53 protein-coding genes and 3 tRNA genes (1 of these 56 only partly in view) are annotated in these 57069 nt (G+C 68.9%); 31 read left to right on the top strand and 25 right to left on the bottom strand.

Features of this window, described 5'->3' with window-relative positions; translation table 11 throughout:
* The 3 genes from DEJ09_RS12475 to gabT all read right to left on the bottom strand — a co-directional run.
* Positions 1-563, bottom strand: partial view of an NAD(P)/FAD-dependent oxidoreductase gene (locus DEJ09_RS12475; RefSeq protein WP_111088801.1) — the 5' end (the start) only. 808 nt of this gene lie to the left of the window's left edge; the window shows 563 of its 1371 coding nt (coding positions 1-563); it begins with the start codon at positions 561-563; the stop codon falls past the left edge of the window.
* On the bottom strand, positions 560-2047 hold the full coding sequence (locus DEJ09_RS12470) for an NAD-dependent succinate-semialdehyde dehydrogenase (protein WP_111088842.1): 1488 nt from the start codon (positions 2045-2047) through the stop codon (positions 560-562). The genes DEJ09_RS12475 and DEJ09_RS12470 overlap by 4 nt, the downstream gene beginning before the upstream one ends.
* A gap of 68 nt (positions 2048-2115) precedes the next feature.
* Entirely contained in the window at positions 2116-3477 is a 1362-nt protein-coding gene (gene gabT / locus DEJ09_RS12465) for a 4-aminobutyrate--2-oxoglutarate transaminase (protein ID WP_111045681.1), read from the bottom strand.
* 92 nt (positions 3478-3569) lie between these two features.
* Between gabT and DEJ09_RS12460 the strand changes: the two genes are divergently transcribed.
* The gene (locus tag DEJ09_RS12460; RefSeq protein ID WP_111088800.1) at positions 3570-5105 is read left to right on the top strand and encodes a PucR family transcriptional regulator; all 1536 of its coding nucleotides are present in this window, start codon (positions 3570-3572) and stop codon (positions 5103-5105) included.
* Between the two features lie 20 nt (positions 5106-5125).
* The gene (locus DEJ09_RS12455; protein WP_111088799.1) at positions 5126-5743 is read left to right on the top strand and encodes a TetR/AcrR family transcriptional regulator; all 618 of its coding nucleotides are present in this window, start codon (positions 5126-5128) and stop codon (positions 5741-5743) included.
* Here DEJ09_RS12455 and DEJ09_RS12450 read toward each other — a convergent pair.
* The gene (locus DEJ09_RS12450; protein ID WP_111088841.1) at positions 5726-6427 is read right to left on the bottom strand and encodes an NUDIX domain-containing protein; all 702 of its coding nucleotides are present in this window, start codon (positions 6425-6427) and stop codon (positions 5726-5728) included. The genes DEJ09_RS12455 and DEJ09_RS12450 overlap by 18 nt on opposite strands.
* A 90-nt stretch (positions 6428-6517) precedes the next feature.
* Between DEJ09_RS12450 and DEJ09_RS12445 the strand changes: the two genes are divergently transcribed.
* Positions 6518-6997: a hypothetical protein gene (locus DEJ09_RS12445; RefSeq protein WP_071404146.1), complete on the top strand. Its 480-nt coding sequence runs from the start codon at positions 6518-6520 to the stop codon at positions 6995-6997.
* An 86-nt stretch (positions 6998-7083) separates the two neighbouring features.
* On the opposite strand, the gene DEJ09_RS12440 is transcribed toward DEJ09_RS12445, so the two are convergent.
* A tRNA-Leu gene (locus DEJ09_RS12440) sits at positions 7084-7170 on the bottom strand.
* Positions 7171-7256: 86 nt separating this feature from the next.
* On the opposite strand from DEJ09_RS12440, the gene DEJ09_RS12435 reads away from it, so the two are divergent.
* From DEJ09_RS12435 to pknB, 7 genes are all read left to right on the top strand, one after another.
* The gene (locus DEJ09_RS12435) at positions 7257-7937 is read left to right on the top strand and encodes a DUF3662 and FHA domain-containing protein (protein ID WP_017887797.1); all 681 of its coding nucleotides are present in this window, start codon (positions 7257-7259) and stop codon (positions 7935-7937) included.
* Complete coding sequence (locus tag DEJ09_RS12430) at positions 7934-8485, top strand: FHA domain-containing protein (RefSeq protein ID WP_111022491.1); 552 nt, start codon at positions 7934-7936, stop codon at positions 8483-8485. The genes DEJ09_RS12435 and DEJ09_RS12430 overlap by 4 nt, the downstream gene beginning before the upstream one ends.
* Positions 8486-8491: 6 nt before the next feature.
* Positions 8492-9844, top strand: a complete 1353-nt coding sequence (locus DEJ09_RS12425; protein WP_071404143.1) for a Stp1/IreP family PP2C-type Ser/Thr phosphatase — start codon at positions 8492-8494, stop codon at positions 9842-9844.
* Complete coding sequence (locus DEJ09_RS12420) at positions 9841-11286, top strand: FtsW/RodA/SpoVE family cell cycle protein (RefSeq protein WP_071404142.1); 1446 nt, start codon at positions 9841-9843, stop codon at positions 11284-11286. The genes DEJ09_RS12425 and DEJ09_RS12420 overlap by 4 nt, the downstream gene beginning before the upstream one ends.
* Positions 11283-12737, top strand: coding sequence for a penicillin-binding protein 2 (locus DEJ09_RS12415; protein ID WP_110863675.1), 1455 nt, complete (start codon positions 11283-11285; stop codon positions 12735-12737). Before DEJ09_RS12420 ends, DEJ09_RS12415 begins: the two co-directional genes overlap by 4 nt.
* A complete protein-coding gene (locus DEJ09_RS12410; protein WP_111088798.1) occupies positions 12734-14500 on the top strand; it encodes a serine/threonine-protein kinase in 1767 nt (588 codons plus the stop codon). Before DEJ09_RS12415 ends, DEJ09_RS12410 begins: the two co-directional genes overlap by 4 nt.
* Before the next feature lie 121 nt (positions 14501-14621).
* Positions 14622-16448, top strand: a complete 1827-nt coding sequence (gene pknB / locus DEJ09_RS12405; protein WP_258373888.1) for a Stk1 family PASTA domain-containing Ser/Thr kinase — start codon at positions 14622-14624, stop codon at positions 16446-16448.
* 273 nt (positions 16449-16721) lie between these two features.
* Here pknB and DEJ09_RS12400 read toward each other — a convergent pair whose 3' ends face one another.
* Entirely contained in the window at positions 16722-17366 is a 645-nt protein-coding gene (locus DEJ09_RS12400; RefSeq protein ID WP_111088796.1) for an aminodeoxychorismate/anthranilate synthase component II, read from the bottom strand.
* A gap of 81 nt (positions 17367-17447) precedes the next feature.
* On the opposite strand from DEJ09_RS12400, the gene DEJ09_RS12395 reads away from it, so the two are divergent.
* Positions 17448-17702 (top strand): cell division protein CrgA, encoded by a 255-nt coding sequence (locus tag DEJ09_RS12395; RefSeq protein ID WP_071404137.1) that lies wholly within the window; start codon positions 17448-17450, stop codon positions 17700-17702.
* Positions 17703-18051: 349 nt separating this feature from the next.
* Here DEJ09_RS12395 and DEJ09_RS12390 read toward each other — a convergent pair whose 3' ends face one another.
* Entirely contained in the window at positions 18052-18675 is a 624-nt protein-coding gene (locus DEJ09_RS12390) for a rhomboid family intramembrane serine protease (RefSeq protein ID WP_228513047.1), read from the bottom strand.
* Positions 18676-18913: 238 nt separating this feature from the next.
* The gene (locus DEJ09_RS12385) at positions 18914-19453 is read right to left on the bottom strand and encodes a peptidylprolyl isomerase (protein ID WP_027466924.1); all 540 of its coding nucleotides are present in this window, start codon (positions 19451-19453) and stop codon (positions 18914-18916) included.
* A 115-nt stretch (positions 19454-19568) separates the two neighbouring features.
* Between DEJ09_RS12385 and DEJ09_RS12380 the strand changes: the two genes are divergently transcribed.
* The gene (locus tag DEJ09_RS12380; protein WP_051597033.1) at positions 19569-20144 is read left to right on the top strand and encodes a hypothetical protein; all 576 of its coding nucleotides are present in this window, start codon (positions 19569-19571) and stop codon (positions 20142-20144) included.
* 407 nt (positions 20145-20551) lie between these two features.
* Here the strand turns inward: DEJ09_RS12380 and DEJ09_RS12375 are convergent.
* From DEJ09_RS12375 to dnaA, 10 genes are all read right to left on the bottom strand, one after another.
* Positions 20552-20624 (bottom strand) — tRNA-Ala (locus tag DEJ09_RS12375).
* A 56-nt stretch (positions 20625-20680) separates the two neighbouring features.
* Positions 20681-20757: transfer RNA gene (locus tag DEJ09_RS12370), tRNA-Ile, on the bottom strand.
* Positions 20758-20832: 75 nt separating this feature from the next.
* Positions 20833-21240 carry a DUF3566 domain-containing protein gene (locus DEJ09_RS12365; RefSeq protein WP_027466922.1) on the bottom strand — a complete coding sequence of 136 codons (408 nt, stop codon included), beginning with the start codon at positions 21238-21240 and terminating at the stop codon, positions 20833-20835.
* Positions 21233-23890: a DNA gyrase subunit A gene (gene gyrA, locus DEJ09_RS12360; protein ID WP_071404135.1), complete on the bottom strand. Its 2658-nt coding sequence runs from the start codon at positions 23888-23890 to the stop codon at positions 21233-21235. Before gyrA ends, DEJ09_RS12365 begins: the two co-directional genes overlap by 8 nt.
* Before the next feature lie 114 nt (positions 23891-24004).
* Positions 24005-26008, bottom strand: coding sequence for a DNA topoisomerase (ATP-hydrolyzing) subunit B (gyrB, locus tag DEJ09_RS12355; RefSeq protein ID WP_071404134.1), 2004 nt, complete (start codon positions 26006-26008; stop codon positions 24005-24007).
* Between the two features lie 133 nt (positions 26009-26141).
* Positions 26142-26642: a DUF721 domain-containing protein gene (locus DEJ09_RS12350; RefSeq protein WP_027466919.1), complete on the bottom strand. Its 501-nt coding sequence runs from the start codon at positions 26640-26642 to the stop codon at positions 26142-26144.
* Entirely contained in the window at positions 26642-27928 is a 1287-nt protein-coding gene (gene recF, locus DEJ09_RS12345; protein ID WP_111088795.1) for a DNA replication/repair protein RecF, read from the bottom strand. The genes DEJ09_RS12350 and recF overlap by 1 nt, the downstream gene beginning before the upstream one ends.
* A gap of 31 nt (positions 27929-27959) precedes the next feature.
* On the bottom strand, positions 27960-28847 hold the full coding sequence (gene gnd / locus DEJ09_RS12340) for a phosphogluconate dehydrogenase (NAD(+)-dependent, decarboxylating) (protein WP_071404132.1): 888 nt from the start codon (positions 28845-28847) through the stop codon (positions 27960-27962).
* Between the two features lie 71 nt (positions 28848-28918).
* Entirely contained in the window at positions 28919-30064 is a 1146-nt protein-coding gene (gene dnaN, locus DEJ09_RS12335) for a DNA polymerase III subunit beta (protein ID WP_027466916.1), read from the bottom strand.
* A 407-nt stretch (positions 30065-30471) separates the two neighbouring features.
* Positions 30472-31926 (bottom strand): chromosomal replication initiator protein DnaA, encoded by a 1455-nt coding sequence (gene dnaA, locus DEJ09_RS12330; RefSeq protein WP_071404155.1) that lies wholly within the window; start codon positions 31924-31926, stop codon positions 30472-30474.
* Between the two features lie 514 nt (positions 31927-32440).
* Between dnaA and rpmH the strand changes: the two genes are divergently transcribed.
* The 8 genes from rpmH (at position 32441) to DEJ09_RS12290 (ending at position 37430) form a co-directional block, all read left to right on the top strand.
* Entirely contained in the window at positions 32441-32578 is a 138-nt protein-coding gene (rpmH, locus tag DEJ09_RS12325) for a 50S ribosomal protein L34 (RefSeq protein WP_022889115.1), read from the top strand.
* Between the two features lie 47 nt (positions 32579-32625).
* A complete protein-coding gene (gene rnpA, locus DEJ09_RS12320) occupies positions 32626-32976 on the top strand; it encodes a ribonuclease P protein component (protein ID WP_111028837.1) in 351 nt (116 codons plus the stop codon).
* The gene (gene yidD, locus DEJ09_RS12315; protein ID WP_017887819.1) at positions 32973-33353 is read left to right on the top strand and encodes a membrane protein insertion efficiency factor YidD; all 381 of its coding nucleotides are present in this window, start codon (positions 32973-32975) and stop codon (positions 33351-33353) included. Before rnpA ends, yidD begins: the two co-directional genes overlap by 4 nt.
* A gap of 8 nt (positions 33354-33361) precedes the next feature.
* On the top strand, positions 33362-34330 hold the full coding sequence (gene yidC / locus DEJ09_RS12310; protein ID WP_111053622.1) for a membrane protein insertase YidC: 969 nt from the start codon (positions 33362-33364) through the stop codon (positions 34328-34330).
* Positions 34331-34831: a R3H domain-containing nucleic acid-binding protein gene (locus DEJ09_RS12305; protein WP_071248630.1), complete on the top strand. Its 501-nt coding sequence runs from the start codon at positions 34331-34333 to the stop codon at positions 34829-34831.
* Positions 34828-35487 carry a 16S rRNA (guanine(527)-N(7))-methyltransferase RsmG gene (gene rsmG / locus DEJ09_RS12300; RefSeq protein ID WP_111088794.1) on the top strand — a complete coding sequence of 220 codons (660 nt, stop codon included), beginning with the start codon at positions 34828-34830 and terminating at the stop codon, positions 35485-35487. Before DEJ09_RS12305 ends, rsmG begins: the two co-directional genes overlap by 4 nt.
* Before the next feature lie 81 nt (positions 35488-35568).
* Positions 35569-36462, top strand: coding sequence for a ParA family protein (locus DEJ09_RS12295; RefSeq protein WP_269149421.1), 894 nt, complete (start codon positions 35569-35571; stop codon positions 36460-36462).
* The gene (locus tag DEJ09_RS12290; RefSeq protein ID WP_111038691.1) at positions 36462-37430 is read left to right on the top strand and encodes a ParB/RepB/Spo0J family partition protein; all 969 of its coding nucleotides are present in this window, start codon (positions 36462-36464) and stop codon (positions 37428-37430) included. The genes DEJ09_RS12295 and DEJ09_RS12290 overlap by 1 nt, the downstream gene beginning before the upstream one ends.
* A gap of 625 nt (positions 37431-38055) precedes the next feature.
* On the opposite strand, the gene DEJ09_RS12285 is transcribed toward DEJ09_RS12290, so the two are convergent.
* The 5 genes from DEJ09_RS12285 to DEJ09_RS18305 form a co-directional block, all read right to left on the bottom strand.
* Positions 38056-39018: an ATP-grasp domain-containing protein gene (locus DEJ09_RS12285; protein WP_111088793.1), complete on the bottom strand. Its 963-nt coding sequence runs from the start codon at positions 39016-39018 to the stop codon at positions 38056-38058.
* Positions 39019-39078: 60 nt separating this feature from the next.
* Positions 39079-40383: a PLP-dependent aminotransferase family protein gene (locus tag DEJ09_RS12280; RefSeq protein WP_071404124.1), complete on the bottom strand. Its 1305-nt coding sequence runs from the start codon at positions 40381-40383 to the stop codon at positions 39079-39081.
* A 150-nt stretch (positions 40384-40533) separates the two neighbouring features.
* Positions 40534-40860, bottom strand: a complete 327-nt coding sequence (gene trxA, locus DEJ09_RS12275) for a thioredoxin (protein WP_017887828.1) — start codon at positions 40858-40860, stop codon at positions 40534-40536.
* Between the two features lie 66 nt (positions 40861-40926).
* Complete coding sequence (gene trxB / locus DEJ09_RS12270; protein ID WP_111088792.1) at positions 40927-41925, bottom strand: thioredoxin-disulfide reductase; 999 nt, start codon at positions 41923-41925, stop codon at positions 40927-40929.
* A 94-nt stretch (positions 41926-42019) separates the two neighbouring features.
* Positions 42020-46165, bottom strand: coding sequence for a DUF6049 family protein (locus DEJ09_RS18305; RefSeq protein ID WP_220034936.1), 4146 nt, complete (start codon positions 46163-46165; stop codon positions 42020-42022).
* 133 nt (positions 46166-46298) lie between these two features.
* Between DEJ09_RS18305 and DEJ09_RS12260 the strand changes: the two genes are divergently transcribed.
* From DEJ09_RS12260 to dnaB, 6 genes are all read left to right on the top strand, one after another.
* Positions 46299-47738: a CCA tRNA nucleotidyltransferase gene (locus tag DEJ09_RS12260; RefSeq protein ID WP_111088840.1), complete on the top strand. Its 1440-nt coding sequence runs from the start codon at positions 46299-46301 to the stop codon at positions 47736-47738.
* Positions 47739-47950: 212 nt separating this feature from the next.
* On the top strand, positions 47951-48334 hold the full coding sequence (gene rpsF / locus DEJ09_RS12255; protein ID WP_027466903.1) for a 30S ribosomal protein S6: 384 nt from the start codon (positions 47951-47953) through the stop codon (positions 48332-48334).
* 3 nt (positions 48335-48337) lie between these two features.
* The gene (locus DEJ09_RS12250) at positions 48338-48907 is read left to right on the top strand and encodes a single-stranded DNA-binding protein (protein WP_111038694.1); all 570 of its coding nucleotides are present in this window, start codon (positions 48338-48340) and stop codon (positions 48905-48907) included.
* 50 nt (positions 48908-48957) lie between these two features.
* Positions 48958-49215, top strand: coding sequence for a 30S ribosomal protein S18 (gene rpsR, locus DEJ09_RS12245; protein WP_017887834.1), 258 nt, complete (start codon positions 48958-48960; stop codon positions 49213-49215).
* Between the two features lie 14 nt (positions 49216-49229).
* Complete coding sequence (rplI, locus tag DEJ09_RS12240; RefSeq protein WP_027466901.1) at positions 49230-49682, top strand: 50S ribosomal protein L9; 453 nt, start codon at positions 49230-49232, stop codon at positions 49680-49682.
* Positions 49683-50251: 569 nt separating this feature from the next.
* Positions 50252-51616: a replicative DNA helicase gene (gene dnaB, locus DEJ09_RS12235; protein ID WP_031260130.1), complete on the top strand. Its 1365-nt coding sequence runs from the start codon at positions 50252-50254 to the stop codon at positions 51614-51616.
* A 38-nt stretch (positions 51617-51654) separates the two neighbouring features.
* On the opposite strand, the gene DEJ09_RS12230 is transcribed toward dnaB, so the two are convergent.
* Positions 51655-53097, bottom strand: a complete 1443-nt coding sequence (locus DEJ09_RS12230; RefSeq protein WP_181433359.1) for a glycosyltransferase family 39 protein — start codon at positions 53095-53097, stop codon at positions 51655-51657.
* Positions 53098-53172: 75 nt separating this feature from the next.
* Here DEJ09_RS12230 and DEJ09_RS12225 point away from each other — a divergent pair, with 75 nt between their 5' ends.
* From DEJ09_RS12225 to DEJ09_RS12210, 4 genes are all read left to right on the top strand, one after another.
* Positions 53173-53637: a hypothetical protein gene (locus tag DEJ09_RS12225; RefSeq protein WP_146245718.1), complete on the top strand. Its 465-nt coding sequence runs from the start codon at positions 53173-53175 to the stop codon at positions 53635-53637.
* A gap of 54 nt (positions 53638-53691) precedes the next feature.
* Complete coding sequence (locus DEJ09_RS12220) at positions 53692-54111, top strand: MauE/DoxX family redox-associated membrane protein (RefSeq protein WP_027466888.1); 420 nt, start codon at positions 53692-53694, stop codon at positions 54109-54111.
* Positions 54112-54182: 71 nt separating this feature from the next.
* Positions 54183-54743 carry an MOSC domain-containing protein gene (locus DEJ09_RS12215; RefSeq protein WP_228516464.1) on the top strand — a complete coding sequence of 187 codons (561 nt, stop codon included), beginning with the start codon at positions 54183-54185 and terminating at the stop codon, positions 54741-54743.
* A gap of 11 nt (positions 54744-54754) precedes the next feature.
* A complete protein-coding gene (locus tag DEJ09_RS12210; RefSeq protein WP_258373887.1) occupies positions 54755-55711 on the top strand; it encodes an NAD-dependent epimerase/dehydratase family protein in 957 nt (318 codons plus the stop codon).
* A 23-nt stretch (positions 55712-55734) separates the two neighbouring features.
* Here the strand turns inward: DEJ09_RS12210 and DEJ09_RS12205 are convergent, their stop codons facing one another.
* Positions 55735-56181: a MarR family winged helix-turn-helix transcriptional regulator gene (locus tag DEJ09_RS12205; protein WP_269149419.1), complete on the bottom strand. Its 447-nt coding sequence runs from the start codon at positions 56179-56181 to the stop codon at positions 55735-55737.
* A gap of 175 nt (positions 56182-56356) precedes the next feature.
* On the opposite strand from DEJ09_RS12205, the gene DEJ09_RS12200 reads away from it, so the two are divergent.
* Positions 56357-57010, top strand: coding sequence for a hypothetical protein (locus DEJ09_RS12200; RefSeq protein WP_027466885.1), 654 nt, complete (start codon positions 56357-56359; stop codon positions 57008-57010).
* Positions 57011-57069: the final 59 nt, after the last annotated feature.

Below are 57069 nucleotides of genomic sequence, written 5' to 3'. Positions count from 1 at the left end.
GCCATCAGCAGGGCCTGCAGCGCCGAGAACGCGTGCGCGGGCTTCGTGAGCATGGCGCCGGCGATGAACAGCTCGACGTTGTCGGTCGCGACCCGGTCGGGGCTCAGGTCGTGCAGCCAGGCGCGGAACGAGACCTCGTCGAGGGCGGCCGCGTCCGGCGTCTCCCAGGGGCGCGCCGGGTCGACCTCCGCGACGTACTCGTCGACGACGGCGACGAGCCGTTCGATCTCGTTCGCCGTGGCCTCGGGCAGGGGGAAGATGTCGCCGGTGTACTCGGTCCGGGTGCCGTCGGCGTCGATGTAGACGCTGGAGCCCTCGCGGTACCGGTCGTACGTCTGCAGCCCGAGCTCGTCGAGGGTCTCGAGCAGTGCGGTCTGGTCGGGCGAGACCCACTGCCCGCCGATCTCCAGGGTCACCCCGTCGATGTCGTTCGTCCAGGTGCGGCCCCCCACGCGGTCGCGGGCCTCGAGCACGGCGACCCGCAGGCCGGCGGCGCGCAGGCGGGTCGCGGCGGTGAGACCGGCGACACCGGCTCCGATGACGACGACGTCCTTCTCGATCATCGAGCTGCTCCTTGTGCGGTCGTGGTGCTGTCGGTGTGCCGGAACGGGTCCGGGGTGAGCGTGTACATGGTCTCGAGGTACTCGGCGATGCCCTCGCCGCCGCCCTCGCGACCGAGGCCGGACTGCTTCACGCCGCCGAACGGTGCCGAGGCGTTCGACACGACCCCGGTGTTCAGCCCCAGCATGCCGGTCTCGAGCCGCTCCATCAGGCGCTGCCCCCGTGCCGGGTCCTCGGTGAACGCGTAGCCGACCAGACCGTACTCGGTGTCGTTCGCGGCGGCCACGGCCTCGTCCTCGGAGCGGAACGTGCGGATCGCGAGCACCGGCCCGAAGATCTCGTCGTCGAGGATCGCGCTGCCGGGCTGCACGTCGGTCAGGACGGTCGGCGCGTAGAAGGTGCCGGGCCCGTCGACCGGATGCCCGCCGGTCCGGACCGTCGCCCCGCGCTCGACAGCGTCGGTGACCAGGCGGTGGGCCTTGTCCACGGCGCGGGCGTCGATGAGCGGCCCGATGGCGACGCCGTCCTCGGTCCCCCGGCCGACCCGCATCGCGGCGACCCGTTCGGTGACCCGGCGCGTGAACTCGTCGGCGACGTCCTCGTGCACCAGGAACCGGTTCGCGGCGGTGCAGGCCTGGCCGGTGTTCCGGAACTTCGCGGCGAGTGCGCCCTCCACCGCCAGGTCGAGGTCGGCGTCGGCGAACACCAGGAACGGGGCGTTGCCTCCGAGCTCCATGCTCGTCCGGAGCACGTTCTGCGCCGCCTGGCCGAGCAGCGTCCGTCCGACCGGCGTCGAACCGGTGAACGACAGCTTCCGCAGGCGGGGGTCGGCGATCACGGGCGCGGAGACGTCGGCGGCGTGCGTGGTCGGGACGACGTTGACGACGCCGGCGGGCACGCCGGCCTCGACGAGCAGGTCGGCGAACAGCAGGGTGGTCAGCGGCGTCAGTTCGGCCGGCTTCACGACGACGGTGCAGCCGGCGGCGAGCGCCGGAGCGATCTTGCGGGTCGCCATCGCCAATGGGAAGTTCCACGGCGTGATCAGGAACGCGGGCCCGACGGGCTTGTGCGAGACGGTGGCGCGGCCGGTCCCCTCGGGGTTGGTGCCGTACGAACCACCGATGCGGACCGCTTCCTCCGAGAACCAGCGGAGGAACTCGCCGCCGTACGTGACCTCGCCGCGGGCCTCGGCCAGGGGCTTGCCCATCTCCAGCGTCATCAGGAGCGCGAACTCCTCGCGTCGCTCCTGCAGCAGGTCGAACGCGCGGCGCAGCACCTCGGCGCGCTGCCGCGGGGGCGTGGTCGCCCAGCCGTGCCGTGCGGCGACGGCGGCGTCGAGCGCCTTCCGGCCGTCCTCGGGTGAGGCGTCGGCGATGTGCAGGAGTGTTTCGCCGGTCGCAGGGTCGACGACGGCGAAGGTCGCGTCGTCGGCCGCCGGCTGCCAGACACCGTCGACCAGGAGGCCCGTGGGGACGCGGTCGAGCACCGCCTGTCCGGCGGCTGGTCCGGTGGCGTCGGGGACGCTGGGCCAGGCTGTCGTGGGGATGGTCGCGCTCACGACGCGGCCAGCCCGTCGAGGACGACGGTCAGGCCGTCGCGGAGCAGGTCGTCGTCGATCGACAGCGGCGGCAGGAAGCGCACGACGTTGCCGTACGTGCCGGCCGTGAGGGCGATGACGCCGTGCTCGAACGCGTACCGCACCACCCGTCCCGTGAGCCCGGGGTCGGGATCGCCGGTGGCGGGGTCGACGAGCTCCATCGCGACCATGGCACCGCGGCCGCGGACGTCGCCGATGCGGGGGTCGTCTGCCTGGGCGCTGCGCAGGGCGTCGAGCAGGACCGTGCCGATCGCCCCGGCGCGCTCGACGAGTCCGTCGTGCTCGAAGGCGTCGATGGCCGCGAGTGCTGCGGCGCAGGCGATCGGGTTGCCGCCGTACGTCCCGCCGAGGCCGCCGACGTGGGCGGAGTCCATGATCGCCGCACGCCCGGTCACGCCGGACAGCGGGAGTCCGCCGGCCATGCCCTTCGCGGTCGTGACGACGTCGGGCACGATCCCCTCGTGCTCGCTGGCGAACATCGCGCCGGTGCGGGCGAACCCGGTCTGCACCTCGTCGGCGATGAACACGACGCCGTTGGCGGTGGCCCACTCGGACAGGGCGGTGAGGAACCCCGGTGCCGGGACGACGAAGCCGCCCTCGCCCTGGATCGGTTCGATCAGGACCGCGGCGGTGTTCTCGGCGCCGACCTGCTTCTCGATCTGGCTGATCGCACGCTTCGCCGCTTCGGGCCCCGACAGCCCGTCGTGGAACGGGTACGACATCGGGACGCGGTAGACCTCGGGTGCGAACGGCCCGAAGCCGTTCTTGTAGGGCTGGTTCTTCGCGGTCAGCGCCATCGTCAGGTTCGTGCGGCCGTGGTACGCGTGGTCGAAGACGACGACGGCCTGCCGACCGGTGTGCTTCCGGGCGATCTTGACGGCGTTCTCGACGGCCTCGGCCCCGGAGTTGAACAGCGCCGTCCGCTTCTCGTGGTCGCCGGGGGTCAGCCGGTTGAGCGCCTCGGCGACGGCGACGTACCCGTCGTAGGCGGCGATGGTGAAGCACGTGTGCGTGAAGGCCGCGACCTGCTCGGTGACGGCGGCGACCACGCCGGGGTGGGCGTTGCCGACCGACGTCACGGCGATCCCGGACCCGAGGTCGACGAACGAGTTGCCGTCGGCGTCGACCACCACGCCGCCACCGGCCGCGACGACCGCGATGGGCACGGCGACGCCGACCCCGGCCGCGACGGCGCCGGCCTTCCGGGCGAGCAGCTCCTGCGATCGCGGACCCGGGACGGCGGTGACGAGCCGTCGTTCCTGGGGCAGCGACGGGCCGCCGGTGGTCGCTCGGGTCGCGGACGCTGCGGTGGAGGACATGCCGCGATGGTAGGAGCCACCACCGCACACTCGTACTGTCCACGGCGTACATCGACCCCCAGGCGGATCGACCCGGTGGATAGGGTGACGGCATGCCCGCAACGCTGCGCTCCCTGCTGCACCGGCGTGAACTCCACCTGCGCCCACTCACGGACGCGGACGAACACGCCCTCGATGCCCCGCTGTCCTGGCTGCACAGCTCGGACCTCGAGGACCCGACCCCGTTCCTCGCCGAGGGTCAGGGGCTGCTCACGACCGGCACGCAGTTCGGTGCCGAGGCCGACGTCCGCGACGACGTCGCCGAGGCCTACGTCCGCCGGCTCGTGGACCGCGGTGTCGTGGCGCTCGGGTTCGGCACCGAGGTCGTCCGCGCCGGCACCCCCGACGCCCTGGTCACCGCCTGCAGTCGGCACGGACTGCCGCTGTTCGAGGTGCCCTACGAGACGTCCTTCATCGCGGTCGCGCAGGCCAATGCCGAAGCGGTCGCGCGGGACGCCAACGCGCGCGGCGCCTGGGCCCTCGCCGCGCAGCGCGCCATCTCGCTCGCCGCGATGCGACCGGACGGACTCGGCGCGACCATCGCCGAGCTCTCCCGCCAGCTCGACGGGTGGGTCGGCCTGTTCGACGTCTCCGGTCGGCTCGACCGCGGACACCCCGCCGACGGGCTGCCCGCTGCCGACCTCGAGCTCCTGCGGACCGAGGCGCTGCGGCTGCTGCGCTCCGGGCAGCGGGCGAGCCTGCCGGTCGCCACGGACCGGGGCGTCGGGTACACCCTGCAGACGCTCGGCAGCGGCGGGCACCTGAGCGGCGTGCTCGCGATCGCGAACGGCGGAGCCCTCGACCGGGCCGGACGCGAGGTCGTCACGGCCGTGATCGCCCTGGCCGGCCTCGCCCTGCAGCAGAACCGGGAGCTCGCCCGTGCCCGGGGGCTCCTGCGGACCGGACTCCTCACGATGCTGTCCGTCGGCGAACCCGAGGTGGTGCAGGCGACGTCACGCGAGGTGTGGGGGCCGCTGCCCGCCGAACCCGTCCGGATCGCGGCCGTCGACGTCCCCGACCACGACCTCGACACCGTGGTGGACCTGCTCGAACTGTGGGTGCAGGACCGTCCGGGGCACCTGTTCTTCGCGGTCGACGACGCCGTGTTCCTCTGCGTGAACGCGGACGACACCGGGATCGTCGCCGAACTCGTCGACCGCTTCGACCTGCGCGCCGGCCTGTCCGACGGCGCCGCGTACCGGTCCTTCGGGCGCGCCCGCACCGAGGCCGTGCAGGCACTCGACCGACGTCGTGAAGGACGCCCGGGCACCACCGAGTTCGGCGACCTCGCACGAGAGGGGGTGCTCGCCCACCTCGCCCACGTCGACGTGGACGCCGGTGCCGTCGCCCGCGCGTTCCTCGCCCCGCTGCTCGACCACGACCGCACGGCCGGCACCGAGCTCACGGGCACCGTCCGGACCTGGCTGCAGGAGAACTGCGAGTACGACCGCGCCGCACGCGTCCTCGGCATCCACCGGCACACCGCCCGCGCCCGGGTCGAGCACGCGGGTCGGCTCCTCGACCGTGACCTCTCCGTCTTCTCGACCCGGGCCGATCTCTGGGCAGCCTTCGTGGTCGAGGGCGCGTGACGCGCGGATACGGTGGGACGATGCCGTCGACACCGGCCCGCCGGCGCCTGAGCCCGGCCGAACGCGGATCCCAGATCACGGTGGCCGCCGTCGAACTGGCGCGTGCCGAGGGCCTCGCGGCGGTGACGCTCCGCGGGGTCGCCGCCGTGATCGGGGTCGCGCCCTCGCTCGTCGCCCACTACCGCCCGAGCATGGAGGACCTGGTCGGCGAGACGTTCCGCACCGTCGCGGACGCCGAGGTCGCCGAGGTCCGCGCGATCGTCGCCGCTGCGCCCGACCCCGTCTCCGGCCTCCGCACCCTGCTCGGTTGCATCGCCGATCCCGCCCGCGACGACGTCGCCACCCTGTGGGCGGACGCGTGGAGCATCGGCCGCACGAACGCGGCACTGGCGACCGCGGCACGGGACGTCATGGACGACTGGCAGATCCTCGCCACCACGGTCGTCGCCGACGGGGTGCGCGCGGGTGTGCTGCACACCGACGACCCGGACGGCGTCGGACGCCTGCTCTTCGCGCTCGTCGACGCCACCAACGGGTACGCCCTGGTCGACTACCTCGACCGCCCGACCCGCGAGGGCCTGGTCCGCACGACGATCGCACGAGCGGTGGGCCTGGACGGGTCAGCCCTGTCGGGGTGACACCCGCCGCAGTGCCACTGACCGCATTGCCACCCACTGCAGCAGCATGATCGTCTTGCCGTCGGCGATCCGACCGTCCGCCACCATCGCGAGCGCCTCGTCGAGCTGCACCTCGAGCACCTCGATGTCCTCGCCCTCGTCCTCCACGCCGCCACCGGCCTCGACCCGGTCGGCCGGGGTGTACGCGCCGAGGTAGAAGTGCACCCGCTCGGTGACCGAACCGGGGCTCATGAACACGTCGCCCAGGTGCTCGAGCGCACCGAGCCGGATGCCGAGCTCCTCGACCGCTTCACGCCGCACCGCGGTCTCGGGGTCGTCCTCGTCGAGCAGTCCCGCCGCGGCCTCGATCAGCATGCCGTCCGGGTGTCCGTTCACGTACGCCGGCCACCGGAACTGCCGCGTGAGCAGGACGGTGCCGCGCTCGGCGTCGTACGGCAGCACCGTCGCGCCGTTCCCGCGGTCGTAGGTCTCGCGCTGCTGCCGGTCCCACCGACCGTCACGGCGCCGGACGTCGAGGGTCGTGCGGCGGAGCACGTGCCACCCGTTCGACACCACCTCGACGTCCCGCACGACGACGTCCGGGTTGCGGTCCAGGGCACGGCCCACGGCGTCGAGGCCCGTCCGACCACGGTCGTCGGGGACGTCCACTCCGGGACGCTGGACGGTGGTGCGTTCGTCGGTCACCCGGTCACCGTAGCGGGGCACCTCGGCAGGTCTCCGTCCGCTCGGTACGCTCGACGTGCCGCACCAGGGAGCGGCAGAGGGCGGTGCAGCATGACCAGGACGTTCATCCTCCGACGACCGGACCGACCGCAGGTGGTCACCGTGTCCTTCGTGCTGTGGTTGGTGTGGGTGGCAGCCTGCGTCGCCGCCACGGTGCTCCAGTTCTTCGCGACGGACGCGGCGGTCGGCCAGGCGCCGGTCCTCGCCGGGATCGTCGCCCTGGTGCTCTGGGCCCTGGTGACGTGGGCGGTGTTCCGGATGGCCGCGGGCTCCCGCGTCGCGCGCATCGTGCTCGTCGTCGTCGCGGCCTTCCGCGCGCTCCTGAGCGTCACCGGCGGCGAACTCGCGGTCCTGACGATCGCGCTGTCGGTCGTCGCCGCGGTCCTGCTCTTCCTGCCCAGCGCGCGCCCGTTCTTCGCCCCGCAGCAGGCCCGGCGAGCCGACCACGGGTTCGACGGAACCGGCGTGTCGGGGCCGAGCCGTGCCTCCAGGCCGGATGCCGACCACACGACGGACGCCGACCGGGGCTGAGGCCGGACGCGTCGACGGCCGTCCCCGGCCCGCGCCGAGAAACAGGAAAGGCCCCGGATTCCTCCGGGGCCTTTCCTGTTTTCGCCTGGTGCGCGAGGGGGGACTTGAACCCCCACGCCGTTTCCAGCACACGGACCTGAACCGTGCGCGTCTACCAATTCCGCCACTCGCGCCAGCCCCGAAACACTACCACGCACAGACGGGTGTCAACGCCAACCACTACCATGCAGTGGTTGACGACCGACGACACGGGAGACGCATGGGCCTGCTGGACAACTTCGAGCGAGGGTTGGAACGCGCCGTCAACGGCGCGTTCGCGAAGACCTTCCGCTCCGGGGTGCAGCCCGTCGAGATCTCGAGCGCCCTGCGGCGCGAGCTCGACACGAAGGCCGCGGTGGTCTCCCGTGAACGCATCCTCGTGCCGAACGAGTTCACCGTGCGCCTGGCACCGCCCGACTGCACGCGCATGAACGACGTCGGTCGCCCGCTCATCGACGAACTGACCCAGATGGTGCACCAACACGCCGTCGCGCAGAACTACTCGTTCTCCGGCCCGGTCACCATCCGGCTCCAGCAGGACGGCACGCTCTCGACGGGCATCCTGCAGGTCGACTCCACCACCGTGCAGCGCGACGTGGCCTGGATCCCGGTGCTCGACATCGGCTCGCAGCGACACCGACTGCACCGCGGGCGCACGGTGATCGGGCGAGGCAGCGACGCGGACATCACCATCGCGGACACCGGGACGAGCCGGAAGCACGTCGAGGTGCTGTGGGACGGCAAGCACGCCCAGGCCACCGATCTCGGCTCCACGAACGGTTCGAAACTGAACGGTCAGCACTTCCAGCAGGCGATCGTTGAGCCGGACTCCACCATCGAGATCGGTCGTACCCGTATGGTGTTCCGGGTGATCCCGGAGAACGACGGAGGTGCTCGATGACCACAGGCCTGACCCTGCTCGTCCTGCGCTTCGCGTTCCTCGCGGTGCTCTGGCTGTTCGTCTTCGTGATCGTGTTCGCCCTGCGCAGCGATCTCTTCGGCCAGCGCGTCCGCACGATCCCGACCGATCCCAAGTCGGCGCCGTCCGGGCCCAGCACCCCCACCGTCCCCGCTGCAGCGGCCCCCGGGCCCGCCTCGAGCGGTGCCTTCACCGACGTGATCGGTCAACCGGGTGGTGGGCAGCGGCCCGCCTCGCCGGCCGCGGCCCGACTCGTCATCACCGAGGGTGCGCGCGAGGGCATGGAGATGCCGCTGGGTGGCGGCCCCATCACGATCGGGCGTTCGAGCGAGTCGAACGTCGTGATCCGTGACGACTACACCTCGACCAACCACGCCCGCCTCGACCTCCGCGCCGACGGCTGGCTCCTCACCGACCTCGAGTCCACGAACGGCACCTTCGTCAACGGTCAGAAGGTGAGCGCTCCCGTCCTCGTGGCAGAGGGCACGCCCATCACGATCGGGACGACGACGTTCGAGCTGCGGCGGTAACCCGGCATGACCGCTCGCACGCTGAGCGCCGCTGTGTCCCACGTGGGGCGCATCCGCGCGAACAACCAGGACTCCGGCTACGCCGGGGCGCACCTGTTCGCGGTGGCGGACGGCATGGGCGGCCACGCCGGCGGTGACGTCGCCTCGGCGATCGCGATCCGACGCATCCGCGAGGTCGACCGCGAGTTCCCGTCGGCGCACGACGCCGAGTTCGCGCTGCAGTCGGCGCTCATCGCGGCGAACCAGCTGATCACCGAGACCGTGTTCGAGCACCAGGAGCTCACCGGCATGGGCACCACGGTGTCCGCGATGATCCGCGTCGGCGAGCAGATCGCGATCGCGCACATCGGCGACTCCCGCATCTACCGTCACCGCGACGGCGAGCTGCAGCAGATCACGTCCGACCACACCTTCGTCCAGCGGCTCGTCGACAGCGGACGGATCACGCCGGAGGAAGCCGCGGTCCACCCGCGTCGCTCCGTGCTGATGCGCGTGCTCGGCGACGTCGACGCCGCACCCGAGGTCGACACGGCGATCATGGACATCCAGCCGGGCGACCGCTGGCTGCTCTGCTCCGACGGCCTGTCCTCGTACCTGGCCGAAGAGCGCATCCGTCACGCCCTGGCGTCGAACATGGACGCCAACCAGGTCACGCAGCGCCTGGTGAAGGAGACGCTCGACCACGGCGCCCCCGACAACGTCACCGTCGTGGTGATGGACGTCACGGACACCGAACCCGAGGACGACGACGACGCGGCCACCACGGTCGGCTCCGCCGCGGCACCGCTCACCTTCGAGGCGTCGACCGGCCGCAAGCCGATCCGCCTCCCCACGATCCTGCTGCACCCGCTCAAGGTCACCACCGCCCCCGAGGACTCGCACTTCGAGCCCGAGTCCGACCAGTTCTTCGCCGAGCTCATCGCCGAGGACCGCCGACGCCGCATCCGCCGTCGGGTGTCCTGGACCGTCGCGCTCGTGGTCGCGGTCGCGGTGCTCGTCGGCGCGGTGTTCGTCGGCTGGCGGATCACGCAGGACCACTACTACGTCGGCACCGACCGGGGCACCGTCGCGATCTACAAGGGCGTGCAGCAGTCGATCGGGCCGTTGGCGCTGTCGGACGTGTACGAGGACAGCGACATCACGGTCTCGTCGCTGCCGGACTACACCCGCGAGAACGTCCGCTCCACGATCAACGCGCAGTCGCTCTCCGACGCACGGGACATCGTCGAGCGCCTGCGCAAGGCCGCCGCGACCGGCGAGGACCAGGCCGGCACCGGTGGGGACGGCGACGCCAGCTCGTCCCCGTCGCCCTCGCCGACCCGTTCGCCGTCGCCGAGCCCCACGCGGAGCCCGCGATGAGCAACGCCACGGCCGCCCAGTCCTTCACCCAGGCGATCACGATCAAGCTCCGGGAGCCCGCCCGCGCGCGGAACCTCGAGCTCTTCCTGCTCGTCATCGCGTGCGGCATCTGCGCGGGTGCGATGGTGCTCGTGCAGCTCGGCACCAAGGGCCGGCTGTTCGACCAGTCGGTGCTCTGGGTCGGCGGCGGCATCCTCGGCCTCGCGCTGGTCATGCACGTGGTGCTGCGGGTCGTCGCCAAGAACGCCGACCCGTTCATCCTGCCGATCGCGCTCGTCCTGAACGGCATCGGCATCGCCGAGATCTACCGCATCGACGTCCACAACGGCCTGTCCGGCTGGGACGCGATCGGCGTGAAGCAGATCGTCTGGACGATGCTCGCGATGGTCCTGGCGATCATCACGCTCGTCGCCGTCCGCAACCACCGGTTCCTGCAGCGGTACCGGTACATCTTCATGGCGCTGACGATCGTCCTGCTGCTCCTGCCGATGCTGCCGGGCATCGGCACGAACATCGGTGGCGCGCGGGTCTGGATCAAGATCGGCCCGTTCTCGTTCCAGCCCGGTGAGCTCGCGAAGATCACCATGGCGCTGTTCTTCGCCGGGTACCTCGTCACCGCCCGCGACTCGCTGTCGATCGTCGGCAAGAAGTTCCTCGGCATGACGTTCCCGCGTGCCCGTGACCTCGGCCCGATCCTGGTCATGTGGGGCGCCGCGATGGCCGTCCTCGTGTTCCAGCGCGACCTCGGCACCGCCCTGCTCTACTTCGGCCTGTTCCTCGTGATGATCTACGTGGCCACGGCACGCATCAGCTGGGTCGCGATCGGTCTCACGCTGTTCATCGGTGGAGCCCTCGTCGCACAGAGCGTCCTGGAGTACGTCCGCGGTCGCTTCGAACAGTGGCTCGACCCGTTCAACCAAGAGGTCTTCAGCCGCGACACCCAGGCGAGCTACCAGCTCGTGCAGGGCCTGTTCGGCTTCGCGAACGGCGGCATCACCGGCACCGGGCTCGGACAGGGCCGGCCGTACATCACGCCGGTCGCCAACGCCGACTACATCGTCGCGTCGCTCGGTGAAGAGCTCGGCCTGATCGGCGTCTTCGCGATCCTCGCCCTCTTCATCGTGTTCGCCTCGCGTGGCATCCGCGTCGGGTTCATGGCGCAGGACGACTTCGGCAAGCTGCTCGGTGTCGGCTTCGGCTTCATCATCGCCCTGCAGGTGTTCGTCGTCGTCGGTGGCATCACCCGGATCATCCCGGTGACCGGTCTGACCACGCCGTTCATGGCCGCCGGTGGTTCCTCGCTCATCGCCAACTGGATCATCGCCGCGATGCTGCTGCGACTCACCGATTCCATCCCAGCCGAACAACGCGTCCAGCAGGGCGCGATCCCCGCCGCGAGCGGGCGGTCTGCGCGCGCGACCAGGAAGGAGCGTCGTCGATGAACCGACAGCTCCGCGGTGTCTCGACCGTCATCGTGCTCATGTTCGTCGCACTCTTCGTGTCGACGACGTCGATCCAGTTCTTCGCGGCCGACTCGTTGCGCGCCGACTCCCGGAACTCCCGAACCATCTTGGACAGTTACTCCACCAAGCGTGGCGCGATCCTCGTCGATGGCAGCCCGATCGCCGAGTCGACCCCGGTGGACGACCAGTACCAGTACCAGCGCAAGTACACGAACGGCGACCTGTACTCCGCGGTCACCGGGTACTTCACGATCGGGCAGGGCAACACCGGCATCGAGAGCGCGGAGAACACCGTGCTCTCGGGCAACTCGGACGCCTCGTTCTTCCAGAACCTCAACTCGATCCTCACCGGCCAGGACGTCCAGGGCGACAACGTCAACCTGACCATCGACCCGGACGTGCAGCAGGCCGCGTACGACGCGCTCGGCACCAACAGCGGCGCCGTCGTCGCGATCCAGCCGAAGACCGGCAAGATCCTCGCGATGGTGTCGAAGCCGAGCTACGACCCGAACTCGCTCACCTCGCACGACACGGCCGAGGTCAAGCGGCAGTACGACGCGCTGCTCGGAGCCGACACCGCCCCGCTGCAGAACCGTGCCATCGGCGGCGACCTGTACACCCCCGGATCGGTGTTCAAGCTCGTGGTGGCCTCGGCGGCACTCGAGGGCGGCAAGTACAACCTCGACTCCACGTTCCCGAACCCGTCGCGACTGCAGCTGCCCGGCACGAGCTCGTACATCAACAACGCCGAGGGCGGCACGTGCGGCGGCGGCGACAAGGTCAAGCTCCGCACGGCCATCCAGTACTCGTGCAACATCCCCTTCGCCGAACTCGGCCAGAAGCTCGGGTACGACGCGATCAAGAGCATGGCCGACAAGTACGGCTTCGGCGACGCGATCGAGATCCCGATGGCGGCGACCGCCAGCCAGTACCCCGACGTCGACTCGACGGCCCAGCTCATGCTGAGCGCCTTCGGCCAGGCGAGCGTCCGGGTCTCCCCGCTGCAGATGGCGATGGTGTCGGCCGGCATCGCGAACGGCGGCAAGGTCATGCAGCCCTCACTCGTCGACTCGATCACCACGAGCGACCTGAAGACGGTCGAGTCCTTCTCCCCGAAGCAGTACAGTGATCCGCTGTCGTCCTCCGAGTCCGCTGACCTCACCGAGGCCATGCAGAGCGTCGTGAGCGCGGGGACCGGTACCAATGCCAAGATCGACGGTGTCGACGTCGCCGGCAAGACCGGCACGGCCGAAGGTGGCACCGGCGATCCCTACACGCTCTGGTTCACGGGGTTCGCCCCCGCCAAGGACCCGGAGGTGGCCGTCGCGGTCGTCGTCGGCAACGGCGGCGGGCTCGGGCAGTCCGGAGTCGGCAACACGGTCGCGGCCCCGGTCGCGAAGAAAGTCATGGAGGCGGTGCTGAACAAATGAGACCCACCAGCGGACTCACCTTCGGTGGGCGGTACCAGCTCTCCTCCCGGGTCGCCATCGGCGGCATGGGCGAGGTGTGGCAGGCGACCGACCTCGTCATCGGCCGAACCGTCGCACTCAAGATCCTCAAGGACGAGTACCTCGGTGACCCCGGCTTCCTCGAGCGCTTCCGCGCCGAGGCCCGGCACGCTGCCCTCGTCAACCACGAGGGCATCGCCAACGTCTTCGACTACGGCGAGGAGGACGGCAGCGCCTACCTCGTGATGGAGCTCGTCCCCGGCGAAGCCCTGTCGACCATGATCGAGCGCGAGCACACGCTCCCGGTCGACAAGGTGCTCGACATCGTCGCGCAGACCGCGAACGCCCTGCAGGCCGCACACGCGGTCGGCCTGGTGCACCGCGACATCAAGCCCGGCAACCTGCTCATCACGCCCGACGGCCGCGTCAAGATCACCGACTTCGGCATCGCCCGCATCGCCGACCAGGTCCCGCTCACCGCGACCGGTCAGGTGATGGGCACGGTGCAGTACCTGTCGCCCGAGCAGGCGAGCGGCCACCCCGCCTCGCCGTCGACCGACATCTACTCGCTCGGCATCGTCGCGTACGAGGCCCTGGCGGGTCGTCGTCCGTTCACCGGTGAGTCGCAGGTCGCGATCGCGATGGCGCACATCAACGAGCAGCCGCCGCCGCTGCCCGGGGACATCCCCGAGCCCGTCTCGGCCCTGGTCATCTCGTGCATCGCGAAGAAGCCGGCCGACCGTCCCGCGACGGCCGCGAACCTCGCACGCGCCGCACAGGCGCTCCGTCGTGGTGACGTCGCCGCAGCCACCGTGGCCGTCCCCGCGATCGCGCAGAACGGCACCGTCGCGTTCAACCCGCCCCAGGGCCAGGGGAACGACGCCGCGACCGCACTCCTCGGTACCCAGGCCGGAGCGATGGCCGGCGGACCGGGCACCCCCCGCTCGCCCGTCTCCGACGAGCCCGAGGAACCGAAGAAGAAGCGCGCCTGGATCTGGTGGGTCGTCGGCATCATCGTCGTGCTCGCCATCGCCGCCGGCGCCGCGTACGCCCTGAACGCGAACAACGCCCCGGAACCCGAGCCCACGAAGTCCTCGAGCACGCCGAAGGCGACCCGCACGCCCACGCAGACCCCGTCCCCCGAACCGACCGAGACCCGCGTCACGGTCTCGGCGGCGGACTACCAGGGGCAGAACGCCGAGCAGGTCGCGAACCAGCTCCGCGCCCGGGGCCTGCAGGCCGAGGTCGTCGCCGGGTCGAACGCCACGTCGTCCGACCAGGTCGGGACCGTCGAGTCGCTCAGCCCCGAGGGCAGCCTGGCCCCCGGCACCCTCGTCACCGTCAAGGCGTTCGGCGACGTGCTGACCGCAGCGGCGCCCGAGCGTGCCACCGGCGGGACCGTCAGCGAGTCCGGTCGTGTGACCTTCAGCTGGCCCGCGTACACGAGCTGCCCCGCCGGGTACTCGGACGTCAGCTACACGTACACGATCGACAACGGCACCGTCCCCTCGAACGGCAGCAGCTCCGGCTCCACCTCCGGTACTGCGGTGACCGTCGCCGGCGCCCAGTACGGCAAGGTGACCCTGTCGTACAAGGTGACCTGCAAGTCGCCGCAGTCCGATTCCTCGGTGGTCTCCGCGTCCTCGCCGGGCGCGCAGGTCGAGTGGACCGAGCCCACGGACCAGGAGACGACCAACCCGGACGACGGGATCAACCCGACCGAGACCCCGCAAGACGACCTGTGAACGACCCCCGGACGGGGACTGTCGACACCGTTCGGTAACGGTTCGGTCGACCCCTCCCTGACCAGCGTCTCACCAGGTGGTGCTGCCGTACACTAGCCCGGACGAACAGACGGAGGAGTACGTGCCAGAAGGTGTGACCGCGGGGATCACGCTCCTCGCCAATCGCTACGAGATCGGTGACGTCATCGGTCGGGGCGGCATGGCGACCGTGCACCTCGGCAACGACACCCGCCTCGGCCGCAAGGTCGCGGTGAAGCTCCTCAAGCCGAGCCTCGCCAACGACCCGGCATTCCGCACGCGGTTCCGGCAGGAAGCCCAGGCGGCTGCACGCATGGCGCACCCCACCGTCGTCCGCGTGTACGACGCCGGCGAAGAGACGGTTTCCGAGCCGTCGGGCGCCGAGGTGCAGGTCCCCTTCATCGTCATGGAGTACGTCGAGGGCCGTCCGCTCTCCGACATCATCGCCGAGGGCGCCGTCGCCCCGGACGAAGCCGTGCGCATCACCGAGGGCATCCTCACCGCGCTCGAGTACTCGCACCGTGCGGGCGTGGTCCACCGCGACATCAAGCCCGCCAACGTCATGGTCACCCACACCGGCCAGGTCAAGGTCATGGACTTCGGCATCGCCCGGGCCATCACCGACACCTCGGCGACGGTCGCGCAGACCACGTCGATCCTCGGAACCGCCTCGTACTTCTCACCGGAGCAGGCCCGCGGCGAGACCGTCGACGCCCGCACCGACCTCTACTCCACCGGCGTCGTGCTCTTCGAGCTCCTCACCGGTCGCGCTCCGTTCCTCGGGGACACCCCGGTGGCGGTCGCGTACCAGCACGTCAGCGAGCAGCCGGTCGCACCGTCGACGATCTCGCCCGACGTGTCACCGGCCCTCGACGCCGTGACCCTCCACGCCCTGGTCAAGGACCGCACGCGCCGGTTCCAGAACGCGGCCGAGTTCCGCTCGGACCTGCAGCAGGCCGCAGCCGGCCGGGTGCCCGCGTCGACGAAGAAGCAGCAGCAGAACGCGGCGAACGACGCCTCGACCGTGCTCTTCGGCGTCGACCCCCGCACGACGACCAACGCCGCATCGGCGTTCCGCGAACTCGACGACGACACCGCCGAGCACCGACCGCAGCGCACGCAGAACCGTCCCCCGGTCGCGTGGATCTGGGTCGGCATCCTGCTCACCGTCGCGGTCATCGTCGCCGTGGTGTTCTTCGTCGCCAACCTGCAGCCGGGCAAGCCGCCGGTGTCGTCCTCGGTCAGCGTGCCCAACGTGGCGGGGTCGACCTACAGCGCCGCGGCCAGCGCCCTCGACAAGAAGGACCTCAAGCCCGTCAAGGTCGAGGAGAACTCCGACAGCGTCGACAAGGGCACGGTCATCCGGACGGACCCGGGCTCCGGCGTGAACGTCGGGCGCAACCAGAACGTCAACGTCGTGGTCTCCCTCGGGCCTGAACGCGTCCCCGTGCCCGAGCTCAACGGGCAGTCGCAAGCGGCTGCGCAACAGTCCCTCGACGACGCCGGATTCCGTCTCGGCGCGATCTCGAGCGACTACTCGGCCGACGTCCCCGAGGGCACCGTACTGAGCTCCGACCCCGAGTCGGGTTCCCTGCACACCAAGGGCATCGTGATCAACCTCACGATCTCCAACGGCAAGGTGCAGCTGCCCGACGTCACGCAGCAGCAGTACTCGGCGGCGAAGGCCACCGTCGAGCAGCTCGGGCTCACCGTGAACCCGGCGCCGTCCTACTCGTGCACCGGCGGACTCGTCACCCAGCAGGACACCCCTGCCGGAGACGTCGCCCAGGGCAGCGCTGTCACGCTCACCTACTGCGCGCGAGCTGCGGCGCCGCCGAAGGCACCGTCGTCCAACAACGACAACAACGACAGCGGCGGCAGCAACGGGAACAACGATCGCGGTGACGACCAGGGTGACGACGGCCGCTGAGCCGACCGTCTCCTGACGCGACCGTCCTGACCGGACGGGTGACGGGCCTCCCGTCCGTCCTCCGTGCCCACAGGCACGTCCGCTCGTCGCCTCCGCTCCTGACGGCCTGGAGGCACGGCGCCCGCCCGCAACCGGCCGCACGTCACGCAGATGGTCCGATCCAGTGCCCGCGAGACGCCGTCGTGTCAGCAAGACGCCCCCGAACGGACGAGACGCCGCCGGATCCGGCGGCGTCTCGATGACACGACGGCGTCTGCCGCCACGGAACGTTCGTCAGGCGCGGTGCGTCGCGATGAGCGGCCCGAGGTCGGCGGCGCGCTCAGCTGCGCCGGACAGCCCGGTGGTCTCGAGCCAGTTGCCCACCATGCGGTACCCGCCCTCGGTCAGGACCGACTCGGGGTGGAACTGCACGCCGAACACGGGGTGCGCGCGGTGCTGGACGCCCATGATGACCCCGCCCTCGGTCCGCGCGGTCACGGTGAGGTCGTCGGGGACGGTGCCGTCGACGATCGCGAGCGAGTGGTACCGCGTGGCCGTGAAGGGGTGCGGGACGCCAGCGAAGAGCGCGCTGTCGTCGTGGTCGACCTCGGAGGTCTTGCCGTGCATGAGCTCCTCGGCGTGCGTGACCGTGGCGCCGAGCGCCTCCGCGATGGCCTGGTGCCCCAGGCAGACACCGAGCAGCGGGGTCTCGGCAGCGATGGCCGCGTGCACCGTGGGGATCGAGACGCCGGCAGCCGCCGGTGTTCCCGGACCGGGCGACAGGAGCACGCCGTCGTACTCCGCGATGCGGTCGGCGATCTCGGACTCGGGGAAGGCATCGTTGCGCACGACGTCGGTCTCGGCGCCGAGCTGCTGCACGTACCCGTTGAGCGTGTAGACGAAGCTGTCGTAGTTGTCGACGACGAGGATCCTGGTCATGGCGGTTCACCGTACTCGTGGGGGATGTGTGCGGCGGTCCGCGGGCCGATCCACACACGTGGTCACGGTAGGATACCGGCCATGGCCAAGGACAAGGACCGCACCAAGCCCGCCCGGACGACCCGAGCTGACTCGGTCGACACCGCGGGGGACGCCCCGAACCCGGTGTGGTTCAAGCCGGTCATGTTCGGCTTCATGCTCATCGGTCTGGTGTGGGTGATCGTCTTCTACATCTCGAACGCCACGCTGCCGGTTCCGAGCCTCGGCTCCTGGAACATCGTCGTCGGCTTCGGCATCATGTTCGTCGGCTTCCTCATGACCACCCGCTGGCGCTGACCCTCAGCCCGCTGTTCACCCGACGCCCGTCGCACCGCAAGGTGCGGCGGGCGTCGTCGTTCTCCACAAGCTCAAGCGCTCCTGGAACGCACATCCTCGAGGATCCCACCGTTCTCCACACTTTTCCCCACTCTCCACACCGTCATCCACATCCAGACCCCGGAGTTATCCACAGCCGATTCCACAGTGGGGATAATCACACTGGTGTAACTCACCGACTTCTCCACACCTGTGGATAACTCCCAGTGCCGCTGTGGACAGCTGTGGATGAGCAGGACGTGGCCAACCCTGGGAACGACGAACGCCCCGCCGCAGTGCGACGGGGCGTTCGGGGAGCGTTGTGGCGGTGTCAGCCGATCGTGACCGCGTACCCCACAGCGGTGAGCGCGATGCCGAGCACCGCCGCGCCGATGATCAGCGCGATCTGCAGCGGACGCTTCCGGATGTTGCGCGTCTGTGCGAAGACGAAGCCCATCAGGAAGCCGCCGATGATCCCGCCCACGTGCGCCTGCCACGAGATGTTGACGCCGGGCAGGAACCCGATGACCAGGTTCAGCCCCATGAGCACGAGGAGCTGCACGGCGTTGTTCCCCAGGCTGCGCTGCAGCACGAAGAACGCGGCGAACAGCCCGAATATTGCACCCGAAGCACCCAGCACGGTCGTCCCCGGCGCCAGGAAGGTGACGAGCATGGACCCGAAGATCCCCGTGATGAAGTACAGCGCCACGAACCGCCAGGTGCCGAGCATGTTCTCGAGCATCCGACCGAAGATCCAGAGCGCCCACATGTTGAACAGGATGTGGAAGATGCCCGAGTGCACGAACAGCGAGGTCACCACGCGCCAGGGCTGCGTCGGCAGCAGGAACGAGTTGTAGGCGAGCAAGCTCGTGAAGAACCGCCCGCTGACCTGGTCGAGCAACCAGATCGCCACCGTGATCGCCACGATGACGGTGGTGCCCTTCTGGTCGAGCATGGCGAAGCGCCGCCGAGCGACTGTGAACCCGCTGGGGGCTCCGGACGCTCGGCGGTTCGCTGCGAACTGTGCGCGCTGTTCACGCACGCACTCCGGGCAGTGCACCCCGACCGCCGCCGGCGTCTGGCACTCCGGGCAGATCGTCCGCCCACAGCGCTGGCAGAGCACGAAGCTCTGCCGGTCCGGATGCCGGTAGCAGGTGTTGTTCGGGTTGTACGCCTGGTCGGTCACGTGCTGGTCAGACGCCTTCGACGTCGATGCTCTGGATGACGACGTCCTCGACGGGCTTGTCACGACCGTCGGTCGGGACGCCCTCGATCGCGTCGACGACCGCGCGGGACTCGTCGTCCGCGACCTCACCAAAGATGGTGTGCTTGCCCTGCAGCCACGGCGTCGCCACCGTGGTGATGAAGAACTGCGAGCCGTTGGTGCCGCGGCCGCCCTGGATGCCGGCGTTCGCCATGGCGAAGATGTAGGGGTTCTGGAACGTGAGCTCCGGGGAGATCTCGTCGTCGAAGCGGTACCCGGGGCCACCGATGCCCTGGCCGAGCGGGTCGCCGCCCTGGATCATGAAGTCCTTGATGATGCGGTGGAAGATCACGCCGTCGTAGAGCTTGTCGGTCGAGACCTTGCCCGTGCCGGGGTGGGTCCACTCCTGCTGGCCCGTGGCGAGGTCGACGAAGTTCTTGACGGTCTTCGGTGCGTGGTTGCCGAACAGGTTGACGCGGATGTCGCCCTTGTTGGTGTGGATCGTTGCGACAGCGGTGTGCAGAGACATGTTCCGATTCTCGCATGTACTCCTGACCGCGGACGGATTGCACAGCTGCGGTTCCGTGACCTGTCAGGCAGTGTGGTGGCAGGATGGGGTCACGCCGATCCGATGGAGGTACCAGATGACGACGATCGAGATCCCGCGAAAGCGTCGGAAGCAGATCAAGAAGCTCAAGGGCCAGACCGCCTCGCTCCTCGGCGAGCAGCGCAAGGTCCTCGAGCACGCGAACGCGATCCTGGCTGAGGCCCGGTCGAACGCCGCGGACGCAGCTCGCAAGGACATCGCACCCCGCGTGCAGAACGCGATCGACAACGGGATCCGTCCCGCGTTCGCCACCGGCGTGCACGCTGCCACCTCGGCAGCGCAGAGCGCTTCGCACAAGTTCCAGTCCGAGGTGGTCCCCGGACTCGTCTCGACCGCTGGCTCGGTGCTGAGCGTGACCGACCTCGCGAAGGACCCCCGGGTCAAGAAGATCGTGAAGAACGCGCAGAAGAAGAGCAAGAGCGCGAAGAAGGCTGCCGCGAAGTACGTCCCGTCGCAGCAGAAGAAGGGTCTCGGCTTCGGCGGAGTCGCACTCATCATCGTCGGCGTCGTCGCCGTCGCCGGTGCTGCGTACGCCGCGTACCAGACGCTCCGCGCCGACGACGACCTGTGGGTCGCCGACGACGCTGACACGGCGGAGAAGCCCGCCGCCTGACCTCCCGGTTCGTACGAAGGGCCCCGGCTGCTGCCGGGGCCCTTCGTCGTTCCCCGGGCACGCGCTGAACCTGCGCACCGCGTGCCGTGAACGCACCCACCCACCGACCTGGAGGCGCGCGCCGGCCTGGCCCCGCGCCTCCCGTCCGCCATGCGCTCACGCGACGCGCCCCGGGGACGCCGCCGAAAGGTCACAACCTGTCGTCTGGAGGACGCGCAGACGACAGTTCCAGCGACCTCGACGAACCGCACGCGGCAAGTCGCGACCACTCGAGAAGATGCCGGCCGCAAGCAGATTGGCCGACCGAGCCGCCCACGACGATCGCGACGCAGGGGCGGCGGCGCGCATGGGCACAGAACGAAGCCCCTGGGAAGACGACGGAGTCGGCAACCAGGGGCTGATGCGAGTGGAGCCTGGGAGAATCGAACTCCCGACATCCTGCTTGCAAAGCAGGCGCTCTACCAACTGAGCTAAGGCCCCGAGTGCCACCGAGGTGATCGGCGACAGGATGGGATTGTCGTGCTGTTCCGGAGAACTGGTGGGGCTACAAGGACTTGAACCTTGGACCTCTTCGTTATCAGCGAAGCGCTCTAACCGCCTGAGCTATAGCCCCTCAGACCGGATGAAAGCCTACCGTACGATCCCGCCGGAACGAAATCGAGCAGTGGGCCCATCCGGCCCGGGTGTGTCAGTTGTTCGTGAAGCCCACGAGCAGACCGCCCGTGATCCGAACACTGAGGTTGTAGAGCACGCTCACGATGGCGCCGAGCACGGTGCCGACGACCACGTTGAGGATGCCCACGACGATGGAGAACCCGAGGACCTGGCCCAGCGAGAACTGGTCCATGATCGAGTAACTGTTCTGCCCGGTGACGTCCTTCAACAGGGCGTCGACCTGGGTGAACACACCCGTCTGGTTGAGGATGACCCACACCAGTGCCGTGGCGACCACGATCACGATGCTGCCGGCCAGGGCGATGAGGAAGCTCAGCTTCACCATCGACCAGAAGTCGACGTAGACCAGTCGCAACCGCACCTGGCGGGTGCCGACGGGTCGCTTCGCCTTCTTCTGGAGCTTCTCGGCGACACTACTCATTGCTTGACTGGTCCTCTCCGGCCTCGTCTGCGACGGGCTCGGTGTCGATGGGATCAGTGGAATCCGGGGCCGCTTCGGCTGGGCTGACCGTCTCCACCGGGCCCGCGGGCTCGATCTCGGCGTCGTCCTGGTCGTCCAGGTTCCGCTCGGTGTTCCGGGCCACCGCGATGATCCGGTCGTTCTCCGCGAACCTCGCGAAGACGACGCCCATCGTGTCACGGCCCTTGGCAGGGACCTCGGCCACGGCAGACCTTACCACCTTGCCCGATTGCAGCACGACGAGCACCTCGTCGTCCTCGCCGACGATGAGAGCGCCCACAAGATCGCCTCGGTCGAGCGCCAACTTGGCCACCTTGATGCCCAGACCACCACGGCCCTGCACCCGGTACTGGTCGACCGCGGTGCGCTTGGCGTAGCCGCCCTCGGTCATCACCCAGACGAAGCCGTCGTCGGAGACGACCCGGGCCGCGAGCAGCGAGTCGCCGTCGCGGAAGGACATGCCCTTCACACCCGAGGTCGAGCGACCCATCGGACGCAGGGTGTCGTTCGTCGCCGTGAACCGGAGCGACATGCCCTGGCGGGACACCAGGAGCAGGTCGTCGTGCTCGTCGACGAGCAGCGCCTGCCGGAGCTTGTCGCCGTCGCGCAGGTTGATCGCGATGATGCCGCCGGTGCGGTTCGTGTCGTACTCGGTGAGCGCGGTCTTCTTCACCAGACCGTGCTCGGTCGCGAGGACGAGGTACTGCGCCACCTCGTAGTCGCGGATGTCGAGCACCTGCTGGATCTGCTCGTCGGGCTGCATCGCGAGGAGGTTCGCGACGTGCTGGCCCTTCGCGTCGCGGCCGGCCTCCTGCAGCTCGTACGCCTTGGCGCGGTAGACCCGGCCCTGGTCGGTGAGGAACAGGAGCCAGTGGTGCGTCGTCGTGACGAAGAAGTGCTCGACGATGTCGTCGGCGCGGAGCTGGGCGCCGCGGACACCTCGGCCGCCGCGGTGCTGCGAGCGGTACTGGTCGCTGCGCGTGCGCTTGACGTAGCCACCGCGGGTGATGGTGACGACCATCTCCTCTTCGGGGATCAGGTCTTCCATCGACATGTCGCCGTCGTAGCCGAACATGATCTCGGTACGGCGGTCGTCGCCGAAGCGGTCGACGATCTCGCTCAGCTCGTCGCGGATGATCGAGCGCTGGCGGCTCTCCGACCCGAGGATGTCCTGGAAGTCGGCGATCTTGCGCTCGAGCTCCTCGGCCTCGTCGTGGATCTTCTGACGCTCGAGGGCGGCGAGACGTCGGAGCTGCAGCTCGAGGATCGCACGCGCCTGGATCTCGTCGACGGACAGCAGGTCCATCAGGCCGGTGCGGGCCTCTTCGACGTCGGGCGAGCGACGGATGAGCGCGATGACCTCGTCGAGGGCGTCGAGCGCAGCCAGGTAGCCACGCAGGATGTGGGCGCGCTTCTCGGCCTCGCGCAGCCGGAACTGCGTGCGGCGGACGATGACGTCGACCTGGTGGGCGACCCACGCCGAGATGAAGCCGTCGAGCGGCAGGGTACGGGGCACCCCGTCGACGATCGCGAGCATGTTCGCGCCGAAGTTCTCCTGCAGCTGGGTGTGCTTGTACAGGTTGTTCAGCACGACCTTGGCGACGGCGTCACGCTTCAGCACGATGACCAGGCGCTGCCCGGTGCGGCCGGAGGTCTCGTCACGGATGTCGGCGACACCGGCGAGCTTGCCGTCCTTGACCAGCTCCGCGATCTTGATCGCCAGGTTGTCGGGGTTGACCTGGTACGGCAGCTCGGTGACGACGAGGCAGGTGCGACCCTGGATCTCCTCCACCGAGACGACGGCACGCATCGTGATCGAACCACGGCCGGTGCGGTAGGCGTCCTGGATGCCCTTGGTACCGAGCACCTGTGCACCGGTCGGGAAGTCCGGGCCCTTGATGCGCTGCATGAGCGCGGCAAGCAGCTCTTCGCGGGTGGCGTCGGGGTTGTCGAGCGCCCACTTGGCGCCCTCGGCGACCTCGCGCAGGTTGTGCGGCGGGATGTTCGTGGCCATGCCGACCGCGATGCCGACCGAGCCGTTGACGAGCAGGTTCGGGAACCGGGCCGGCAGGATCGCCGGCTCCTGGGTGCGGCCGTCGTAGTTGTCCTGGAAGTCGACGGTGTCCTCGTCGATGTCGCGGACCATCTCGAGCGCGAGCGGCGCCATCTTCGTCTCGGTGTACCGCGGGGCCGCGGCGCCGTCGTTGCCCGGCGAACCGAAGTTGCCCTGGCCGAGCGCCAGCGGGTACCGGAGCGACCACGGCTGCACCAGGCGGACGAGGGCGTCGTAGATCGCCGAGTCACCGTGCGGGTGGAACTGGCCCATGACGTCACCGACGACGCGGGAGCACTTCGAGAACGCACGGTCCGGGCGGTAGCCGCCGTCGAACATCGCGTAGATCACACGGCGGTGCACCGGCTTGAGGCCGTCGCGGACCTCCGGCAGGGCACGACCGACGATGACCGACATCGCGTAGTCGAGGTACGAGCGCTGCATCTCGAGCTGCAGGTCGACCTGCGAGATGCGGTCACCGGAGACGACGATGTCCCCGCTGTCGCCGTGGACGATCTCGGGCTGCTCGTCGGCGCCGTTCTCGTTGTCGTCAGCCATGTGGCTTCGTTCCCTTTCTGGACAGCCTGGAGGCTGTGGTTCCGTTGGTCGCGCCGGGCGCGACCACAGGTGGTCAGGACTGGTCGACACGGCTCACGCCGCGCCTCCTGGCCGTTAGATGTCGAGGAAGCGGACGTCCTTGGCGTTCTGCTGGATGAACTGGCGCCGTGCGTCGACGTCCTCACCCATCAGCGTCGAGAAGGTGCTGTCGACCGCAGCCGCGTCCTCCAGCGTGACCTGCAGGAGCGTGCGGGTGTCCGGGTTCATCGTGGTGTCCCAGAGCTCCTTGTAGTCCATCTCGCCGAGGCCCTTGTAGCGCTGGATCCCGTTGTCCTTCGGGATGCGCTTGCCGGCTGCGAGGCCGGCCTGCATCAGGGCGTCGCGCTCCCGGTCGCTGAACACGTACTCGTGCGCCGAGTTCGACCACTTCAGGCGGTAGAGCGGCGGCTGCGCGAGGTACACGTAGCCGTGCTCGATGAGCGGACGCATGTATCGGAACAGCAGCGTGAGCAGCAGCGTGGTGATGTGCTGGCCGTCGACGTCGGCATCGGCCATCAGCACGATCTTGTGGTACCGGGCCTTGTCCGGGTCGAAGTCCTCACCGATGCCGGCACCGAACGCCGTGATCATCGACTGGATCTCCTGGTTGGCGAGGGCGCGGTCGAGCCGGGCCTTCTCGACGTTCAGGATCTTTCCGCGCAGGGGCAGGATCGCCTGGGTCATCGGGTTGCGGCCCTGCACGGCGGAACCGCCGGCGGAGTCACCCTCGACCATGAAGATCTCCGACACCGTCGGGTCCTTCGACTGGCAGTCCTTGAGCTTGCCGGGCATGCCGCCCGACTCGAGCAGCCCCTTGCGGCGGGTGGTCTCGCGCGCCTTGCGGGCGGCGAGCCGCGCCTGCGACGCCTGGATCGCCTTCCGGACGACGTCGCGTGCCTGCGTCGGGTTGCTCTCGAACCAGTGGGTCAGCTCGGTGCCGACGACACGCTGCACGAACGACTTCGCCTCGGTGTTGCCGAGCTTGGTCTTCGTCTGCCCCTCGAACTGCGGCTCGCCGAGCTTCACGGAGATGACGGCCGTCAGCCCTTCGCGGATGTCGTCACCCGTGAGGTTGTCGTCCTTCTCCTTGATGATCTTCGTCTCGCGCGCGTAGCGGTTGACGAGGGTCGTCAGTGCTGCACGGAAGCCCTCTTCGTGGGTGCCGCCCTCGTGCGTGTTGATCGTGTTCGCGAAGGTGTGGACGCTCTCCTGGTACGAGGTGTTCCACTGCATCGCGACCTCGAGCGCGATCTTGCGCTCCGGGTCCTCGGACTCGAAGCCGATGACGTCCGGGTGGACGAGGTCGGCCTTCTTCTGCGCGTTGATGTACTCGACGTAGTCGGCGAGACCACGCTCGTACATGAAGGTGTCGTTGCGGGCCTCTTCCCCTTCTTCCGGGGCGCGCTCGTCGCGGAGGTTGATCCGCAGGCCCTTGTTCAGGAAGGCCATCTGCTGGAACCGGGTGCGCAGGGTCTCGTAGTCGAACACGACGGACTCGAAGATCTCGGCGTTCGGCCAGAACGTGATCGTCGTGCCGGTCTCGTCGGTCTCTTCGTCCTTGGAGACGGGCGCGACGGGGACACCGTCGGTGTAGCTCTGGCGCCAGACGTGGCCCTGGCGACGGACCTCGACGTCGAGCTCGGAGCTCAGCGCGTTCACGACGGACGAACCGACGCCGTGCAGACCACCGGAGACGGCGTAGCCGCCACCGCCGAACTTGCCGCCGGCGTGCAGGACGGTGAGGACGACCTGCAGGGTCGAGACCCCCTCGGCCGCGTGGACGTCGACCGGGATGCCACGGCCGTTGTCGACGACGCGGACGCCACCGTCTTCACGGATGCTCACGTCGATGGTGTCGCAGTACCCGGCGAGGGCTTCGTCGACGGAGTTGTCGACGATCTCCTGGACCAGGTGGTGCAGACCGCGGGGGCCGGTCGAACCGATGTACATACCGGGGCGCTTGCGGACGGCCTCGAGCCCCTCGAGCACCTGAATCTGGTCTGCGCCGTAGGACGGTTCGCTCTGCGGGGTCTCCGCGCCGAGCGGGTTCTGCCGGTCGTCTTCAGATTCTGCTGCCATGTCGAGCGTGCTCCTGCCTGCGCGCGGAACGCCCGCGCACTGCACCTCCCAGTCTACCGCAGAGCCCCCTCTTTCGAGGGCTCATCTGCCCCGCAGACGGGCTTTTCTGGCACTCCAGGATGATTTCGTCGCCTCAACCGTAGGTGTCGCGAGGACCGCGCCCCTGGACCGTCCTGGGGCCGCGTTTCCACGTGGGGGCGTCCGGGCCGGAAACCCTGATCGACTCGACCCCGGCTTCCGGGTGCCGTTCCGCGATGGTCGTCGTGACCGTCGCACGCATCAGTCGGAGCTGGGTCGCCCAGGCCGTCGAGTCGCACCGGATGACGAGTGCGCCGTCCTCGATGGTGACCGGTCGGGAGTGCTTCGCCAGCTCCTCGCCGACGACGCTCGGCCAGTCCACGAAGAGCTCAGAGCGGGCGAGGGGTTCCGTCCAACCGAGTTCCTGGGCGAGCGAACCGACGATGTCCGCGAGGCCCTTCGGCTCGCGGCCGCGCCCGTACGGCACGGTGTCGGCGTCGAACTCGCGGGCACGGCGGCGGCGGGCATCGGTGCCGCGCTTGGACGGGTCGCCGAACACCGCGCGCAGGTGGCGGTAGACCTGCGAGGGTTCGGTGGGCTTGCGGGGCTTCGGCATCAGGCGTCGGCTTCGGTCGGGTCCGTCTTGCTGTCCGCGACGGTCGCGTCCGCCGCGTCGATCGCGTCGGTCCCGTCCGTCGCGTCCGTCGCCGGACTGGAGGCCCGGGTCGCGTCCGCCTCGTCGGTCACGATCGTGCCCGCCTCGATCCGCACGGTGTGCGCCGCCAGCTTCCCGGGCACGTCACCGAAGACCGCGGCCGTGATGAGCACCTGCTCGTAGTCGGCGACAGCGTTCGCCAACCGTTCCCGCCGCGATTCGTCGAGTTCGGCGAAGACGTCGTCGAGGATGATGATCGGGTCGCCCAGGTTCGACTCGGCGCGCAGGATCGAGGCGCTCGCGAGCTGGATGGCCAGCGCGAAGGACCAGGATTCGCCGTGACTCGCGTACCCGCGGGCCGGTAACCCGTTGAGTTGGAACAGAACGTCGTCCCGGTGCGGTCCGACGAGGGTGAGCCCGCGGTCGAGTTCGTCCCGGCGACGGCGCTCGAGGGCGGCCGCGAACGCTTCGGCAGCCGACGCGACCGTGACGGGCTCGTCGGGGGTCCCGAGCACGGGGTCGGTCGCCGCCGCGGACTCGGGGTCGCCACCGCGGATGGACAGGACGCCGGTGATCGAGGCGTCGTGGTGTTCGCCGGCGACGGTCGCGTAGGCCTCGGCCACGAAGGGTGCGAGCCGCCGGGTCAGGTGGTCACGGGCCGCGACGATCTCGGCGCCGAGTCCGACGAGCCGGTCGTCCCAGACGTCGAGCGTCGACAGGGCGTTCGCCTTCGCGCCGGTGGCACGGGCCGACTTCAGCAGGGTGTTCCGCTGGCGGAGCGTGCGGTCGTAGTCGGCGAGCACGCCCTGCATCCGCGGTGCGATCTGGCCGAGTAGCTCGTCGAGCATCCGGCGTCGCCCGGCCGGCTCGCCCCGCACGAGGGCGAGGTCCTCCGGGGCGAAGAGCACGCTCGTGCAGTAGCGCGGCAGCTCCCGCGGCTTGATCGCCGACCGGTTCACCTGCGCACGGTTCGCACCGGTGCGGTTGATCTGCACCTCGGCGAGGATGCTGCGGTCCTCGTGCGCGAGACGAGCCCGGACGATCGCGGCGTCGCATCCTTGACGGACGAGCGCTGCGTCGGTGGGGACGCGGTGCGAGCCGAGGGTCGAGAGGTACCCGATCGCCTCGACCAGGTTGGTCTTGCCCTGTCCGTTGCGCCCGACGAACAGGTTCGGCCCGCGTGCGAGGTCGACGTCCGCCTCCCGGTAGTTCCGGAAGTCGGTCAGTTGGAGATGGTCGACGTGCACGCGGGCCGAGTCCGGGTTCCCCCGGGAAGTCCTAGGACTTCTTGACGGCGTGACCGCCGAACTGGTTGCGGAGCGCCGCGACGGCCTTCATCGTCGGCGAGGCGCTGCCCTGGCGCGAGACGAAGCGCGCGAAGATCGACGCCGAGAGCGCCGGCATCGGCACGGCGAGCTCGATGCCCTCTTCGAGCGTCCAACGGCCCTCGCCCGAGTCCTCGACGTAGCCCTCGAGCTCGTCGAGCTTCGGGTCCTCGTTCAGCGCGAGCACCATCAGGTCGAGCAGCCAGGAGCGGACGACCGTTCCGCGCTGCCAGCCGGCGAACACGGCGGGGACGTCGGTGATCAGGTCCTTGGCCTCGAGGAGCTCGTAGCCCTCGCCGTACGCCTGCATGATCGCGTACTCGATGCCGTTGTGGACCATCTTCGCGTAGTGGCCGGCGCCGATCGGGCCGGCGTGCGAGAAGCCCTCTTCACGGGGACCCTCGGGGCGCAGCGCGTCGAACACGGGCATCGCGAACTCGACGTCCGCGGCGTCACCGCCGACCATGAGGCCGTAGCCGTTGTCCTTGCCCCAGACGCCACCGGAGACGCCGACGTCCATGTAGCGGATGCCGCGCGCAGCGAGCTGCTCGGCGTGCGTGGTGTCGTCCAGCCACTTCGAGTTGCCACCGTCGATGACCAGGTCGCCCTCGCCGAGGACGCCGGCCAGGTCGGTGATCACGTCGTCGGTGATCTTGCCGTGCGGGACCATGACCCACACGAGACGCTTGCCCTCCGGGAGGGCAGCGGCGAGGGCGCCGAGGTCGGCGACGTCCGAGACGGCGGGGTTCGCGTCGTACCCGGTGACCTCGATCCCTGCGTTGCGGAGACGGGCACGCATGTTGTTGCCCATGCGACCAAGGCCGACAAGACCGATGTGCATGATTTCCTCTTCTGTTCGTCGTCGCGCTGATGCTGCCGGTGGTGTGCGCCAGCGCAGGTTGCCTGTTGCGCCTATCGCAGCAGCAGGTTCGGCTGCAGCAGGTACCGGTATCCATCGGTCGCTGCGGCCTCTTGCGAAGTCTGGCCGGTGATCAGCACCGGGCCCGGCTTGTTGGGGTTCTCCGTCTTGGTGAAGGAGATGCGGACGAACTCGGAGTGCACCGCGTTCAGTCCGTCCAGGAGGAAGGCGGGCTTCAACGAGACCACCGTTTCCTCGCCGGTCAACAACGCACTGATCGACTCTGACGCCTGCGCTTGTTCGGATCCGATCGCCTCGAGCGTGAGCCCGTCGACCGTGAAGGAGAACCGGAGCGCCGCCTCGCGCTCCAGGACGAGGGAGACCCGTCGGACCGCTTCGACGAGCTCCGCGGTGTTGATCACCGCGTGGTCGTTGACGGTCTCGGGGAAGAGCCGGCGGACCGGCGGGTAGTTGCCCTTGATGAGCAACGACGTCACGGTCTTGTCGTCGGCGTGGAACGCGATGAGCTCGCGGTCGGAGTTGCCGCTGATCGACACCGACACCGTGGACGCCGAACCGAACGTGCGGCCGACCTCCTGCAGGGTGCGGGCCGGGACCAGTGCGTGCAGGGGGTCCGAGCCGACTCGGCCGGAGTCCCACGCGATGGTGCGGACGGCGACGCGGTAGCGGTCCGTGGCGATGAGGGAGAGGTCGTTGTCGCCGACCTCGAGCTGCACGCCCGTGATGACGGGGGTGACGTCGTCGCGGCTGGCGGCGACGGCGACCTGGGACACCGCTTCGGAGAACGCGTCGCCGGGGATCACACCGGTCTGCGGGCCGATCTCCGGCAGCGTCGGGTACTCCTCGACGGGCATGGACAGCAGCGTGAAGTGCGCCGATCCGCAGGAGACGGAGATCTTGGCGTCCTCGGTGGTGAACGACACGGGGGCGTTCGGCAGCCGGCTCGCGATGTCGTTGAGAAGTCGACCGGAGACCAGGACCGTGCCCGGCTCGTCGATCTGGGCCGAGATGGACGTCTGCGCCGACACCTCGTAGTCGAACGACGAGAGCGTCAGACGATCTCCGTCGGCGTGGATCAGGACGCCCGACAGGATCGGGAGGGTTGTGCGCTGCGGGAGGAGCTTCACTGCGAAGGAGACGGCTTCGGAGAAGACGTCCCGGTTGACCTCGAACTTCACAGCTGGAACCCCTGTCGATCGGCTTGGACTGTCCGGCCGCCCCATTCTGGCACAGGCGGACGGGGGCCGGATTTCTTGTCATCCCGCCGTCCACAAGGTTGTCCCGCAGAGATTGATCGTTAACCAGGAGTAATGGTGTTAACGCCTGTGCACACTGTGGATAACCCTGTGCATCCCGCTCCGCAGTAGGGAACTACATGGTTGTGACTTGTGAGCGGTGTGTGAGCGTTAACGGGATGAATGAATCTCATCTATCCACTTCCATCCCCAGTCTCCACAGGTGACCCCCCACCTGTGTACAACCGGGCGGCGTGTCCTCCACAGTTATCCACAGGCTATCCACACTGTGAGAAGTCCGGCCCATGGAACCGTCTCAGATGGTGGATGGGGCCGGGAACGGGCCGATCTCAGCGGTAACGGCGGTCCTGCTTGATGCGGCTGGTGAGCTCGGTGACCTGGTTGTAGATCGACCGACGCTCCTTCATCAGCTCGGTGATCTTCTTGTTCGCGTACATCACCGTGGTGTGGTCGCGGTTGCCGAACAGCTGCCCGATCTTGGGCAGGGACAGGCTCGTCAGCTCACGGCACAGGTACATCGCGATCTGTCGTGCCGTGGCGATCGCCTGGGAGCGGGACGACCCGTACAGGTCGTCGACGGAGAGCTTGAAGTACTCCGCGGTGTGGTTGATGATGTCCGTCGGCGCGACGACGTTGTCCTCGTCGAGGGTGATCAGGTCCTTGAGGACTGTCTGCACCAGGGCCATGTCCACGGCCGTCCGGTTCAGGCTCGCGAACGCGGTGACCCGGATCAGGGTGCCCTCGAGTTCGCGGATGTTGCTCGACACCTTCGACGCCATGAACTCGAGGATGTCGTCGGGCACCTGCAGGTGGTCGGACTGTGCCTTCTTGCGGAGGATCGCGATGCGCGTCTCGAGCTCGGGCGCCTGCACGTCGGTGATCAGGCCCCACTCGAAGCGCGATCGCATCCGGTCCTCGAACCCGGTCAGGTGCTTCGGCGCGACGTCGGACGTGATGACGACCTGCTTGTTGTGGTCGTGCAGCGTGTTGAACGTGTGGAAGAAGGCCTCCTGCGTGGAGTCCTTCCCCTGCAGGAACTGGATGTCGTCGATCAGCAGGATGTCGATGTCGCGGTACCGCTGCTGGAACTGGTTCGAGCGGTTGTTCGCGATCGAGTTGATGAAGTCGTTGGTGAACTCCTCGCTCGACACGTACCGGACGCGGATCCCCGGGTAGAGGCTCTCGGCGTAGTGCCCGATGGCGTGGAGCAGGTGGGTCTTGCCCAGCCCGGAGTCCCCGTAGATGAAGAGCGGGTTGTAGGCCTTGGCCGGTGCCTCGGCCACGGCGACCGCTGCGGCGTGGGCGAACCGGTTCGACGACCCGATGACGAAGTTGTCGAAGTTGTACTTCGGGTTGAGTCGCGACTCGGGCCGACCGCTGGTGCCGGGAGAGTCGATCTGGCTCGGGACGAACGGCGCCTCGATGTACTGGCGCGGAGCGGCACTCTGCTCGACGGCTTCCTGCACGGGCTCGGCGTACTCGGGGACGTTCGGGTCCACCCGCGGCTCCGACGCCATGTCCGGGTTGACGGTGATGGCGAAGTTCGCGACCGAGTCGTCACCGATGCGACCGACCGCCTCGGTGATCGGGATGCGGATGCGCTGTTCGAGCATGCCCCGGGTCAAGTCGTTCGGGACCTCGAGGTACAGGGTGCCGGCGAGCACGCCCTTCGGCTCGACCAGGTTCAGGAACCCGTGGAGCTGCGGCGTGATGCGGGGGTCCTCGGCGAGGAGTCCGAGTACGGATGACCAGAGGTCCTCGACGGGGTCGGCCGGCATCGTCATGTCGCGCTCGTCTCCAGGGGTCGTGTCGTGCGTTCGCTGCCGGACGAGGGTGCGTCCTGCGGGGTCGGACATGCCGTGGCGTCCTCGGCGACCGCACTCGGGACCAGGTCGTCGCCGGCGGATCGTCGGTGGCTCCGGGGGCTTCGTCGACGCCTCGTTGCCGCGGAGGTTCCCACAGGGTTGTCCACAGTGTTGTCCACGACCACCTCGAGCCGTCCGACAGGAGTACTTCCCTGTCGTACCGGCCATCGGGGCGATCGATCACACCACTGTAAAGGACCGGACCGAGTCCCACCGAACGGAAGTTGTCCCCAATGTGGAGAATGGGCTCGAGCGACGGCAGACCCGACGGCGCCGACGCAACCGGTCCGGGCGGGGTTTGACCTGCTCGCCGCTGTCACGTACCGTTAACCAGTTGACTGCGGCCCTTTGGTCGCGCCCATCTGCGTCGTTCGACACCCGGACGGCTACACATACGTGACGGCTCGCCGCGAGCAGCCGTGTGGAGAACATCATGAGCAAGCGCACCTTCCAGCCGAACAACCGCCGCCGCGCCAAGAAGCACGGCTTCCGCCTCCGCATGCGGACGCGTGCCGGCCGCGCCATCCTGTCGGCGCGCCGCGCCAAGGGCCGTACCGAGCTCTCGGCCTGATCAGGCTCATCGCCTGATCCGGTCCTCGGTCTGACCCCGGCGTCGCAGTGTTGGCCAGCGCCAACCGCATCGTGCGCGGAGATGACTACCGGAACGTCGTGCGTCGTGGTCGTAAGAGCGCCACGGCGCACGTCGTCGTGTCCGTGGTCCGTCAGCCGGCAGACCGCAACGGACCGACGCGGTTCGGCTTCATCGTCGCGAAGACGGTGGGGAACGCCGTGACCCGGAACCTGATCAGGCGGCGGCTCAAGGCGATCGCGCACGACCTGCTCGCCGAGACCCCCCAGGGCTTCGACGTGGTGGTCCGTGTACTGCCAGCCGCATCGCAGGCCGGATGGCCTACCCTGCTCGAAGACGTCACGCGCTCCTTCGCGCGCGGGGTGGAGAAGGCAGCATGAACCGCACTCTGTGGACCCGGCTTGCCTGGGTCATCGCGTTGCTCCCACGCAACGCGTGCGTCGTCGTGCTCCGGGCCTACCGTGCGGTGATCTCCCCGCTGTACGGCAACGTCTGCCGCTACCACCCGTCGTGCTCCCGGTACGCCCTCGACGCGATCCAGCAGTACGGCGTCGTCCGCGGATCCGCCATGGGCGCCTGGCGCATCGCCCGTTGCAACCCCTGGGCTGCTGGTGGCATCGACGACGTCAAGGAACGCCGTCACCCGTTCGTCGTCAACCGGTTCGGGTTCGTCCTCGCGCCGATCCCGCAGCAGCCGCACCCCGCGGTCGGAACGGCCCGGCCGGTCCTGCTCCCCCAGCGCACTCGAAAGGCGTAGCCGTCCCCATGGACATCATCGGATTCGTCCTCTGGCCGCTCAAATGGGTGGTCTCGGCCATCCTCGTCGGCTTCCACTGGATCTTCGAGAGCATCGGCATGGACCCGAACGAGGGCATCACATGGGTGCTCTCGATCATCTTCCTGACGTTCGTGGTGCGCGCAGCGCTGATCCCGATCTTCGTCCGGCAGATCAAGTCGCAGCGCCGCATGCTCGAGGTCGCGCCGCAGCTGAAGAAGATCCAGGACAAGTACAAGGGCAAGAAGGACCAGTTCTCGCGTGAGGCCATGAGCCGCGAGACGATGGCGCTCTACAAGGAGACCGGGACCAACCCGCTCAGCTCCTGCCTGCCCCTGCTGCTGCAGATGCCGATCTTCTTCTCGCTGTACTCGGTGCTCCACGAGGCCCAGATCAACAAGACGGGCATCGGCCTGCTGACGAACGACCTCGCGGGGTCGTTCGGCAACGCGGCTCTGTTCGGCGCTCCGCTGCACGAGACCTTCACGAACGCCTCCGGGTGGGAGGTCCGTGCGATCGCGGGCTTCATGATCATCGTGATGACGGCGTCGCAGTTCATCACGCAGCTGCAGCTCGTCGCCAAGAACATGTCGCCGGAGACCAAGGAGTCTCCGATGTACCGCCAGCAGAAGATGATGCTGTACATCCTCCCGCTGGTCTTCGTGATCTCGGGTCTGAGCTTCCCCCTCGGCGTCATGTTCTACTGGCTGGCCTCGAACCTCTGGACGATGGCGCAGCAGTACTTCGTCATCCGCAGCATGCCGACCCCCGGCTCCGAAGCCGCTCTGGCTCGTGAAGCCCGCCTGGCCAAGAAGGCACAGCGTCGCGGAACGGCCACCCCGGTGCTCGCCGAGGCCGGTGCCGGCGCCGGTGCGACGGAGATCGAGCCCGTGCGCGTCACCACCCAGCGTCAGCAGCCGGTCGGCAAGCAGCGCCAGAAGAAGAACGGGAAGAAGTAAGTGACCGAGCAGGACACCGCAGGTGCCGTCGAGACGACGGACACGGAGACCGAGGACGCCCGCGACGAAGCGGACATCGCAGCGGACTACATCGAGGAGCTCCTCGACATCTGCGACCTCGACGGCGACATCGAGATCGAGGAACGCGCCGGTCGCGTCTACCTGTCGGTCACCGATGACGGCGAGGCACTCCGCGTGCTGTCGAAGCCCGACACCGTGACGGCGCTGCAGGAGCTCACCCGGATCGCTGTGCAGGCGGAGACCGGCGAGTTCAGCCGGCTCATCCTCGACGTCGGTGGCTCGCGGGATGCCCGTGCTGACGAGCTGCAGCGGCTCGTGGACACCGCTGTCGAGCGCATCGAAGCCGGTTCGTCGTCGGCTGCGCTCCCCCCGATGTCGTCGTACGAGCGCAAGCTCGTACACGACCTGGTCGCTGAGAAGGGCTTCCACTCGGAGTCCGAGGGTGAGGGTCGGGACCGCCACACGGTCGTCACCCGATGACGGACGCACCCGTCCCGACCGACGCAGCACCGGTGCTCGAGGCTGAGCCCACGGCGGCGGCAGCACTCTTCGGTGACCAGATCGAGGTTGCGCGCTCGTTCACCAACGAGCTCGCGCGGCGGGGCGAGGAGCTGGGCCTCATCGGCCCGCTCGAGTTGCCTCGCCTCTGGACGCGACACATCCTCAATTCTGCGTTGGTCGCACCCCTCCTGGAGGCCCGGGGTCGCGTTGCCGACGTCGGTTCGGGAGCAGGGTTGCCGGGTCTCGTGCTCGCGATCGCCCGTCCTGACGTCGATTTCGTCCTCATCGAGCCGATGGAGCGCCGGACGGATTGGCTTCGCAGTGAGTCCGATCGGCTCGGCCTGCAGAACGTCACGGTGCTCCGTGGCCGTGCTGAGGACGTAGCGGACGACGTCGTGGTCGACCAGGTCACCGCACGCGCCGTCAGCGCCCTGTCGAAGCTCATCCCCCTCACCGTGCCGCTGGTCCGTTCCGGCGGCCAGCTCATCCTGATGAAGGGTGCGCGGGTCGACGAAGAGATCGAGAAGGCTCGCAAGGTCATCCTTCGGAAGCGCCTCTCTGATGTCGAGGTGCTCGAGCTCGGAGAAGGTGTGGTCGACGAGACCACCCGCGTCTTCCGGGCTACAGTTGACTGACGCTGCGGCTCGGGCCGGGTCATCCGGCCGCCAGTGGCTCCGCGTTCCACGTGAAACATCGAACCGGGGAAGAGGCACTCGTTGAGTTCATCGACCGACTACGACGCGTCGACACCGCTCGCTCGCGAGATCGCCGACCTGAACCGTCGCCGGCGCGCGATCGCCACGCAGCAGTTTCCACTCCCTTCTGAGACACGGATCATCACCGTCTCGAACCAGAAGGGTGGCGTCGGCAAGACGACCACGACCGTCAACCTGGCCGCGGGTCTCGCCCATGGGGGCGCTCGTGTGCTCGTCATCGACCTGGACCCGCAGGGCAATGCCTCGACCGCGCTTGGCGTCGATCACCAGGCCGAGGTCGCGAGCATCTACGACGTGATCGTCGACGAGGCACCGATGGCCGACACCGTGCAGGCCTCCCCCGAGTCGGACACCCTCTGGTGTGTGCCGGCCACCATTCACCTCGCCGGCGCCGAGATCGAGCTCGTGTCACTGGTGGCACGTGAGCAGCGTCTCCGGACCGCGCTCGACATGTACCTGCAGTCGCTGGACGAGCCCTACCACTACGTCTTCATCGACTGCCCGCCGTCTCTGGGCCTGTTGACGATCAACGCCTTCGTTGCCGCGCAAGAGGTGCTCATCCCGATCCAGTGCGAGTACTACGCGCTCGAGGGACTGAGCCAGCTGCTGCGGAACATCGAGTTGATCGAGCGACACCTCAACCCGAACCTCCGGGTCTCCACGATCCTGCTGACCATGTACGACGGCCGCACGAACCTGGCGAACCAGGTGGCGAACGACGTGCGGGAGCACTTCGGTGACCAGGTACTCAAGGCGATGATCCCCCGCTCCGTCCGCGTGAGCGAAGCACCGAGCTACGGCCAGAGCGTCGTCGCCTACGACGTGAACTCCACCGGGTCGCTGTCCTACCTGGAAGCGGCCGCCGAGATCGCAGCACGAGGAGCGAAGCACTGATGGCACCGAAGCGAACCGGACTCGGCCGAGGCATCGGCGCCCTGATCCCGACGGCGACCGATCAGCAGGACCGTCCCGTCGACGTGTTCTTCCCGACCGGTGGCTCGCCGGCATCCGCTCCGACGGCGGACGAGCTGGTGGCCGTGCCGGGGGCTCGTCTCGCAAACCTCAATCCGCTGGACGTGATCCCGAACGCGCAACAGCCGCGGAAGGAGTTCCGCGAGGAGGAGCTCCAGGAGCTCGTGCACTCGATCCGCGAGATCGGTGTCCTGCAGCCCATCGTCGTCCGGCCGATCCCCGGCGCGACGGGCACCGAGCCCCAGTACGAGCTCATCATGGGTGAGCGCCGTCTGCGGGCCACGAAGGAACTCGGCCTGAGCACGATCCCGGCGATCGTGAAGGACACCCCCGACGACGCGATGCTGCGCGACGCGCTGCTGGAGAACCTCCACCGGGCGCAGCTCAACCCCTTGGAAGAGGCATCGGCGTATCAGCAGCTCCTCGCGGACTTCGGGATCACCCAGGAACAGCTCGGACAGCGCATCGGTCGATCGCGCCCGCAGATCACGAACACGATCCGACTCCTGCGGCTCCCCTCCCCCGTGCAGCGGCGAGTGGCCGCAGGCGTGCTCTCTGCCGGACATGCTCGCGCCATCCTCGCCGCTCCGGACGCCGAGGCGATGGAGTACCTGGCCGAGAAGATCGTCAACGAGGACCTGTCCGTCCGTGCTGCTGAGGCGATCGCGCAGCAACTCTCCGCGAAGACGCCGCCGGCGAAGCCGAAGACCGAGCCGTCCAAGCGCCAGGCACACTTCAACGATCTCGCTGAACGGCTCGGTGATCGCTTGAACACGCGGGTGAAGATCGCAGTCGGTGCTCGCAAGAGCTCCGTCACGATCGACTTCGCGAACGGCGACGACCTCAACCGGATCCTCGGTGAGCTCGGGGTAGAGGACCTCGAGGGCTGAACCAGCCTGTGCGCGGCGTTGTGCGGCGCTGTGAGCCCCTGCGACGGTCGGGCTGGGGTCGGCGCACCTGCGACTCAATCCGGCAGCTCTGGTGGCAACACAGCGTGCCCGACGCGGCCGCTCCAGCAGTGAGGGTGGTTGGCCTCAGGTGAGATGTTGTCGACGTGACCACCATCGGCTCGCCCTTCATGCCAGCGATCCGAGGGACGTTCTTCCGAGCGGTCGACCCGAGGTTCCGTGAGTTCGCTCTGGAGGGATCGCGTTCCGCCAGCCGCTACTGCAGAGCGGACGATCCGACGCGCTACGTCGGATTGCCAGTTGAGAGGGTCGAAGCTTCGATGCTTGCGAACAAGGGCGTGCGGTAGCGAAACGTGGAGATTGACGTCAAGGCCTCTCCGATCGTCTGTTCACGCGGTTCGGGCGCCTCGGGGCCCGCCGAACGCGCCGGGCGCCAACACTGGCGCTGAGTGAGGATCCTCATGGCGAGATGTTCCACGTGGAACACCTCGCCTCGCGAAGCAGGGAAGTCACTCAATGCCGTCGTTCCACGTGGAACATCTCGGCCCGTTCGAGGGGCAGGTAAAGATCACTTGCCGGTGTTCCACGTGGAACATCGGCTGCAGGGTCAGGCGCGGTGGTCCCGGATGGCCTGCTCGGCGAGCTCGGCGTAGGTCCAGCCGAGGTCGAAACCGGACGCGGACAGCGCCTGCGGCAGCAGTGACGTCTCGGTGAGCCCGGGGAGCACGTTCGCCTCGAGGAACCAGGGCGTCCCGGCCCCGTCGATGATTAGGTCGACGCGGGACAGATGCCGGAGTCCCAGAGCCACGTGCGCGGCCACCGCAGCCTCCGCGGCTGCTCCGGCGAACTCGTCCGACAGTCGTGCGGGGGTGTAGAAGGTCGTCTCCCCCGCGTTGTAGCGCGCCTCGAAGCCGTAGATACCGTTGCGCGGCACGATCTCCACGGCGGAGAGCGCCACGGGGCCGTCGCCGGTGTCGATGATCCCCAGGGCGACCTCGGTGCCACGGATGAGCTGCTCGACCACGACGTCGTCGCAGTACGTGTACGCCGTCACCATGGCCCGCGGCAGGTCCTTGACGTCATCGACGAGGGTCACGCCCTGCGCACTTCCGCCGCGCGCCGGCTTCACGGCGAGCGGTACCGGGTGCTCGGTCGCGATGGCCTCGAGGACACCGACAGCGCCGAGCTCGCGGAACACGTCGTGGGAGAGCGTCACCGAACGAGGGGCACGGACGCCGGCGCGGGCGACCAGCGCTGACGCCGTGGGCTTGTCCCATGCCAACCGGGCCGACGTCGAACGTGAGCCGACGAACGGGATGTCTACGGCCTCCAGGATGCCCCGCAGGGCCCCGTCCTCACCGGAGGCGCCGTGCAGGGCCGGCCACACGACGTCCGGGCGTGATTCGGTGAGTGCCGGCAGGAGCATCGCGTCGGCGTCGCGTAGGTCCACCTGCCAGCCGTAGCCGGTAAGTGAGTCGGCGACCCGACGGCCGGACCGGAGGGAGACGTCGCGCTCGTGCGAGATGCCTCCGGCGACGACGACGACGTGACGACGGGTGAGCTCGGCCATGCGGGGACCTCCGGTGTGGAACTGCGGTGCTGTGCGATCAGCACTGAGGAAAAGCGCTGATCAGGAGATGTTCGGGGGCGGTGCACTGACGGACGACGTCTCGCGGACCACGGTGTTCGGGCGGGTCGTCGGGCCGAACGTCTCGATGAGTTCGAGTTCGTCGTTCACGACGTTGGCGAGACGCTTGACGCCCACCCGGATCTGCTCCGGGGTCGGGTAGCAGAACGACAGACGGATGTGTCCGCCTCCGCGCCCGTCGGCGTAGAAGGCCGTGCCGGGCGTGTAGGCCACGAGCTCCTTGACCGCGCGCGGCAGCATGCCCTTGGAGTCGAGCGACTCGGGCAGGGTCAGCCACACGAAGAAGCCACCGTTCGGCTTCGTCCAGGAGAGGTCGGGCAGGAACTCCCCCAGTGCGGACAGCATGGCGTCACGGCGCTCGGCGTAGATGCCCCGGAAGGTGTCGACCTGGCCCTTCCAGTCCGCCGCGTCGAGGTACGCGTTCACGACGTACTGGCCGAAGGAGTTCGGTGCGAGCACGGCCGACTCGTTGGCGAGCACGAGCTTCTCGCGGATGGCGTGCGGCGCGAGTGCCCAGCCGACGCGGAAGCCCGGTGCGAGGGTCTTCGAGAAGGAGCCGAGGTACACCACGCCCTCTTCGTCGATCGATCGGATCGCCTGCGGCGCCGGCTCGTCGAACCAGAGGAGCCCGTACGGGTTGTCCTCGAGCACGAGGATGTTGTTCGACCGACAGATGTCGAGCACCTCGATGCGGCGCTCGCGGCTCATGGTGACGCCGGCGGGGTTGTGGAAGTTCGGGATCGTGTAGAGGAACTTGATCCGCTTGCCCTGGGTGCGGAGGTTCGCGATCGCCTCGCGCAGCGCCTCGGGGACGAGACCGAGTTCGTCCGTCGTGACGTGCACCGTCTCGGCCTGGTACGACCGGAAGACCCCGATCGCGCCGACGTACGACGGTGACTCGGCGAGCACGACGTCACCCGGATCGATGAAGAGCCGTGTGACGAGGTCGAGGGCGTGCTGCGAGCCCGTGGTGACCACGACGTCCTCGGCGCTGGCACGGATGCCCTCGAGGCTCATGACGTCCACGATGTGCTCGCGGAGGGACCGCAGGCCCTGTCCGCCGCCGTACTGGAGCGCCATGGCGGAGTGCTCGTTCATGACACGGTCCAGGGAGCCCGTGACGAGCTCTCTGGGGAGCGCGGAGACGAACGGCATGCCGCCGGCCAGCGAGACCACTTCGGGGCGCGAGGCGACGGCGAACAGGGCTCGGACCTCGGAGGCGCTCAGCCCGGCGGTGCGCTGGGCGTAGGAGTCGTACCAGGGGTCGAGGCTGTTGCCGTTCGTCATCGAGTGCTCCGTTCAGTGGGACATTCCCGCCACACTACGACATCGGCCCGGGGAACCAGGGTTCCGCGACGGGGCCGATCGTCATCCGGTGGCTCCGGACGAGAACGGCCCCGCTCTCCGGGGAGAGCGGGGCCGTTCGGGTGGGGCGACCTACGCGAGGAACTCGGCGAGGTCGGCCTCGAGCGCGGGCTTCGGCTTGGCGCCGATGACGGTCTTGACGACCTCGCCGCCCTTGAAGACCTTCATCGCCGGGATCGACGTGATCTGGTAGTTCATGGCCGACTGTGGGTTGTCGTCCACGTTGAGCTTCACGATCTCGATCTTGCCGGCGTGCTCTTCGGCGATCTGGTCGAGGATCGGCGAGACCGCGCGACACGGGCCACACCACTCGGCCCAGAAGTCGACGAGGATCGTCTTGTCGGACTTGAGGACCTCGTCCGAGAAGGTGGCGTCGGTGACAGCCTTGGCGTTGGACATGTGTGCTCCTTCGAGAAGTCGTTCAGGGGGTACAACGGCGATGCCGTCGTGGTATTCCGAGGCGGGTCAGGCCCGGGCGGCGATGACGTCGACCATGGCCGGCTCGGTCGGGGCGACGCCCTCGGCCTCTTCCGTCAGAGCGTCGTCGAGCTCGGCGAGGTACTTCTCGGCGTCGAGCGCGGCGACCGTGCCCGAACCGGCAGCCGTGATGGCCTGACGGTAGGACGGGTCGATGACATCACCGGCGGCGAAGACACCCGGCAGGTTGGTCTTCGACGAACGGCCCTGGACGGCGATCGTGCCCTCGGGCGCGATGTCGATCTGGCCGTGGATCAGGTGCGTGCGCGGGTCGTTGCCGATCGCGATGAACAGGCCGTCCAGTGCGAGCTCGGACTCCTCCCCCGTCACGGTGTCCTTGAGCGTGACGCCCTCGACCGCGGAGTCACCCGTGATGCCGGTGACTTCCTTGTTCCAGGCGAACTCGATCTTCGGGTCGTTCATCGCGCGGTCCTGCATGATCTTCGACGCACGCAGGGAGTCCTTGCGGTGGATGACCGTCACCTTGTCGGCGAAGCGGGTGAGGAACGTCGCCTCTTCCATCGCGGAGTCGCCACCACCGACGACGGCGATGTTCTTCTGTCGGAAGAAGAAGCCGTCGCAGGTCGCGCACCACGAGACACCGTGGCCGGACAGGCGCTCTTCGTCGGGGAGGCCGAGGTGACGGTAGGCCGAGCCGGTGGCGTAGATGACCGCGAGGGCCTCGTACGTCTCGCCGGAGCCGACCGTGACCTTCTTGACCTTGCCGGTGAGGTCGACGGAGACGGCGTCGTCGTACAGGACCTCGGCACCGAACTTCTCGGCCTGTTCCTGCATCTTGATCATGAGGTCGGGGCCCTGGATCCCTTCGGGGAAGCCCGGGAAGTTCTCGACCTCGGTCGTCTTGGTGAGTTCACCGCCCGTCTCGACACTGGAGGCGACGATGAGCGGCTTGAGCTCTGCGCGCGCTGCGTAGATGCCGGCGGTGAACCCGGCCGGGCCGGAACCGATGATGATGAGCTGGCGCATGCCTGATTGCCCTTCCGTTGCGTCTGACCGGGTCAACCCATCGTACCGGCGAGGCATTCCACACGCCCCGTGAGCGTGCGGTGCCCGGCAGGGATCAGCGGCCGAGCTTGCTGCGGAGCATCCGGACGGCGTTGCCGATCTCGCCGTTCTTCGCGACGACGAGGGCTCCGAAGTACACGGCTGCCATCACCGCGCCGGCGAGGACGAGGGTGATGGCCGCTCCGGTGAAGTCGGCCATCGCGAAGCCGCTCGCCGAGAACGACCCGAAGAAGTTCACGACGAGGAGTCCCACGACGCCCGCGATGAGCGCGGCGATGACGAACTGCACGTGCGAACGGGTGACCACGGGTCCTTCGATGCCACCGAGCCGCTTGCGGACGAGCACCAGGGCGACGATCGTCTGCGCGGTGCCCGCGAGGGTGGTGCACGCTGCGATCGCGACACCGATCGCCTCGTTCGGGAGCGTGCTGACCGCGAGGGCACCGATCACGAACAGCACCGACTGGACGCACTGCATGAGGAACGGCGTCCGGTGGTCGTGCATCGCCCAGAAGACGCGCTGGATGATGAACAACATGCTGAAGAGCACGAGCCCCGGCATGTAGGCCAGCAGGACCGCGCCGATCGACAGTGCCCCATCGAAGGTGTTGGAGAACATGCGTCCGAACGGCACGGCGACGACCATCAGCGCGATCGAGGCGAAGACGGTGAACAGTCCGACGATCCGCAGCGAGAGCGACAGGTTCTTCCGCACGGCGTCGAGGTCGCCGCGTTCCGCGTCGTGGCTCATCCGTGTGAAGTACGCCGTCGCGATGGAGACCGTGATGATCGAGTGCGGCAGCATGAAGAGCAGCCAGGCGTTCTGCAGCACCGCGTTGCCCGCGGCACCGGAACCCAGCGATGCGACGCGTGACTGCACGATGCCGGCCAGCTGGGTGACGAGGATCATCGCGAACAGCCACCCCGCCGCGGTGCCCGTGGACTTCAGGCCGACGCCGCGCCAGCGGAAGTCAGGTCGGAAGCTCAGGCCAGCCCGGCGCCAGAAGAACGGCAGGAAGGCGGCCTGAGCGAGCACGCCCAGGGTTGCACTGCCGGCGAGGACGGCGATCTTGAGCGGAGTCCAGTCGTCGACGCCGGAGTTCGCGGCCCTGCCACCGAACATGGCGATGAAGACGACGAGCCCGGCGATCGAGATGACGTTGTTGATGAGCGGCGCCCACGTGAACGGGCCGAAGACCTGCTTCGCGTTGAGGACCTCGCCGAGCAGGGAGTACATCGCGTAGAAGAGGATCTGCGGCAGGCACCAGAAGGCGAACGCCACCGCGAGGTCGATCTGACCGGGCGTGAACCCCTTGCCCTCGCCTGACGCGGTCTGCGCGTACACCTGCACGAGCAGTGGGGCGATCAGGGTCGCGACGACGGCGATGACGATGAACAGGGATCCGCCGAGCGTCACGATCTTGTTGACGTAGGCCGTGCCACCGTCGGTGTGCTGCTTCATCGCACGCACGATCTGCGGGATGAGCACGGCGGACAACAGGCCACCCGCGATCAGCGCGTAGATGTTGTTCGGGAGCTGGTTGGACACCGCGAACGCGTCCGCCGCCGGTGACTGCGTCTGCCCGATCGCGTACGCCAGCACGAAGGTCTTCGCGAAGCCGAGGATGCGCGACAGCATCGTGCCGGCGGCCAGCATCGCGCTCGCCCGGCCGAGGCTGCGCTCGGCGACCGGCTCGGCGTCGACGTCGGGCTGGGGCTGGCTGGTGCTGATGGTCGGCTCCTCGGGGTCGCGGTCGTCCGCGACGGTGTTGCGTGCGGCATCGGACGGGAGGCTCGGCTCGGCTCCGGCGCGCGCGATGGCGTCCTGCAGGGGGCCCTGGTCCACCGCCGTGGTCGCCGCTGCAGCCGGGGCTGCGGCCGCCGCTCCGGTGGCCGCGCCGGCCGTGGACGCGGCCACGCTGGGTGCGGGGGCCGCTCCGGAGCGGTGATCCGTGCCTCCAGACCGGGTGGTGGACGCCTGCGCGCCCCCGACCGTCGGCTGGACCGCCAGGGGGCGGTTCGGGTCGTCGTCGTCCTCGTCGTCGAGTTCGCCGTTGCGGCGGCGGATGCGCTTGCGGATGCTGCGGAAGATGCCGAAGCCGAAGATGCCGATCAGGGCGATCGCGGCGGCCGCGGTGATGACCGTCTCCCACTGCGCCTGCACGTTCAGTTCGACGGTCGCGGGCTGGGCCACGGCGACGCCGGTCGGGCTCGAGAGCGACATCGTCAACTCGACCTTGCCGTTCGCGACCGACTGCACGGGGACGGTCGCGCGGGTGGAGGAGTCGGGCTGGATCTCGACGACGATGTCGTTGCGGACGACCCGCAGCGCCGAGTTGGACGGTTGCACGGACAGGTGCACCGTGACCGGGTAGGCGGAGCTGTTGCGGATGGACACCGGCAGGGACGACCGGTCGCCGAGCAGGGTGAGGCTGCTCGAGTCGACGATGCCGACCTCGGTGGTGCTCTTCGCCCAGGCGGCCGTGCGGGCCTCGACCGCGGCGGCGAGCCCCTGGTCGTCGTCACGCCACGCGTTCGAGGCGAGCGCGAGCAGACGGAGCCGGGCCGGGGCGGTCAGCTGGTTCGGGTCGCCGAGGATCGTCGCGAACGCGGAGAGCCCCTGTTCCCCCCGCACGAGTCGCTGCAGCTGGTCGATGCGGGCCTCGCCGGTGGACGCGCTGGCGAGCGTGAGCGACCCGGCGACGGCCTTCGAGGCGGTGGAGAGGTCGGCCGGGGCGACCCAGGCGGTGCTCTCGAGGGCGTCCAGCGCCTGGCTGAGCCGGGTGGAGTCGGACGGCCACTCGCGCCCGAGGGTCAGCAGGATCGGCCCCGTGGCGGTGGCGGCACGGGCCGAGGTGGCCAGCGTCGCGGTGAGCTCGGACATCGTCGACGACCAGGTCTGCCGGTCGGTGGCGGCGGCGGCTCGGCGGAGCATCGACGACATCGACTGGTCGGAGACGAGCACGTGGTCGTCGCCGATCTTCTCGGACGCGGTGATGGTGGTGTCCGCGCCGGCCGAGGTGTTGCCGCTCGAGACGATGGTGGTCTTCGTGCCGGCACGCTCGAGGGCGGGCAGGTCGGCGGAGGACACGGTGCCCTCGGTCGGCCAGGCGATCGAGTCCATCGAGTACGGGAAGTCGAGCAGGGACTCCGTGGTCGGCAGCGTCTCCTGCGCCTGGTCGGCACCGTCGTCGGTCGTGGTGCCGTCGCTCGAGGCCTCGGTGGGGGCCGGCGACGAGGTCTGCCCCGGTGTGGCCGTCGGAGTCGGTGCCGGGGTCTCGGCGCCGGGGAAGTTCTCGGACTTGACGGACTGGTCGAGGGAGATCGGCGACAGGATGCCGTCGGACCCGGCCTGGCGCAGGCCGGTGACGTCGGCGTCGGCGTAGGGCAGCGCGAAGGTCTCGTTGCGCAGTGCTTCGAGACGCTGCAGCCAGGTGATCGCACTCGACGGGGCGTTGTCGCCGAGGATCCGGATCGAGGCGATGATCCGCGGGTCCACCGCCACGGCGACGTTGTGGTCCTCGGCTGCGTCGAGCTGCTGCGTGAGCGTGCCGTCGACCGAGGTCGCGGCGGCCAGCACGGGGGCGGTGAGGATGCCGTCGGTCGACTTCGGCACGGTGATCGGCATCGCGACCGAGACGCTGACCGGGGCCTGTTCGAAGTCCGGGTACCAGGTGATGGCGGAGCGGTCGACGGCGAAGGCGTCGCCCGCCGTGTACTCGGCCGCGATGCGGCGGGCGCCGAACGAGGAGTACCCGCCGAGCGCCACGTTGCCGGAGACGATCTCGACCGAGTCGATGGTGATCGAACGGTGCGCCGGGATCGCCGGGATGTCCACGGAGTCCATCGGGGCGCCGAGGTAACCGGTTGTGGTGGTGTCGCTGAGCCAGCTCGCCAGGACGTCGCGCGTGCTCACCGAGCGGAAGATGTCGAACTCCGCGGTGCCGGCCGGCAGCGCCGCGTCGGTGTCGTTCGTGACGGTGACCGACAGGGTGAGGTCCTGGTCGCGCTGGACGACGCCACGGTTCGCGGGGGCGATCGAGATGGTCGCCTTCCCCGCGTCTGCGGCGGCCGGATCGGCGACGTGGCTCTTGGCGGCGGACACCGTGGCGGCCGAGGCGTGATCGGTGGCGACGGGCGCGACGACCAGGCCGAGCGCGACGAGGGTCGACGCGGCTGCGGCGAGCGTGGTGCGGAGCATCTGCATACGGGGAGCGGGCCACGGGGTCGGTTCGGGCCGAGCACGAGTGTATGAGGCGCGACCATGAACAGGTCCCGTGCGCGCGCGGCTTGTGGAGAACTCGGGGCCTCGATCTGGGAGGATGAGCACCGTCATGCAGTCCGTTGCCCAGGCCGTCGAACGACTCGACGCACTCGCCACCACCGAGCCCGTCGACCTCCTCGCTCGGGCCTTCGCCGACGCCGGACACGAACTCGCCCTCGTCGGCGGCCCCGTCCGTGACGCGTTCCTCGGCCGTCCGGTGACCGATCTGGACTTCACCACCGACGCCCGGCCGGACGAGATCCTGCGCATCGTCGAACCCATCGCGAGTGCCACCTGGGACGTCGGTCGCCAGTTCGGCACCATCGCCGCACGGGTCGCCGGCGAGCAGGTCGAGATCACCACGTACCGCAGCGACGTCTACGACGGCGAGACCCGCAAGCCCGAGGTCGCGTTCGGCGACACCATCGAGGACGACCTGCTCCGTCGCGACTTCACGGTCAACGCGATGGCCCTGCGGCTGCCGGACCGCGAGCTCGTCGACGTGCACGGTGGCGTCGAGGACCTGCTCGCCGCACGGCTCCGGACGCCCCAGACCGCGGTCGTCTCGTTCCGCGACGACCCCCTGCGGATGATGCGCGCGGCACGGTTCACGTCCCAGCTCGGCTTCACCGTCGACGATGACGTGCGGGCCGCGATGGAGGAACTCGTCGCGTCGATCGACATCGTGTCCGCCGAGCGGGTCCGCGACGAGCTCGTCAAGCTGCTCAACACCGACGATCCGGTCCCCGGCCTCCGGCTGCTCGTCGACACCGGCCTCGCCGAGCGGTTCCTGCCCGAGCTGCCCGAGATGCGGCTCGAGGTCGATGAGCACCACCACCACAAGGACGTCTACGAGCACTCCCTCACCGTGCTCGAGCAGGCGATCGGGTACGAGGCCGAGCGGCACGCCGGCGATCCCCCGGACACCGTGCTCCGGCTCGCGGCGCTGCTGCACGACATCGGCAAGCCCGCGACGCGCAAGCTCGAGCCCGGCGGCGCCGTGAGCTTCCACCACCACGACCTGGTCGGCTCGAAGATGGCGAAGAAGCGACTCCGCGCGCTCCGCTTCGACAACGACACCATCGCCGCGGTGTCCCGCCTGATCGAGCTGCACCTGCGCTTCTTCGGGTACACCGAGGGCGCCTGGACCGACTCCGCCGTCCGCCGCTACGTCCGTGACGCCGGACCCCAGCTCGAACGGCTGCACGAGCTCACTCGATCGGACGTCACCACCCGCAACCGCCGCAAGGCCGACCGGCTGGCGTTCGCCTACGACGACCTCGAGGACCGCATCAAGGTGCTGTCCAAGCAGGAGGAGCTCGAGTCGATCCGTCCGGACCTGACCGGCGACGACATCATGCGGATCCTCGACATCCCGCCGGGGCGTGCCGTGGGCGAGGCCTACCGGTTCCTGCTCGAGGCCCGGATGGACGAAGGGCCCCTCGGACCGGAGACGGCCGAGGAGCGCCTGCGCGAGTGGTGGAGCACCCGAGGCGACGCCGACGCCTGAGGCGACCCCAGCGCCCGAGGCGACGCCGACGCCTGCGACGCGACCGCCTGACGGGCGGGACCGCTCTCCACAGGCCGGTGGCGCGCCTCCAGGCAGTCCGGTAGGCTACCCAGGTTGCCCCTCGCGCACCTGCGTGGTCTGGGGCACATGCATCAACCCTCCTGCCCCGGGAACCGCCCGGGGCCGCTGAGACCAGAGGAGGTGGGTTCCGCATGCACCAGTACGAACTGATGGCGATCCTCGACCCCGAGATCGATGAGCGCACCGTCGCTCCCAGCCTGGACAAGTTCCTGGCCGTGATCCGCAACGCGGGTGGCACCGTCGACAACGTGGACGTCTGGGGCCGTCGCCGGCTCGCTTACGAGATCGCGAAGAAGTCCGAGGGCATCTACGCCGTCGTCGACTTCACGTCGTCGCCCGAGGCAGCCAAGGAGCTCGACCGTCAGCTCGGTCTCTCCGAGGCCGTGCTCCGCACGAAGGTCCTCCGCGCTGAAGAGGGCATCGCGCAGGTCGCCGCCCAGAAGCAGCGTGACGAGGCTCGCGCGGCCCGCAAGGCCGCCAACGCCTCCGCAACCGCGACCGCGAGCGCCGAGTAACCCGTGGCCGGCGAAACCGTCATCACGGTGGTGGGCAACCTCACCGCGGACCCCGAGCTGCGCTACACGCAGAACGGGCTCGCCGTGGCGAACTTCACCATCGCGTCGACCCCTCGCACGTTCGACCGTCAGGCGAACGAGTGGAAGGACGGCGATGCGCTGTTCCTCCGCGCGAGTGTGTGGCGCGAGTTCGCCGAGCACGTGGCGGGGTCGCTGACGAAGGGCTCGCGCGTCATCGCGCAGGGTCGTCTGCGTCAGCGTTCCTACCAGGACCGTGAGGGCCAGCAGCGCACGAGCATCGAGCTCGAGGTCGACGAGATCGGCCCGTCGCTCCGCTACGCGACCGCACAGATCACCCGTGCAGCGGGTGGCAGTGGCGGCGGTCGTGGCCAGGTCGGCGGCGGCGGCAGCGCCCCCGCGGGCAACGGCGGCGGCAACTGGAACAACAACGGTGGCGGTCAGTCGGACGCGCCCTGGTCTCCCCAGGGTGGCCAGCAGGGTGGCGGCAACGCACAGTCGAACGACGTGTGGAGCACCCCCGGCGGCAACTTCGACGACGAGACCCCGTTCTGATCCTCAGCGTTCCGACGGACACACAACTTTTCTTCTAAGGACAAATCACTATGGCTGGAAAGAGCACCGGCGACCGCCGGAAGCCTCGCGGCAAGGGCGGCAAGAACGCTGCTCCCGCGAAGTCGATCAAGGTCGGCGTCATCGACTACAAGGACGTTGCGACCCTTCGCAAGTTCATCTCGGAGCGTGGAAAGATCCGCGCCCGTCGCATCACCGGCGTCTCCGTCCAGGAGCAGCGCCTCATCGCCCGTGCCGTGAAGAACGCCCGTGAGATGGCGCTCCTCCCCTACGCCGGCTCCGGCCGCTGATCGGAGGTCGACACATGTCGAAGCTCATCCTCACCCACGAGGTCTCCGGCCTCGGTTCCGCTGGTGACGTCGTCGACGTCAAGAACGGCTACGCCCGCAACTACCTCATCCCCCAGGGCTTCGCTGTCGCGTGGTCCAAGGGCGGCGAGAAGCAGGTCGAGTCGATCCGTGCCGCGCGTACCGCGCGCGAGCTCGCCACCATCGAAGAGGCACAGGACCTCAAGATGAAGCTCGAGAACGCGACCATCACCCTGTCGGTCAAGGCCGGCAAGGACGGTCGTCTGTTCGGCTCCGTCCGTCCGGGCGACGTCGCTGACGCCGTCCAGGCGCAGGGCGTCGGCTCGCTCGACAAGCGCAAGGTCGAGGTCCCCGCGACCATCAAGACCGTCGGTGACCACGAGGCCACCGTGCGCCTGCGCGAGGACATCACTGCAGTGATCTCGCTCAAGGTCGTCGCTGCCAAGTAGCACTGACGTTCCGCTCCACGACGGGCGGGTCTCCTCCGGGAGGCCCGCCCGTCGTTGCGTTCCGGGGGCGGTCGCGCGGCTTGTCCCACTGCTGTCGCCGACATGGTCACGGGCCTGGAGGCGCGGCTCGACTCGGGCTGGCTGGTTACGGTTCAGACGGGGTCGCGCTGGCTGGGAACAGGCCGAGAACTCTTCCCACAGGAGGGGTCCTTGTCAAGTCGTTTTACACAGTGGAAACGTGTCAAATCGGAACCTTCAAGGGGTACTTGAACCCCACTTTTCCACACACCGTGTGCAACAGAAAACCCCAGGTCAAATGGTCGAAAGTGTGTTCGTACGGGTCCTTTTCCACAGGCCCGTCCACAGTTCTCCACACAGCGCTCCGGCGTGTTCCGCAGGCTCTCCACAGAGTTATCCACAGGGCCGTTTGTTGGGGATAACTCTGGGGCCGTACGTTGGCCCAGCGACTCGGGGATGTCGGTTGCCGGGGGTAGAAACAGGGGTGCGGGTTCCGGCCGGTGGATGCTGTCCCGCCGGTCCAGGTCCGTGTCGTCAACAGAGGAGAGCGTGTGTCGATCGCACATCTTGAGCCCGCACCGCAGGACTACGCGGAGCGAGGCATGGAACGCACCCCGCCGCACGACATGCTCGCGGAGCAGTCGACCATCGGTGGCATGCTCCTGTCGAAGGACGCCGTCGCCGACGTCATCGAGACCGCCCGTGGCGTGGACTTCTACGTCCCCAAGCACGAGGTCATCTTCGACGCGATCCTGTCGCTCTACTCGCACGGTGAACCCACCGACGTCATCGCCGTCACCGACGAGCTGACCAAGACCGGGCTGCTGTCCCGCGCCGGCGGCGCCGAGTACCTGCACAGCGTCACGAGCATGGTGCCCACCGCCGCGAACGCCGGCTACTACGCCGGCATCGTCGCCGAGAAGGCCGTGCTCCGCCGCCTGGTCGACGCCGGCACCCGCATCGTCCAGATGGGCTACGCGTCCGAGGGTGAGGTCACCGACCTCGTCAACAGCGCGCAGGCCGAGGTCTACAACGTCGCCGGTGGTGTGCAGACCGAGGACTACGTCCCGCTGACCGACGCCATCTCGGCCGCGCTCGACGAGATCGAGGCCGCCAAGGGCCGCGACGGCCAGATGACCGGCGTGCCGACCGGGTTCGCGCAGCTCGACGGCCTGACGAACGGCTTCCACCCCGGACAGCTCATCATCGTCGCTGCCCGACCGGCCCTCGGTAAGTCGACCCTGGCGCTCGACCTGTGCCGCGCCGCCGCGATCAAGCACGACCAGACCGCCGCGTTCTTCTCGCTCGAGATGGGTCGTGCCGAGATCGCGATGCGTCTGCTCTCCGCCGAGACCAGCGTGCCGCTGCAGAACATGCGCAAGGGCACCGTGGACTCCCGCGACTGGACCACCATCGCGCAGACCCGCGGTCGCATCAACGACGCCCCGTTCTTCATCGACGACTCCCCCAACATGACGCTCGTCGAGATCCGCGCCAAGTGCCGTCGACTCAAGCAGCAGCACAACCTGAAGCTCGTGGTCATCGACTACCTGCAGCTGATGACCTCGGGCAAGAAGGTCGAGAGCCGCCAGCAGGAGGTCTCCGAGTTCTCGCGTGCCCTGAAGCTGATGGCCAAGGAGCTCCAGGTGCCCGTCATCGCCCTGTCGCAGCTGAACCGTGGTCCGGAGCAGCGTGCCGACAAGAAGCCGGCGATCTCCGACCTCCGTGAGTCCGGCTCCATCGAGCAGGACGCTGACATGGTCATCCTGCTGCACCGCGAGTCGGCGTACGAGAAGGACAACCCGCGTCAGGGTGAGGCGGACCTGATCGTGGCGAAGCACCGTAACGGACCGACGGACACCATCACCGTGGCCTTCCACGGGATGTTCTCGCGGTTCGTCGACATGCCGCAGTAGGCGCATGGGCGCGCGACGCCTCGCCGACGTCGCGTCGACTAGCGGGCGATCGTGAGTGCCCCGTTGTCCTCGTGGATGCGGCCGTCCTTCGGGACCCACACGCGCAGGCCGTCGAGCCTGGCCGTGGTGAAGGACGAGGCGTCGTCCTGCAGCAGGTTGGTCACGGCCTCCGGTGCGGGGAGCCGCTGGTCGCGTCCGACGACGACGGCGACGTAGGGGCCGCGGTCGAGTCGGTTGGTGCCGTGGTCGCCGACGTACGGCTGGAAGAGCGTGGGAGTCGCCGACACGAACAGGATCCGACCGTCGGGCACATCGTGCTCCTCGAGGTACCCGGGCAACAGCGCGATCCCGGTCGGGTGCGCCCGCGCGACGGCCTGGCTCACCCGGAACGAGGGGACGACGAGCGTCGCGACGAGGACCAGCACGACCGGGACGGTCAGGGCCCTCGGGGGGACGGTGGCGAGTCGCGCGAAGCCGATGGCGGTGAGGACCAGCAGGAACGGCATCCACGCGGTGTAGTAGGTCGGCAGCGCGATCTTGGCCACGACGACGTAGAACCCGACGAGCAGCACCAGGGATGCGCCGACGTACGCGACCAGGCGGTCCGCCCGTACCACCAGGGCAGCGAGCACACCGATCGCGAGGACGACGAGCATCCCCTTGCCGGTGCCGTCGAGCAAGAACCGGAAGCTCGCCCACCACGGTGCGAACGTGTAGATCTGCCCGTCGATCGTGATCGGGTGCCCGTTGGTGTTCTGCCCCTCCTGGAACGCGACCATGTACTGGATCGCCGAACGGATGCCCATCGGGACGTACAGGGCGACGAACGTGACCGTGAAGGCGGCGACCCACAGCACGCCGCCGACGAGGCCCTTCCGCCAGACCTTGAACAGGACCGGGAGCAGCAGGAACGCCGGGAGCAGCACGATGGTCGACAGCTTGGACGTGACCGAAGCAGCCATGAGCACGCCGGAAACGGGAGCGAGCCACCAGGCCCGCTCGCTGCGGATCCACCACCACGCGGCGACGATCGCGAACACGGCGAAGGCCGTCATCACCGGGTCGAGCAGGGCGAGCCGGTCGACGCGGGCACCCGCACCACCACGCGGAGTCAGCCACCACAGCGACGCCGCCAGCAGGGCACCCCAGTACCCGATCTCGCGACGCAGCCACAGGTACAGGACCACGCCGACCGCGAAGGTGAGCACGCCGACGAGGACCCGCGGGCCGATCGGACCCTGCCCGGTGAGGAGCTGCACGAGCCCGAACAGGTACTTGGCCGTCGGCGGGTGTTCGCGGTTCGCGGCGAAGTCGCCGTGGACGTACTGCCACCCGCTCTGCAGGTAGATGTTCTCGTCGCCGGTGATGTTCGAGCCGGCCAGGTTCCAGAAGCACTGGTAGAGCGCGGCGATCACGACGAGGGAGGCGATCGTCAGGCGGAGGCGGAGGTCGCCGGCGAACCCGGACACTCGTGATGGCACCAGACGAACCTACTGGCCCTCCGACCGTCTTCGGCATCGACGTGTTAGGTTGTGCACAACCTAATGGAGCACAACGTGAAACTCACCAGCTGGATCGACCTCGTCGCCGGTGGCCTGCTCGCCGGTCACGGCATCGCCACGGTTCGCCGCACCCCGCTGCGCGCACGAGCCCAGCAGATGCAGCGACGTGGATTCGAGCCGGGCGTCCCACACGCGCTCGGTATCCCTGCCCTGGAAGTCCTGTCCGGGCTCGGACTCGCCACTGCAGCGGTCCGCCGCGCCCCCGGGAGCGACCTGGTCGGCACCGGCTCCGCCGTCGCGGCGACGGCCCTCGGTGGGACCCGGCTCGTGATCGACCGCGAAGACGGCTCGGTGACGAGCACGACCGGTGGTGCTGCTGCACTCACACTCGCCGGTGTGCTGCGGCTGCTCACCTCGACCCGCGGCCGTCCGGTCGCCCGGATCCTCACGCTCGGTTCCGCCGCTGCCGCGATCAGCTTCGAGGCCGCACGTCGACGCCGCGTCCTCCGCAGGCGCTGACCTCGGCCCCCCACTCCACCGAACCCCACCACCACCGTGAAAGGCACCACCCCGATGGCAACCCGCACCCCCGCAGTCCGTTCCACCCGCCCCCGGACCATCGTCCGCATCCTGTTCGGCGCGATGCTCACCTGGGCCGGCATCAGCCACCTGACGGTGGCGCGCGAGGAGTTCCAGGCGCAGGTGCCGAAGTTCGTGCCGCTGCCGACGGACGTCACGGTGATCGCCTCCGGCGTGGTGGAGATCTCCCTCGGGGCTGCGCTGATGCTCCTGGCCCGGCGCCAGGTGACCGTCGGGTGGGTCGTCGCGGTGTTCTTCCTCGCGGTCTTCCCCGGCAACATCGCGCAGTGGATGCACCACCGCGACGGGTTCGGTCTGGACACCGACACCAAGCGCTTCGTCCGCCTGCTGTTCCAGCCCGTGCTCATCGCTGTCTCGCTGTGGGCGACGAACGCGCTGCGCAAGCGCCGCTGAACCGGCCCGCGCGAGCGCCACTGACCGACGCTGCGCCCGCGCGACCGTGACCATGGGGCAGAATCGGCCCCATGAGCGGGGACGACATGGACCAGCCGCGCGTGGTCGCGGTGAGCAAGGACGGCGAGCACCGGTTCAGCAAGCCGTTGGTCGACGCGGTGACGCTCGTGGCGGGGTGGGGCATCGAGGGTGATGCCCACGCCGGCACGACCGTGCAGCACCGCTCCCGGGTCGCGCGTGACCCGTCCCAGCCGAACCTGCGCCAGGTCCACCTGCTGCACGCCGAGCTGTTCGACGAGGTCGCCGAAGCCGGGTTCAGCGTCGAACCGGGGCAGATGGGCGAGAACGTCACGACCAGTGGCATCGACCTGCTCGGGCTGCCCGAGGGAGCAGTGCTGCACCTCGGCGACGACGCCTCCGTGCAGGTCACGGGCCTGCGGAACCCGTGCCAGCAGATCAACGGCTTCGAGCCGGGACTCCTCCGTGCCGTGTTGGGGCGCGCCGAGGACGGCACGGTCGAGCGCAAGGGCGGGGTGATGAGCGTCGTGCTCACCGGTGGCACGGTCCGGCCGGGCGATCGCATCCGGGTCGAGCTCCCCGACGGTGAACGACGACCCCTCCAGCCCGTCTGATGACGCAGCGCGTGCGACGCGTCCTGGTACTCGGCGGAACCGGTTGGCTCGGGCGAACGATCGTCGACGAGCTGCTGTCCGAGGGCGCCGACGTCACCTGCCTCGCCCGGGGCACGACCGGAACCGTTCCGGAGGGAGCGCGCTTCGTCCAGTCGGATCGAGCCCTGGCCGGCGCGTACGAACAGGCCACCGGGAACTGGGACGAGGTCATCGAGCTCGCCAGCGCCCCCGAACTCGTCGCCCCGGCGCTCGACGCCCTCGCCGACCGAGCCGCGCACTGGACCCTGGTGTCCACGGTCTCGGTGTACGCGGACAACGACGAACCGGGCGCCGACGAGTCCACCCGGCTGGTGGAGCCGAAGGACCCGTCCGAGTACGCCGACGCGAAGGTCCTCGCCGAGCGCATGACGCGGCTCCGGCTCGGGTCACGGCTGCTCATCGCACGCCCGGGGCTGATCGTCGGCCCCGGCGACCCGAGTGACCGGTTCGGGTACTGGCCGGCACGCCTCGACCGCGGTGGGCCGGTGCTGGTGCCGACGACGGCGGAGCGGTTCGTCCAGGTGATCGACGTCGCGGACCTCGCCGCCTGGCTCGTCCGTGCCGGGAGCGACGGGTTCGTCGGCACGGTCAACGCCGTGGGCGCTCCGACGCCGATGCAGGAGTTCTTCCGATGCGTGGCCGAGGTCACCGGGTTCGACGACGAGCTGGTCACGGTCGACGACGACGTCCTGCTTGCACACGACGTGGCCTACTGGGCCGGACCGCGATCACTCCCCCTGTGGATCCCGGTGTCGGAGGCCGGGTTCGCGCAGCGCTCCGCGGTGGCGTTCACGGACGCCGGCGGAGTGACACGACCCCTCCGGGACACCGTGGTGCGGGTGCTCGAGGACGAGCGTGCCCGCGGGACGGATCGGGAACGCCGTGCCGGCCTCACCGCGACAGCGGAACGGGCGATCCCCACCAGGTAGACGCGCGGTCCCCGCGAGCGAGATCAGGACGCGGCGGCAGCCTGTTCGTACAGACTCGTCGCCAGGTCGTTGAGCACCTCGTGCAGTTCGCCCTTGTGCGCCCCATCGACGGCCCGGAGCATCGCTGTGTACCGCTCCTGGTAGTCCGACACGACGACATGACCCGGGGGCAGCAGCCGCAGCAATGAGCCCCGGCGGTCGGCCGGGTTCGGTGCGCGCTCGAGCAGGCCGGCGGTGCTCATCCGGTCGATCATGTTCGTCACCGCGCCCGAGGTCAGCCCCAGGTACCCCGCGACCTCGGTCGGCGTGGAGTACCCGGTGTCACTGATGAGGACCAGGGCGCGGAGGGCGTTCTCGTGCACGCCCGCACGAGCGCTCAGCTGACTCACCAGGCTCGCGTTCGCACGTACGACGGCGGTGAACGCGGCCATGAGATCGGCCGCGTCGTCGTCGTTCGGTGCTGCTGCCACGAGGGCCTTCTTCCGTGTCGGGGACCGGGGGACAAGGGGCGTCCCCCGCACTGGGGTAAGTATACGAGTGGTCAACTTGGTGAATCAGTGACTATCTTAACCATTGAAGCAAAACGGCCCGAACGCCTTGCTTCCCCCAACTTCCTGCAACCACCACCGAACGAAGAGGTACCCCGTGTCCACCAAGCTCCGCACCTCCGCACTGAAGCGGATCCGCTTCGCCCCCGTGGCGCTCCTCGCGGGTATCTTCGCCGCCGTCCTGCTCTCCCTCTCGCTCACCGGCACCCTCTCCGGGTTCGCCGCGAGCATCACCAACAGCAGCAACACCGCCGGCAGCGGCACGCTGATCATGCAGGAGCAGAACGCCGGCGCGACCGTCACCTGCCTCAGCACCGACGGCGGCTCGGTCTCGACGAACTCGGCGACCTGCTCGACGATCAACAAGTTCGGCGGCAGCACGACGATGACCCCGGGCAACACGGTCAACACCGCGATCTCGATCAAGAACACCGGCACCGCGAACGCCAGCACCTTCACGCTGAACCCGGGCGCCACGTGCACCCAGTCGGCGAACGGTTCGGCCAACGGCACCGCGACCGACCTCTGCGCCAAGATGAACCTCGTCGTCACCTCCGGTTCGACCACCGTGTTCAGCGGCACCCTCGCCAGCTTCAAGGGTGCGGCGGCGTCGGCCTTCACGATGCCGCAGGCCCCGGCCGCCGGTGCGAGCGTCCCGTTCAACTTCGCGGTGACCCTCGACTCCTCGGCCGGCAACACCTACCAGGGCCTCGCCGCCTCGGTCCCGATGACCTGGACCTTCACGGCCTGATCCAGCCTGATCCGGCCTGATCCGACCCCCCATCACCCCTCCCCCAGACCGGCGACGCT

This window comes from Curtobacterium sp. MCLR17_055 (genome assembly GCF_003234305.1).
Classification (GTDB): domain Bacteria; phylum Actinomycetota; class Actinomycetes; order Actinomycetales; family Microbacteriaceae; genus Curtobacterium; species Curtobacterium flaccumfaciens.
The sequence above is the reverse complement of the archived record's forward strand: the minus strand, read 5'-3'. Positions and strand labels throughout refer to the sequence as shown.

Coding starts and splice junctions, on each gene's coding strand:
- gabT (WP_111045681.1), bottom strand. CDS start 3,477: ATGTCCTCCACCGCAGCGTCCGCGACCCGAGCGACCACCGGCGGCCCG.
- DEJ09_RS12460 (WP_111088800.1), top strand. CDS start 3,570: ATGCCCGCAACGCTGCGCTCCCTGCTGCACCGGCGTGAACTCCACCTG.
- DEJ09_RS12455 (WP_111088799.1), top strand. CDS start 5,126: ATGCCGTCGACACCGGCCCGCCGGCGCCTGAGCCCGGCCGAACGCGGA.
- DEJ09_RS12445 (WP_071404146.1), top strand. CDS start 6,518: ATGACCAGGACGTTCATCCTCCGACGACCGGACCGACCGCAGGTGGTC.
- DEJ09_RS12435 (WP_017887797.1), top strand. CDS start 7,257: ATGGGCCTGCTGGACAACTTCGAGCGAGGGTTGGAACGCGCCGTCAAC.
- DEJ09_RS12430 (WP_111022491.1), top strand. CDS start 7,934: ATGACCACAGGCCTGACCCTGCTCGTCCTGCGCTTCGCGTTCCTCGCG.
- DEJ09_RS12425 (WP_071404143.1), top strand. CDS start 8,492: ATGACCGCTCGCACGCTGAGCGCCGCTGTGTCCCACGTGGGGCGCATC.
- DEJ09_RS12420 (WP_071404142.1), top strand. CDS start 9,841: ATGAGCAACGCCACGGCCGCCCAGTCCTTCACCCAGGCGATCACGATC.
- DEJ09_RS12415 (WP_110863675.1), top strand. CDS start 11,283: ATGAACCGACAGCTCCGCGGTGTCTCGACCGTCATCGTGCTCATGTTC.
- DEJ09_RS12410 (WP_111088798.1), top strand. CDS start 12,734: ATGAGACCCACCAGCGGACTCACCTTCGGTGGGCGGTACCAGCTCTCC.
- DEJ09_RS12400 (WP_111088796.1), bottom strand. CDS start 17,366: ATGACCAGGATCCTCGTCGTCGACAACTACGACAGCTTCGTCTACACG.
- DEJ09_RS12395 (WP_071404137.1), top strand. CDS start 17,448: ATGGCCAAGGACAAGGACCGCACCAAGCCCGCCCGGACGACCCGAGCT.
- DEJ09_RS12390 (WP_228513047.1), bottom strand. CDS start 18,675: ATGCTCGACCAGAAGGGCACCACCGTCATCGTGGCGATCACGGTGGCG.
- DEJ09_RS12385 (WP_027466924.1), bottom strand. CDS start 19,453: ATGTCTCTGCACACCGCTGTCGCAACGATCCACACCAACAAGGGCGAC.
- DEJ09_RS12380 (WP_051597033.1), top strand. CDS start 19,569: ATGACGACGATCGAGATCCCGCGAAAGCGTCGGAAGCAGATCAAGAAG.
- DEJ09_RS12365 (WP_027466922.1), bottom strand. CDS start 21,240: ATGAGTAGTGTCGCCGAGAAGCTCCAGAAGAAGGCGAAGCGACCCGTC.
- gyrA (WP_071404135.1), bottom strand. CDS start 23,890: ATGGCTGACGACAACGAGAACGGCGCCGACGAGCAGCCCGAGATCGTC.
- gyrB (WP_071404134.1), bottom strand. CDS start 26,008: ATGGCAGCAGAATCTGAAGACGACCGGCAGAACCCGCTCGGCGCGGAG.
- DEJ09_RS12350 (WP_027466919.1), bottom strand. CDS start 26,642: ATGCCGAAGCCCCGCAAGCCCACCGAACCCTCGCAGGTCTACCGCCAC.
- gnd (WP_071404132.1), bottom strand. CDS start 28,847: ATGCACATCGGTCTTGTCGGCCTTGGTCGCATGGGCAACAACATGCGT.
- dnaA (WP_071404155.1), bottom strand. CDS start 31,926: ATGACGATGCCGGCCGACCCCGTCGAGGACCTCTGGTCATCCGTACTC.
- rpmH (WP_022889115.1), top strand. CDS start 32,441: ATGAGCAAGCGCACCTTCCAGCCGAACAACCGCCGCCGCGCCAAGAAG.
- yidD (WP_017887819.1), top strand. CDS start 32,973: ATGAACCGCACTCTGTGGACCCGGCTTGCCTGGGTCATCGCGTTGCTC.
- yidC (WP_111053622.1), top strand. CDS start 33,362: ATGGACATCATCGGATTCGTCCTCTGGCCGCTCAAATGGGTGGTCTCG.
- rsmG (WP_111088794.1), top strand. CDS start 34,828: ATGACGGACGCACCCGTCCCGACCGACGCAGCACCGGTGCTCGAGGCT.
- DEJ09_RS12290 (WP_111038691.1), top strand. CDS start 36,462: ATGGCACCGAAGCGAACCGGACTCGGCCGAGGCATCGGCGCCCTGATC.
- DEJ09_RS12285 (WP_111088793.1), bottom strand. CDS start 39,018: ATGGCCGAGCTCACCCGTCGTCACGTCGTCGTCGTCGCCGGAGGCATC.
- DEJ09_RS12280 (WP_071404124.1), bottom strand. CDS start 40,383: ATGACGAACGGCAACAGCCTCGACCCCTGGTACGACTCCTACGCCCAG.
- trxA (WP_017887828.1), bottom strand. CDS start 40,860: ATGTCCAACGCCAAGGCTGTCACCGACGCCACCTTCTCGGACGAGGTC.
- trxB (WP_111088792.1), bottom strand. CDS start 41,925: ATGCGCCAGCTCATCATCATCGGTTCCGGCCCGGCCGGGTTCACCGCC.
- DEJ09_RS18305 (WP_220034936.1), bottom strand. CDS start 46,165: ATGCTCCGCACCACGCTCGCCGCAGCCGCGTCGACCCTCGTCGCGCTC.
- DEJ09_RS12260 (WP_111088840.1), top strand. CDS start 46,299: ATGCAGTCCGTTGCCCAGGCCGTCGAACGACTCGACGCACTCGCCACC.
- rpsF (WP_027466903.1), top strand. CDS start 47,951: ATGCACCAGTACGAACTGATGGCGATCCTCGACCCCGAGATCGATGAG.
- rpsR (WP_017887834.1), top strand. CDS start 48,958: ATGGCTGGAAAGAGCACCGGCGACCGCCGGAAGCCTCGCGGCAAGGGC.
- rplI (WP_027466901.1), top strand. CDS start 49,230: ATGTCGAAGCTCATCCTCACCCACGAGGTCTCCGGCCTCGGTTCCGCT.
- DEJ09_RS12220 (WP_027466888.1), top strand. CDS start 53,692: ATGGCAACCCGCACCCCCGCAGTCCGTTCCACCCGCCCCCGGACCATC.
- DEJ09_RS12215 (WP_228516464.1), top strand. CDS start 54,183: ATGAGCGGGGACGACATGGACCAGCCGCGCGTGGTCGCGGTGAGCAAG.